Raw genomic sequence first — 55,719 nt, forward strand, 5'->3', positions numbered from 1 at the left:
GACCCGGCGACGGGCTGTCGACCTGGGCTGGCAGCTCGACGGATGGCACACCGGGATCCGGATCGGCGCGGACGGGCAGGTGGATGTGGCAGGCCGGCGTACGGATGTGGTGGAGGCCTTCGACGCGGAAGGCCTGCGGGCCGTGGTGGTGGAGCAGGGCGACGGCTGGTCCGCGTGGATCACCGCCGTACGGGAGCCGACGGCCACCGAAGTACAGCAGCAGGCTGCTGGTATTCGTCGCGTCCAGCGCCGGCTGGTGCAGACGGTCGATACGTATGTCGGAGTCGGTCGTGTTCAGCCCGGTCCGAGCGGTATCGCGACGACGCTGGCGGAAGCGGGTGATGCGGCCGGGCTGGCGCGGGGGCGGGCCGAGACGGGGCGGTTCCTGCATGTAGATCGCCTGGGACTGGCGCAGCTCCTCCTGGCCTGGACCCGCACCGACACGTTCCAGCCGGCGGCACAGGCGCTCCTTGCCCCCATCAAGGATCAACCCGGCGACCTGGTCACGACGCTGGCCGTCTACCTCGACACGGAGTCGTCGCTTGCGGAAACAGCAGCAGTACTAGGCATCCACCGCAACACAGCATCGGCCCGCATAGCCAAGATCCAGCACCTACTAGGCGTAGACCTCACCAACCCAGACGAACGCCTAGCCCTCCACCTAGCCTCACGCACAACACTTACGGAGTAGGTGCGTCCTCGCGGAGTAGGCCTGCTGACTTTAGGTCTGGCCACAGGGCTGATGGGACCTCGGCTCGGGCTAGGGCTGCGTTGGTGTGGACCTCGTCCGCGTTGCGGCAGCCTACTGCGATGCCTGCGACGGCCGGGTGGGCCAGCGGGAACGCGAGTGCCGCCGCGGGGAGCGTGGTGTTGTGGGACTCGCAGATGTCCGCCAGCTTGTTGGCCTTGTCGACCAGGGACTGGGCGGCCGGCTCGTAGTTGAAGGTGGCGCCGACGGCGGGTCGAGGCTGCGACAGGAGGCCGGAGTTGAAGATGCCGACGGCAACCACCTGTACGTCGTTCTCGACACACGCCGGCAGTACGTCGTCCAACCCGTCCGGGTCGATCAGCGAGTACCGCCCGGCCAGCATGATCACGTCGATGTCGATCTCGCGGACGAACCGGGTCAGCATCGCGGACTGGTTCATCCCGGAGCCGATCGCACCGATCACGCCCTGCTCGCGGAGCTCGATCAACGTCGGGAACGCGGTCGCGACCGCTTCGTCGTAGTGGTCGTCCGGGTCGTGCACGAACACCACGTCCAGCCGGTCGGTCCCGATCCGCCGCAGCGAGTCCTCGATGCTCCGCAGTACGCCGTCCCGCGAGAAGTCCCAGCGCCGCCGCCGCGTCGTACTGACATCGAACCCCTCGTCGTCGACGGCCGCGTCGGACGCCTCGTAGATGATCCGCCCGACCTTGCTGGACAGCACGTACGAGTCCCGCGGCTTGCCCTGCAGGCCGAGCCCGAGCCGCTCCTCGGCGAGACCGAGCCCGTAGTGCGGCGCGGTGTCGAAGTACCGCCAGCCCTCGTCCCAGGCGGCGTTCACCGCGGCGACGGCGTCGGCCTCGTGGACCTCACCGAGCAGGTTGCCCAACGGCGCCCCGCCGAGCCCGATCCGCTGATCTTCCGGAAAGAATTTCATGACCGCGCCGCCGGAAGCCGCAGGTTCTGCATCCCGCCGTCGACGGCGAGCGCCGTACCGGTCGTCGACCCCGATATCGGGCTCGCCAGGTACGCGATCGCCGCCGCGACCTCGTCCGCCGACACCAGCCGGCCCATCGGCTGCCGCGCCTCGAGCGCCGCGCGTTCCGCGGCCGGGTCTGCCGCGACGTCGAGCAACCGCCCGACCCACGGCGTGTCCGCCGTACCCGGGTTCACGCAGTTCACCCGGATGCCTTCGCGGACGTGGTCCGCGGCCATCGCCATCGTCAGCGCCAGTACGGCGCCCTTGCTGGCGGAGTACAGCGCGCGGTTCGGCAGGCCGGCGGTCGCGGCGATCGAGCAGGTGTTGACGATCGCGGCCGCGGACGACTTCCGCAGGTGCGGCAGGGCGGCCCGGGTGACGCGGGCGATGCCGACCACGTTCACGTCCAGCACCCGGTGCCATTCGGCGTCGTCGTTCGCGCTCACGTCGCCCTGGGCGCCGATGCCGGCGTTGTTCACGAGTACGTCGATCCCGCCGAGCTGCAGCGCCGCCGCGGCGATCGCGTCCCGGATCGAGTCGTCGTCGGTGACATCGGCCGCGATCCCGGTCAGCGGCGCGTCGACGTCCGGCTTCAGGTCGAACACGACCACCTGCGCGCCGCGGTCCGCGAGCAGCCGGGCGGCCGCCAGCCCGATCCCCGAGGCACCACCGGTCACCACGGCCCGCAGGCCGGCGAAGTCCGTCACTTGCCCTCCTCAGCTAGGTCGGTCCAGATCTTGCCACCCGGGTACCGGAAGTCGGTCAGCGTCTCGGCATCCATCTCCGCGCCGAACCCGGGCCGTACCGGTGCCACGTAGTGCCCGTCCCGGATGACGACCGGGTCCAGGAAGTGCTCGTGCAGGTGGTCGACGTACTCGATCACCCGGTCGTCCAGTGATCCGCTGACCGCGACGTAGTCGAACATCGACAGGTGCTGGACCAGCTCACACAGTCCTACCCCACCCGCGTGCGGACACACCGGTACGCCGAACTTGGCCGCCAGCAGCAGGTTCGCGATGTTCTCGTTGACGCCCGCGACCCGGGCCGAGTCGATCTGCAGGAACGACAGCGCCTCCGCCTGCAGCAACTGCTTGAACACCACCCGGTTCTGCACGTGCTCGCCGGTGGCGACCCGGATCGGCGCGACGGCCTTCGCGATCGCGGCGTGCCCGAGGATGTCGTCCGGGCTGGTCGGCTCCTCCACCCACCACACGTCGTACGGCGCCAGCGCCCCGATCCAGCGGATCGCGTCCGGGACGTCCCAGCGCTGGTTGGCGTCGATCGCGATCCGGATGCCCGGGCCGACCGCCTCGCGGGCCAGCCGCATCCGGCGGACGTCGTCGTCCAGGTTCGCGCCGACCTTGAGCTTGATCTGGGTGAACCCCGCGTCGACCGCCTCGTGGCAGAGCCGGACGAGTTTGGCGTCGTCGTACCCGAGCCAGCCGGGGGTCGTCGTGTACGCCGGGTAACCGCGCTCCCGCAGTACCGCCTCCCGCTCGGCCCGTCCGGGCTCGGCCGCGCGCAGGATCTCCAGCGCCTCGGCGGGGGTCAGCGCGTCGGTCAGGTACCGGAAGTCGACCAGGTCGACGATCTGCTCCGGGGTGAGGTCCGCGAGCAGCTTCCACAGCGGTACGCCGGCGCGCTTGGCGGCGAGGTCCCACACCGCGTTCACGACCGCGCCGATCGCCATGTGCATGACGCCCTTCTCCGGGCCCAGCCAGCGCAGCTGCGAGTCGTGCACGAGCGACTTCCAGAACCCGCCGAGGTCGCTCAGCGTGGCGTCCAGGTCGAGCCCGAGGACGTGGTCCCGGAGCGCCTCGATGGCCGTGGTCTGGATGTCGTTGCCACGCCCGATCGTGAACGCGAACCCGTGGCCCTCCAGCCCGTCCCCGGCGTCGGTCCGGAGGATGACGTACGCCGCGGAGTAGTCCGGGTCGGCGTTCATCGCGTCGGACCCGTCCAGGTCCAGGGACGTGGGGAAGCGGACGTCGTACGTCTCGAACTCGGTGAATCGTGCCATGCGGGAGCCGTTCTACGCGGGCGGGTGTCGACGAGATCCTATAGGATATGTGGCGAGGCCGCACCCGCCGGCCGTTCGGCGCGTGCCCTAGAGTCGGGACGTGGATCCGGAACCCAGTGGTGTGCTGCGGCTCGGTGAGCGGGCGTTCGGGCCCGGGGAGTTCGCGGTGATGGCGATCGTGAACCGGACCCCGGACTCGTTCTTCGACGGCGGTGCGACGTTCGCGACCCAGGCGGCGCTGACCGCGATCGACCAGGCGGTCGCCGACGGTGCCGACGTGGTCGACATCGGCGGCGTCAAGGCCGGGTACGGCGAACCCGTCGACGAGGCCGAGGAACTGCGCCGGACCGTCGACTTCGTGGCCACGGTCCGGGAGCGGCACCCGGAGCTGCTGATCAGCGTCGACACGTACCGCAGCGGCGTCGCCCGCCGGGTCGGCGCCGCCGGGGCGAACCTGATCAACGACACCTGGTCCGGCCACGACCCCGAGCTCGCCGGCGCCGCCGCCGAGGTCGGCGCGGGCCTGGTCTGCAGCCACGTCGGCGGGCTGAAACCGCGCACCGACCCGCACCGGATGGCGTACGACGACGTGGTCGCGGACGTGATCCGGACGACCACCGCGCTGGCCCGGAAGGCGATCGCGGCCGGGGTGCACCCGGACGGGATCGTGATCGACCCGACCCACGACTTCGGCAAAAACACGCTGCACTCGCTCGAGGTGACACGGCGGGTCGACGAGCTCGCGGCCACCGGCTGGCCGGTGCTGGTGGCGATGTCGAACAAGGACTTCCTCGGCGAGACCCTCGACCTGCCGTCCGGGCGACGCGGTCCGGCGACGCTTGCCGCGGTCAGCGTCGCGGCCTGGCTGGGGGCGCGGGTGTTCCGGGTGCACGACGTGGCCGGTTCCCGGCAGGCGCTCGACCTGATCGCCGTACTGCAGAAGACCGCGACCCCGGCGTACACCCGAAGGAGCTTGGTGTGATTCGAGATCGTGCGGCCGGCCGCGAGCTGACCGAGGACGAGCTGATCGCCGCGTACGCGGTGGAGGATCGGTCGGTGCTGCGGCTCCGGGCGAACTTCGTCACCAGCCTGGACGGGGCGGTGAGCGTGCAGGGCCTGTCCGGAGGGTTGTCGAGCAAGGACGACCAGAACATGCTCGGGCGGCTGCGGATGCTGGCGGACGTGGTGCTGGTCGGTGCGGGGACGTTGCGCGCCGAGGGGTACGGCGGGTTGCGGCTCGGGGCGAAGCGGCGGGCGTGGCGGGTCGAACACGGGTTGCCGGAGAACCCGACGCTGGCCGCGGTGTCGGCGCGGCTCGATCTGCCGGCGGAGAGCCCGATGTTCACGGAGGCGCCGACGCGGGCGATCGTCATCACGTGTGCGGCGTCGCCGGCTGATCAGCGGGCGGCGCTCGCCGAGGTTGCCGACGTACTGGTGTGCGGCGAGGACGCGGTGGACCTGAAGGCCGCGGTTGGTGCGCTGGGGGAGCGCGGGCTGACGCAGATCCTCTGTGAGGGCGGCCCGCACCTCCTCGGTTCACTCACCGACGCCGACCTCGTCGACGAACTCTGCCTCACCGTCTCCCCCCTCCTCGCCGGCCCCGGCGCCCGCCGCATCACCGACGGCCTCGCCGCCACCGAGGCCCGCCCCCTCCCACTCCTCCACGTCCTCTCCACCGACGACAACTTCCTCTTCCTCCGCCACGGCCGCGCGGTCGGAGAGGTGGGCTGATGGGGGTTGTTGCGGCGGCGGTTTGTCCGCATCCGCCGATTGTCGTGCCTGAGTTGGCCTCGGGGGCGGCGGCGGAGTTGGAGTCGTTGCGGGGTGCCTGCCGGGCGGCGCTCGACGCTTTGGCTTCCGCGGCCGGCGTCCTCGTCGTCGGGTCCGGTCCGGTCGCGGCGGCGTACGGCGCGGATGCCGGCGGTTCGTTCGGGCCGTACGGCGCTCCCGGCGTACGCATCGGCTCCGGCCCGCGCGTCCTGCCGCTGTCGCTGACCGTCGGCGGCTGGCTCCTCGAGCGCTCGAAGGCCGCCGACCTGCCGCGCACCTACCTCTCGGTCCCGGCCGACGAGACCCCCGAACGCTGCCTGGAAATCGGCCGCGAACTTGCCGCAGGCAACGACCGGATCGGCCTGCTGGTGATGGGCGACGGCTCGGCCCGCCGCAGCGATCACGCCCCCGTCCACCTGCACCCGCGCGCCGAGATCTTCGACAGCACCGTCGCACAAGCCTTCCAGCACGTCGATCTCGACGTACTGGCAGCCCTCGACCCGGACCTGGCGACGGTCCTCCAAGCAGCCGGCCGCGCCCCCTGGCAGGTCCTCGCCGGCGCACTCGCCGGTACGACGCTCACCGCCGACCTCCTGTACGACGCAGCGCCGTACGGCGTCGGCTACTTCGTCGCGTCCTTCACCTGATGTCGCTGATACTGGCGGGGTGACTGAGGAACGGACGGGGTATCGGCGGTCGGCGAAGTCGCCGCGGGGTGAGGCGCGGCGGCGGGAACTGCTCGACAAGGTCGCGGACGACCTCGGGGCGAACGGGCTCGTCGACTTCTCGCTGCGGCGCGCGGCGCGGGCGGCCGGTACGACGCACAAGGTGCTGCTGTACCACTTCGACGGCCCGGAAGACCTGCTGACGCAGGCGGTCCTGCAGTTGCGCGAACGCCGGATCACCCGGGCGGTGTCGGCGGCGGCCGAGCAGGGCGGGTCGCTCGCGGACCGGGTGCGGTCGATGTGGCCGACGCTGATCGGCGAGGAGTCGTGGGTGCTCGACCAGGCGATCGGGCTGGCGATGTACGACGCGGCGCGGTACGCCGATCTCGCTCGGTCGGCGTCGCGGCAGTACCTGCCGACGCTGCTGGCGTTGTGCCCGGAGGAGTGGGCTCCGGAACGTCGTACCGAGGTGGCGGAGTTGGTCCTCGGGACGTTGCGTGGGTTCTTGATCGAGTGGCGGACGAGTGGGGACGCGGCCGGGATCGAGGCGGGGTTCGCCGCGCTGACTCGGGCGCTGGAGCGGGAGGAGAAGGCGTAGACAAGGTTGCGAACCACGTGGTTCACTTCTGGTATGCGTGAGAAGGTGAGCTTCACCAGTGCCGGCGTTGCGTGCGCGGCCTGGCACTACCCGGGGACCAACGGCGGGTGCGTGGTGATGACCGGCGGCTTCGGAGTGACGAAGGAGCCGGGGACGGATCGGTTCGCGGAGCGGTTCGCCGCGGCCGGATTCAGTGTGCTGGCGTTCGACCACCGCGGTTTCGGCGAGAGCGCCGGGGAGCCGCGGCAGGTGGCGCTGGTGCCGGACCAGCTGGAGGACTGGCGGGCGGCGATCGCGTACGCGAAGACGCTGCCCGGGGTTGAGCGGGTGGGGATCTGGGCGTTCTCGCTGCCCGGCGGGTACATCGTGCAGCTGGCGTCGGAGGACCTGGGGTTGTCGGCCGCGATCGCCCAGTCGGCCAACGTCGACGGTCCGACGGTCACGCGCCACGCGTCCCGCTACCAGTCGACCGGCGCCGCGCTCCGGCTCGTCGGCCGAGCTCTGCTGGACGTCATCGGTGGTTGGTTCAACCGCCCACCCCGCCTGGTAGACCTCGCCGCCCCGACCGGCACAGTCGCCCTCCTGAACACCCCCGACGCCGTACTGGGCAGCGAAATCCTCAGCCCCGACAACCGCTACCCCGAGTGGCAACAGTCCATCGCCGCCCGCTCGGTCCTCCCGGCCGTCTTCTACCGCCCAGCGAAGTACGCCCCCGACGCCCGCTGCCCGATCCTGTACGTCGTCTGCAAAGACGACAAGTCAGCCCTAGCGGCCCCCACCCTGAAAGCAGCCGCCACCACCCCGAAGGCCGAGACCCTCCAGGTCCCCGGCAACCACTACGCCCCCTTCACCACCGCCCACGAACAGGTGGTGGAGAGAGAACTCACGTTCCTGCAACAACACCTGGCCCGAACCACCACCCCAGCCCCCGGCCTCACCACCTGAACGCACACCGGGTTGTTGGTCGCCCTCCAACTGTTGTGGCTAGCTGGGTTCGATTGGGATGGGGGCCCAGCGGTCTGCGGTGCTAGCTAGGTCTTCTCGGCCTGCAGTTGTTAGTTGGGTGACTAGTTGGGTGCGGGCGAGTTCTACTGCGGCTACTGCTTCGGATGGGGTCGGGTGGGGGCCGGACCAGTTGCAGGTGGCGTCGCCGGCGTACCAGGGGCCTGTGGGGGAGCGGCGTACGTGGGAGGTGGCCAGGCGAGCGGCGGGGAGGGGTACGCCGGCCAGTTGCACCACGGCGTCTACGGCGACGACCTCGGCGGACAGGTCGAGGAGTGGCTGGAGTTCTACCGCGTCTGTGTGGACGAAGTGGTAGCCGGCGGGGGCTCGTTCCGCCAGCCAGGTGAAGGCCAGCGCCGCCACGGTTGACAGTTCGGCGGACATTTCCGGGTCCAGCGTTTGTACGCCGCACACCCGCGGATCGGTCGGCCGCAGCGCCGCCTGGCAGCGGCGTACCAGCATCTCCTCCGGCAGCGTCTGCCGGCGTCCGACGATCCGCGACAGCCCGACGATGTCGAAGTTCAGCTCGTCGGGCGTCCGTTTCCGGCCGGGCTCGAACGCGGCGCCGGCCGCCGTACCGCGCGTCGTCCACGGGCCGACATGCCACCGGGTGAGAGCCGTCATACGGCCGACCCTACAAGCGCGTTCACGCCGGCCGGACAGGCGCCGGTACGTCGAAGGTCTTCGCCAGGTCGTCCAGGATCGCCCACGCGCCCTGCAGCCCGACCGCGGTCATCCAGGTGAGGTCCGGTACGTCGTGCACCTTCGGCGCGAGCGGCTTCCACAACGGGTTCGCCTTGAACTGGGCGGCCGTCTTCGCGCTCAGCCCCTTCTCGTCGGCGTACGTCGTGACGAAGATCGCGTCGGCGTCGGCGTCCTTGATCCGCTCCGGGCTGATCTCCAGCGCGAAGCCGTCGACGTCCTGCGACTTCGGGCGCTTCAGGCCGGCGTCCTTCAGCACGATCCCGGAGTAGCTCGCGTTCTGGTACAGCCGGGTCGGCCCGTCGACGAACCGGACCACCGAGATCGTCGGGTTGTGCGCCTTCGCGTTGATCGCGTCCCCGGTCGCTTTCGCGGCCTTCTCGTACGCCGAGATCTCCTTCTCCGCGAGGTCCTCCTGGCCGAGCGCCTTGGCCTCCAGCCGGATGTTGTCCTTCCAGGTCGCGCCGGTCGTCTCGGACATGATGGTCGGCGCGATCGCCGACAGCTGGTCGTACAGCTTCTCGTGCCGGACCTTCGCGGTGACGATCAGGTCCGGGTTGAGCGCGGCGATCTTCTCCAAGTTGGGCTCGGCGAGCGTCCCGACCGACTCGGCCTCGGCGCCGTACGTCTTCCGGTCGTCGCCGAGGTAGTCCGGGAGCTGGCCGTTGATCGTGCGGTAGTCGGTGTACCCGACGACCGGGGTGTCGAGGATCAGCGTCGCGTCCACGTAGCTGGTGTCGAGCGCGACGACCCGCTTCGGCTTGCTCTTGATCTCGGTCTTCCCCATCGCGTGCTCGACGGTCCGCGGGAACCCCTCCCCGGCGGCACCCGCGGCGGCCGGGTCGTCGTCGGATCCGGACGATCCACAGGCGGTCAGCGCGAGGGCGGCGGCAGCGAGCAGGGCGGTGATGCGGGGCAGGCGCACGGGTGTCTCCAGATCGGCACGAGTCGCGGGTTAAGGTGTCTGTCCACCTCACAAGTAAGGCAAACCTAACCATATGTCCCCGCCGCCCGCGCCCCCACCCGTGTCGCCACCCTCACCTTCGCCGTCGTACTCCGGCGTTCGCCGGGGTGCTGTGCTGCTTGTGCTGGCCGGGCTGCTGGTGGTGGCGTTCGGGGCCAGCCTTGCGCTGGGCTCTCGGTGGCTGGGGCCTGGTGCGGTGTGGCACGCGTTGACGGCGAACGACGGGTCGGACCCGGACGTGATCGTCCGCAATCTGCGGTTCCCGCGGACCGTCGTCGCCGTACTGATCGGGCTCTGCCTGGGCATCGCCGGCACGCTGATGCAGGGTCATACCCGGAACGCGCTGGCCGAGCCGGGCATCTTCGGTGTGAGTTCGGGCGCCGCGTTCGCCGTCGTACTCGGACTGCAGGCCGGCCTGGTCGACTCGGTCTCCGCGACGGTCTGGGCCGCCCTGATCGGCGCGCTGATCGCGACGTTCGCCGTACAGCGGCTGGCCTCTCGCGGAAGCGGCGCGTCCCCGGTCGGCCTCGCGCTGACGGGTGCGGCGGTGGCCGCGATGCTCGGCGCGCTGACCTCCGCCGTCGTCCTGCTCGACGCGAACACCTTGGACAGCTACCGCTTCTGGGCAGTCGGCTCGGTCGCCGGTCGCGGGCTGGACGTGGCCGGCCAGGTGTTGCCGTTCGCGGGCGTGGGTCTGCTCCTGGCCGCCGTCAACGCCCGCGACCTCGACCTGCTCGCCCTCGGCGACGACGTCGCGGCAGGCCTCGGTCTGTCGGTACGCCGAGCCCGCCTGGTCGGCCTCGGCGCGATCGGCCTGCTGACCGCGGCGGGCGTCGCGGCGTGCGGCCCGATCGGCTTCCTCGGGCTGCTGTCCGGGCACGTCGCACGCCGGATGTTCGGCGCCCGCAACACCTGGCTGATCCCCGCCGCCGGCCTGATCGGCGCGACCACCCTGGTACTCGCGGACCTCGTCGGCCGCCTGGTCGGCGGCGCCGGCGAACTCCAGGCAGGTGTCGTCCTCGGCATCATCGGCGCCCCGCTCTTCGTCCTCGTCGTACGCCGCCGCGCGGTGACCCTGTGAGCCCCCGCACGGTGGGGCTCGGCGGGACGTCGGGTGGTGGACTTGTGCGGGCGCGGGTCGTGGGGTTGAGCTTGTTGTTCGCGGTGCTGGCGGTGATCGTGGCGTTGGTGTCGTTGAGTGTCGGTACGACGAAGCTCCCGGTGGGGGACGTTGTCGAGGTGTTGCTGGGCGGTGGGCGGCGGGGGACTCGGCTGGTGGTGCTGGAGTTGCGGGCGCCGCGGGTCGCGACGGGATTGCTGGTGGGGATGGCGTTCGCGGTGTCGGGCGCGTTGTTGCAGACCTTGTCGCGGAACGCGTTGGCGAGTCCGGACATCGTGGGGGTGAACTCGGGCGCGTCCGCCGGTGCGGTCGCGGTGATCGTGCTCGCGGGGACGGGCGGCGGCAACATCTCCGGTGTCGCGGCGAAGGTCGGGATCCCGCTCGCGGCGGTGCTCGGCGGCCTGATCGCAACCCTCGTCGTCGGAGCGCTGTCGATCCGGCGCGGCGTGGTGGACGCGGGCAAGGTGGTGCTGATCGGGGTCGGCATCGCGGCCGCGGCGAACTCGCTGGTTGCCTGGCTGCTGGTGATCGGCGACGTCAACGACGCGGGCCGGGCCGCCGCCTGGCTGGCCGGTTCGCTCAACGCGCGAGCGTGGAGCGACGCGATCCCGGTGCTCGTCGCGGTCGTCGTGTTGTTGCCGGTAGCAATGATGTTCAACCGCGACCTGTCCGCGCTGGTCCTCGGCGACGACGTGGCCTCCTCGCTCGGTGTCCGGGTGGCGCGGGTCCGGCTTGCGCTGCTGGTGATCGCCACAGTGCTGGCCGCGATGGCCACAGCGGGCGCCGGTCCGATCGCGTTCGTCGCGCTGGTGGCACCACAGGTCGCGCAGCGGCTCAGCCGGATGGAACGACCGCCCTTGCTGACAACAGCAACGCTAGGCGCACTCTTCGTCGTACTGGCGGACCTCTTGGCGCGCAACGGTCTGCAGTGGGCCCACCTCGGCCCGTACGAGCTGCCCGTTGGCGTAGTGACGGCAGCCTGCGGCGCGCCGTACCTGCTTCATCTCATCGGCCGTCAGCAGAAGGGGCGTTAGATGCACGTCGAGAACCTGACCCTCGCGTACGACGGTGCGCCGGTGGTGGAGGGCCTGACGCTGGAGGTGCCGACCGGGCAGCTGACTGCCGTGGTGGGCCCGAACGGCTCCGGCAAGTCCACACTGCTCCGGGGTATGAGCAGGCTGCTGACGCCCCGCAGCGGGCAAGTTCTACTGGACGGCAAGGACATCCACCAGTTGCCGGCCCGTGAACTCGCCAGAAAGCTAGGCGTCCTGCCACAAGGCCCCGTGACCCCAGAAGGCATCACCGCGGCCGAGCTGGTGTCCAGAGGCCGCCACCCGCACCGCGGGCTCTTCGGACGCCTCACTGCAGAGGACGACGCCGCCATAGAGGAGGCCCTGGCCGCGGTTGAGCTAACGGACCTGCGAGAGCGTCCTGTTGACCAGCTGTCGGGTGGGCAACGCCAGCGCGTCTGGATCGCCATGGTCCTGGCGCAGGGCACGCAACACCTCCTGCTCGACGAGCCCACGACATACCTGGACCTGGCCCACGCGGTCGACGTGATGAACGTCGTACATGCAGCAGCCACGACAGGGCGGACCGTTGTGGCCGTACTGCACGACCTGACGCTCGCAGCGCAGTACGCCGACCACCTGGTCGTGATGGGTGACGGCCGGATCGCCGCGGAGGGAAGGCCCGCCGACGTACTCACGGCTACCTTGCTGGCGGAGGTATTCGGCCTCAAGGCCACCGTGGTGGAGGTAGGCGGCGCCCCTGTGGTTGTGCCTGATCGCCTGCACCACCTGCCCGGGTCGGGTTGATTGGTCTATACAGGCTCGCTCGAAAGGATTGCCGGGTCCGGCGCCGCCACGGAGGCTTGGCGGCATGCGCTGGACACGAGTAGTGGTGGCGAGTGGACTGATGGTGACGACGACCGGTGTGGCGCCGCTGGCGCACGCGGCCGGCGCGGCACCGGGCATGTGGACCGAGACGTCGTACAACTCGGTCTTCAAGGACAGCGGGCGGTCGCCGGAGGCGGGCGACGAGATCCGGCTGGACACCGCGAAGAACGACTACGAGGCGGCGCAGATCGTGCTGCGCGGACCGGCCGCGTTCACCGTGAACAGCGTGGACTTCAGCGCGCTGCAGGGCACCGGCGACGCGATCGCGGCGAGCGAGATCAGCTACAACCCGGTCGGGTACGAGTACCTGGACCACAACTCGTACAACGGCTGGGAGCCGGACAACTTCGTCGTACCGACGATCCGGACCGCGCCGGGTGACTTCCCGGACCGGCTGCTGAACCAGACGAGTATCGACGTACCGGCGAACCAGACGCAGTCGATCTGGGTCCGCGTGCACGTCCCGGCGACCGCGCAGGGCGGCATCTACAGCGGCCAGGCCACCGTCCGTACGACGAACGGCAACCTGAACGTGCCGATCCGGGTGAACGCCCGGAACGTGGTGATCCCGCCGGCGAACCAGAGCGAGTTCACCAACGTGATGTGGACGAACTTCCTCGGCCTGACCTCGTGGGACATGGGCCAGGGGGACACTGTCAAGCTGTTCTACGGGCACGACCGGTACTCGCCGCAGTGGTGGCAGCTGATCGACAACTGGGCCGACACGATGAAGCGGTACCGGCAGAACAGCCTGCAGCTGCCGCTGGTCAACCTGCTCACCGACGGCGGCAGCAAGGTCGATGCCGCGGGCAACTACACGTTCAACTTCGACCGCTTCGACCAGGTCGTGCAGCGGTTCCTGGACAAGGGCGTGGTGAACCGGCTGGAGGGCTTCACCGGCGCCGGGCCGCAGAACCCGGACCACAACCCGCAGTACCCGCGGTACCTGCAGGAGGTGACGCCGAAGGAGACCGGCCGGCAGTTGCCGGACTTCGTGTACTGGGACTCGCCGGAGGCGGACAACTGGTACAAGCAGTTCTACCCGGCGCTCCGCCAGCACGTGGCGGAGAAGGGCTGGTCGAGCATGTTCTGGATGCACGTGGGCGACGAGCCGGGGGCCGGCGGCGACCCGGGCTGGTTCGGGATCGCGAACAAGCTGAAGCAGTACTGGCCGGACGTGAAGATCGGCGACGCGGTCGTGAACGACCTGGCCGCGCGGGTCGCGCACGCCGAGGACATCGTGATCCCGAACCTGTTCACGTACACCGCGAACCCGAAGCCGTTCGACGACGAGCGCAAGGCCGGCAAGCCGCTGTGGTTCTACAACTGCAACATCCCGGCCGGCAACCACCTCAACCGGTTCATCGACCAGCCGGAGTGGGACCAGCGGCAGACCATGTGGCTCGCGTACGGCAAGGGCGCGACCGGGTACCTGCACTGGGCGTACGGCAACTGGCAGTTCAAGATGAGCGACCAGACCGTCAAGGGCGACGGCTACATCGTCCGCCCGGACACCGTGCACAACACTGTCGAGGCATCACCGCGGTACGAGTCGTTGCGGGACGGCATGGAGGACTGGGAGGTCCTCAACCACCTCGGCAAGACCAACCCGGGCCTGGCACACGACCTGGCGACCGCCGTGGTGCAGGCCAGCGACAAGTACTCGCCTGACGTGAGCTACATGCAGCGGATCCGCGCCCTGGCACTGGACGCGGCGGCTGGTCTTCCCCTGAAGGGCCTGCGGTACGCCAGGAACGGCCTGCAGTTCGACCTTGGGCGTCAAGCCCAGGTGGACGGGGTGGAGCTGCATTGGGGTTCCACTTGGGCCAGCAAGTACCACGTGCAGATCTCGTACGACGGTACGAAGTGGGCGGAGGCGGCGAGCCGGACCGACGACCCCGCGGACGACCTGGCGAAGCCCGGTGGTGACGACTTCCTGGGCATTAACGCGAAGACGCGCTACATCCGGATCACCGTGGACGGCACAGCGCCGTACGACCTGCAAGGGATCGACGTAGTGGGGCACAGCCTGCTGCAGCAGAACCTTGCGGGCGGGAAGACGTACACGAAGAGCGTTGCACCGTCGACACGGTTCCCGGACGCCGGTAACGAGGCGACCGATGGAGTATTAGGGGACAACTGGGGCGACGGCAAGCAGTTCGGGTACGAGCTGGCCAACGTCGGCGACAGCGTGCACCCGGCGGTCACCATCGACCTCGGCTGGGCGCAAACGGTCGGCACGGTGCGTGTGCATGCGTACGAGGAGTACCCGGACTACCGGCCTGACCAGATCACGGTCGCGACCAGCACCGACGGTACGAACTTCACCAACCGAGGCCAGGTCAGTTCGGTGAACGGGGCCTCGCGGATCTGGTACGACATCGGCTTCGCGCCGTCGAAGGCCCGCTGGGTGCGGCTGACGTTCGACAAGACGATGCACAACAAGTACCAGACCGGCCTGTTCGTCGACGAGATCGAGGCGTACGGCGCCGGCCACGCGGGCGACGTCGTACCCGGCGCCACGGCGTACCAGTGGAACGACGCAGGGGGTGCCGGCCACGAGGTGATCTTCGCCCCGACCGCGGCCGGCACCATGGGGCGCTGGGACTGGAGCGGGGCGGCCGGGCTGAAGCGGAACGACCTGGGCGGCGGGCCGATCGCCGGCAAGAGCACGGGGTACGCCTGGGAGAACCAGCAGCACGCAGTGGCCCGAAGTACGACAGGAACGCTGCTGCACTGGTGGTGGATCGAGGGCGAGCCGGCAGCGCACTACGCGGACTGGGGAGGTGATGCGGCCGGTGATCCGGCCGCAGTGGTCTGGTCCGGCCAGCAGCACATCTTTGCGCGCTCCTCGAGCGGGGGCCTCACCCACTGGTGGTGGGACCCCGCGGACGGTTTGCTACGCGTCGACAGCTGGGGCGACGCGCCAGGGCCGATCGTTGGTACGCCGTCCACGTACGTGTGGGACAACCAGTTGCACGTGGTCGCCCGTGGCGCGGACAACCACCTGTACCACTGGTGGTGGCAGCTGGGTGACTTCGAGCCACACTTCGCGGACTGGGGTGGTGAGGCGTACTCCGACCCCACGACCTTTGTCTGGAACGGACAGCAGCACGTGTACACGCAGGCTGCGGACGGGCAGCTCTACCACTGGTACTGGGACGCCGGTGACGGGCTGCACCAGGTGGAATGGGGAGGTGCTCCGGCGAAGTTCGTCGGGGCACCATCTGCGTTCAAGACCGCGACACAGCAGCACGTGGTGGCCCGTGGCCCCGGCAACACGCTCTACCACTGGTGGTGGGACCAGGGCACCAGCAAGGTGACCTGGGAGGACCTGGGCGGGCAGGTGCACGCCGATCCGGTGGCGTTCGCGTTCGCTGACCAGCATCAGTATTTCGCCCAGAGCGGAACCGGAACGCTGTACCACTGGTGGTGGACGCCGCAGGACGGCTGGCACCAGAACGACTGGGGCGGGTCGGTCCAGGTTCCGGCCTGAAAACTGTCGGTGCCGCCGGGGAAGATCGCGGGCATGAGTCGATTCGCTTCCCAGGCGTCACCGACCGGTAATTTTCTGGTCGGTTGTCCAGCCCCTGACCCGGAGCTAGGTTCGCAGACGTGACCTCGCCCGGTGGTTCTCCGGCGACGACCCCGATCGGCTCCCGGGCCGAGGCGGAGGGTTATGTCGCGATGGTCTGTTTCAAGCACGGTCCACCTCGGCTGTACGGCGTCGAGCTCGAGTGGACCGTGCATCACGCGGAAGACCCGCACCGGCCGCTCGATGCCGGACAACTGAGCAAGGCCCTGGGCGAACACGCCCCCGCGACCCTGGTCCGCGGCAGCCCGCAGCTGCCGTTGCGCCGGGGCGCTCTGGTCACCGTCGAGCCGGGTGGCCAGGTGGAGATCTCCGGTCCCGCGACCGACTCGATCCCACGGCTGATCGACGACACCGCCGCCGACGCCGCCGAGCTCACCTCCCTGCTGCTGGATGCCGGCCTGGTCCCGGGCGGATTCGGCCTGGACCCGTTCCGGGCGCCCCGGCGCATCCTCACCGTCCCGCGGTACGCCGCGATGGAACACGCCTTCCAGCGACTCGGACCGCACGGCCCGCGGATGATGTGCAGCACCGCCGGCCTGCAGATCTGCCTCGACGCGGGCACCGGGCCCGACGCGGCGGACGGCGACCGGAGCGCGGCGCTGCGCTGGCGCGCACTGCACGACCTCGGTCCCGCACTCGTCGGGCTGTTCGCCAACTCCCGGCGCCGGGCCGGCGCCGACACCGGCTGGGCCTCGGCCCGGACCGAGGCCACCTTCGGGACCTGCGCTCCGTTCACCGAGCCGCCACCTCTGGACGGCGACCCGGCCGCCGCGTGGGCGCGGACGGCGATGGAGGCACCGGTGCTCTGCCTGCGCCGGGGCGACACCTGGGACGCCCCGGCGGGGCTGACCTTCGGCGCCTGGGCGGACGGCGCGCTGCCCGGCGACCGACCGACGTACGACGACCTCGACTACCACCTCTCCACGTTGTTCCCGCCGGTCCGGCCGCGCGGGTATCTCGAGGTGCGCTACCTCGACGCGCAGCCGGGGGACGGGTGGATCGCCCCGACCCTGCTGCTCACCGCGCTGATGTCCGCCCCGCTCGACCAGGTCCTGGCGGCCGCCGAGCCCGCCGCGGGCCGCTGGTTCCCCGCGGCCCGCGAGGGCCTGCGGGACAGGTTGGTACTGCGTGCCGCCCGCGACGTGGTGGCCCTCGGTACGGCGGTCCTCGACCGGACCGGTGCGGATCCCGAACTCACCGCTGCCGTCGCGACCCGGCTGCAGCGCATCGTCGACACCACCCAAGGAAGGCGAGCTTCATGAACCACCAACTGTCCGACCTGTCGCCCGAGGGCCTGCGGGCCTTCGTGGGTGAGCAGCTGGAACGGTCCCGGGCCAGGACCGTGCGGCTGACCGACGCGGTCGACACCGACGACCTGGTCAAGCAGCACTCCAAGCTGATGTCACCACTCGTCTGGGACTACGCGCACATCGGCAACCAGGAGGAGCTCTGGCTGGTCCGCGACGTCGGCGGCCGCGAGCCGCTGCGGCAGGACATCGACGAGCTGTACGACGCGTTCCAGCACCCGCGGGCGGAGCGGCCGGCGCTGCCGCTGCTCGGGCCGGTCGAGACCCGCGCGTACGTGACCGAGGTACGGGACAAGGTGCTCGACGTCCTGGACCACGTGAAGTTCGACGGCGGGCGCGAACTGGTGGACAACGCGTTCGCGTTCGGGATGATCGCGCAGCACGAGCAGCAGCACGACGAGACGATGCTCGCGACCCATCAGCTGCGGGCCGGTGCGCCGGTGCTGGACGCGCCACCACCTCCGGCCGGGCGGGTGTTGCCGGCGGCGGAGGTGTTCGTGCCGGGCGGGGTGTTCGAGATGGGTACGTCGATCGAGCCGTGGGCGCTGGACAACGAGCGCCCGGCCCACGCCGTACATGTGAAGCCTTATGTGATCGACACGGTGCCGGTGACGAACGGGGAGTACCTGCGGTTCGTCCTCGCGGGTGGCTACGACGATCCGCAGTGGTGGTCGGAGGACGGCTGGGCGCATGTGCGGAAGGCGTCGCTGGTCGCGCCGCGGTTCTGGTCGCAGGACGACGGGGAGTGGTGGCGGCTGCGGTTCGGGCACCGGGAGCGGTTGCCGCTGGATGAGCCGGTGATGCACGTCTGCTTCTACGAGGCGGAGGCGTACGCGAAGTGGGCCGGCAAGCGCCTGCCGACCGAGGAGGAGTGGGAGTTCGCCGCGCGGTTCGACCCGGTGTCCGGACGGACCCGCCGGTTCCCGTGGGGCGACGAGTCACCCGGTCCGCAGCACGCGAACCTCGGCCAGCGGCATCTGTCGCCGGCACCGGTCGGGGCGTATCCCGCCGGGGCGTCGCCGCTCGGGGTCGAGCAACTGATCGGTGACCTGTGGGAGTGGACGTCGAGCGACTTCCGCCCGTACCCCGGGTTCCGCGCCTGGCCGTACGACGAGTACTCGCTGGTCTTCTTCGGCCCGGACTACAAGATCCTCCGTGGCGGATCGTTCGGTACCGACGAGGTCGTCGCGCGCGGTACGTTCCGCAACTGGGACTACCCGATCCGGCGGCAGATCTTCGCCGGCTTCCGCTGCGCCCGCGACCCGCGCCCCGAAGAACTCTGATGTGCCGCCACCTGGCCTACCTGGGCCCACCTGTGACGCTCTCGTCCCTCGTCGTGACACCCAGCCACTCGTTGTACGAACAGAGCTGGGCGCCGTCGGACATGCGCGGCGGCGGCTCGGTGAACGCGGACGGCTTCGGCATCGGCTGGTATCCGGAAGGGGACGCGGCCGTGTCCGGCGGTCCGGTGCGCTACCGGCGCGACGTACCGATCTGGACCGACGAGAACCTCGCCGGCCTGGCCGGTGCGATCCGGTCCGGTGCGGTCCTGGCCGCGGTACGCAACGGCACCGTCGGCATGCCGTACGGGCAGTCGGCGGTCGCGCCGTTCGCCTCCGGCCACTGGCTGTTCAGCCACAACGGGCGGATCACCGGCTGGCCCGGCGCGACGGTCAAGCTGGCCGAGTCGTTGCCGGTCGGCGACCTGCTGAATCTGGACGCTCCGACCGACTCGGTTTTCCTGTGGGCGTTGATCGTGCGCCGCCTCGGCGACGGTGTGCCGCCGGCGGACGCGGTCGCCGCCGTCGTACGCGACGTGGAGACGGCCGCGCCCGGCTCCCGGCTCAACCTGCTGCTGACCGACGGCGAACAGCTGATCGGTACGACGTGGACGCACTCGCTCCACGTCCGTCGTACGCGCGACTCCATGACCGTCGCCTCCGAACCGTTCGGCGACGGCGAATGGCAGGCAGTACCCGATCGTTCCCTGCTCGTGGCCACCGCCACCTCCTTGCAGGTCACCCCGATGGAAGGACACCTGTGACCCTCATCGACGTACAGCTGACCCCGGACTACGCCGCCCGCGCCCTCCGCGACGACGTACGGGCGGGGTTGTCGGCGACGCCGAAGTGGTTGCCGCCGAAGTGGTTCTACGACGCGCGGGGGAGTGAGCTGTTCGAGCAGATCACCCGACTGCCGGAGTACTACCCGACCCGCGCCGAGCGGGAGATCCTGCAGACCCGGGCCGCGGAGATCGCGGCGCTCACGAACGCGCACACGCTGGTCGAGCTCGGCTCCGGGTCGTCCGAGAAGACCCGGCTGCTGCTCGACGGGTTGCGGGACCACGGGACGCTCACGAGCTTCGTGCCGCTGGACGTTTCCGAGACCGCGCTGCGCGAGGCGTCCGACGCGATCAACGCCGACTACCCGGCGCTCGACGTCCATGGGGTGGTCGGTGACTTCACGGCGCATCTGGACAAGCTGCCGGGTGATCCGCCGCGGCTCGTCGCGTTCCTCGGCGGCACGATCGGCAACCTGATCCCGGCCGAGCGGGAGACGTTCTACGGTTCGATCCGAGACGTGCTGGAGCCGGGGGAGTGGTTGCTGCTGGGGACGGATCTGGTGAAGGACCGGGGGACGCTCGTTGCGGCGTACGACGATGCGGCGGGCGTGACGGCGGAGTTCAACAAGAACGTGCTGCGGGTGATCAACCGGCAGCTCGGCGCGGACTTCGACGTCGACGCGTTCGAGCACGTGGCGGTCTGGGACGCCGACAACGAGTGGATCGAGATGCACCTGCGCGCCACCCGCGCGATGCGGGTGCTGATCCCGGAGATCCACCTCGAGGTGACGTTCGCCGAGGGCGAGGAGATCAGCACCGAGATCTCCGCCAAGTTCCACCGCGCCGGCGTAGAAGCCGAACTGGACAAAGCAGGCTTCACCCCCGCCGCCTGGTGGACCGACACCAAAGCCCGCTTCGCACTATCACTGTGGAGCGCCGTCTGACCCCCTCACCACCAACTGTGGTGAGGGGGAGGGAGAGGAACCGAGCCAGCCTCCTCCCCTCCCACCTGGCTGGGCGAGGGAAGCGGTGCGTGGAGCCGACCCCCTCCTCACCGTTGGTTGGGTGAGGGGAGTGGGGGGTGGAGCCGACCGCTTCCTCACCGTTGGCTGGGTGAGGGGAAGTGGAGGTGGGGTGTCGATCTCCTCCCTCAGCGCAGTTGGTGGTGAGGGGAGGGTGGGGGTCAGCTCCCGTGCTTGATCAACCCAACACCACATCCCACCCCCCTCACCACATGCTGGAGTGAGGGAGGTGGGAGTGGGAGGCTGTTTCAGCTTCCCCGCTTGATCAACCCATCACCACACCCCACCTCGCTCGCCACATGCTGTGGTGACGGAGTGGGGTGGTGGGACGCTGTCTAGCTAGCTGCCTTGCTTGATTAAGCCATTGATTTTGTCGATGTAGGTGGGGAGGTCGGTGATTGGCTTCTTGCCGCTCAGGATGGGCTGGTAGTTGGCGGTGGTGAGGTCGCCGACCTGGCTGGCCCACTGGGTGGTGAAGCGGACGCCGACCGTCTTCTCGGCCCCCAGGTCAGCCTTGACCGTGTCGACGACCGTCGGCTGCTGTGCCTTCGTCAGCGCGTCGAAATAGCTCGCCTGCGCGGGCGTGTACGCCGGCGGCGCGACCGGCGAGGCCGGCAGTACGGCGTCCCACACCTTGGTGTTGATGTACTCGAGCACCTTGAACGTCGCGTCCTGGTCCTTCGTGTACTGCGGCGTGCAGATCCCGACCGAGTCGTACAGCGTGGTCGGCGTGTTGACCTGCGGGAACGGCGCGAACCCGTACTTGATCTTCGGCTTGTCGGTCTGGAACCCGGCCGCCAGCCACTGCCCGCCGAACGTCATCGGCACCTTGCCGGCCGAGAACAGCGACTGCACGTTCGACGCGTCGTACCCGGGAGGTGCGACCGACCCGTTCTTGATCGCGGCGGTCAGCTTCTGCACGCCTTCGGTGTACTTGTCGTCGGCCTCGGCCTTCGTCGGGTGGTTGACGTTGTCGGTGAACGGCGCACCGCCCGCGGACACCGAGTACAGGCTCATCGTGAACGGCCCGTCGGCGCTGGTCAGCTGGTCGGCGACGAGGCCGTACTTCGCCCCGTTCTTGCCGGCGAGCTTCGCGGCGTCGGCGTACATCTCGTCCCACGTCCAGCCGGCCTTCGGCAGCGGCAGGCCCGCGGCGGTGAAGGCGTCGGCGTTGTACCAGACGCCGTACGTGTTCATCAGCGACGGCAGGCCGCCCATCTGGCCGTCCGACGTCTTCCAGTTGTCCATCGCCGACGACACGAACTTGTCCGACTTGAAGTCGCCGTCGCCGTTCTTCATCTTGTCGGCCCAGTCGACCAGCAGGCCCTGCGACGTGTACTGCTGCTCGGTGTCGTTGCCGCACCAGAACAGGTCCGGCAGCTTCTTCGCCTGGGTCAGCGACGCCAGCTTGTCGCCGTACGCGCCGCTCGGGGAGTCGAGCAACTGCACCTTGACGTTGTCGTCCTTGAAGCCCTCCAGCGCCTTCTTGATCGCGGCGTTGGTGTCGGCCGACTCCCACGTCATCACGGTCACGGTGACCGGCCCGTTGCTCGAGCCGCCCGAACCGGACCCGCTGCTGCAGGCCGTTGCCGCCAGCAACCCCGCGCACGCCAGCGCGGTGACGCCCATGATCCTCTTCACAACAATCCTCATTTCTGGTTCGTGCTGCCGAGAGCGCCGAGGCCCTGGATGAAGTAGCGCTGCGCGGCGAAGAAGATGATCAGCGGCGGCAGCATGTACAGCAGGTTGGTGGCCATGTAGTAGCTCCAGTCCGGCGTCTTCCCGGCGAACGGCGAGATGAACGACGCCATCCCCACCGACAACGGCCACTTGCCGGACGAGTACAGGTAGACCAGCGGATTCAGGTAGTCGTTCCAGGACGCCTGGAACGCGAGGATCGCCATCGTCAGCCAGGCCGGCCGGGTCAACGGCAGCATCACGCTGACGAAGATCCGCAGGTGCCCGGCGCCGTCGATCTTCGCCGCCTCGTCGATCGAGTACGGGATGGCCAGGAAGTACTGCCGGGCCAGGAAGATGAACAACGGGTTCCCGCCGAGGAACGCCGGCACGATCAGCGGCAGCCAGGTGTCGTACCAGCCGATGCTCTTGTACATCTGGAACAACGGGATCAGGCCGACCACACCCGGCAGCAGCATGCTTCCGACGAACAGGTAGAACCACACCTTGCGTCCGGGGAACCGCAGCCGGGCCAGCGCGTAGCCGGCCATCATCGCGGTCATCACGCCGCCGATCACGCTCAGCGCCGTGATGATCAGCGAGTTCAGGAACAGCCGCGGGAAGTGGATCGCCTCGGGCCCCTTGATGAAGTTGCTCCAGTTGAACTCGTGCGGGAGCAACTTCGGCGGGATGTCGAACACGGCGGTCTTGCTCTTCAGCCCGATCGTGATCATCCACAGCAGCGGCACGACCATCACCGCGCAGATGAACAGCGCGACGACGTACCACGACGTCGTACCGACCACGCGTGGTCTCTTCTTCGCGGGCGTCACGGCCGGATCGGCGGCCGTGGCCGGGCGGGCGTCAGTCGGAAGTGCTGTCACTGTACGTCCAGAGAGAGGAGAACTTCGCGGTCAGGGCGATCACGGCGATGATGATGACGAACAGCACCCAGACCTGTGCGGACGCGTATCCCAGCTGCGGGATCCGGCCCAGGGTCGGGAAGCCGTTGTTGTAGATGCCGAGCATCAGTACGTTGGTACTGAACCCGGGACCACCGCCGGTGAGGATCTTCGGCTGGTTGAACGTCTGCAGCGCGGCCGTGGTCTGCAGGATCACCTGGAGCAGCATGATCGGGCTGATCATCGGCATCGTGATCCGGAAGAACACCGACCACGGGCCGGCGCCGTCGACCTTGGCGGCCTCGTACAGCTCGGTCGGCACCGACTGCAGCGCGGCCAGGAAGATGATCATCGTCCCGCCGACGCCCCACAGCATCACCAGTACCACGGCCGGCATCGCCATCTTCGGGCTCTGCAGCCACAGGCTCGTCGGCAGGCCGAGCCGGTCGAGGATCGTGTTCAGCAGCCCGACCTGCGGGTCGAGCATGAACTTCCACAGCGTGATCGTCGCGACCGCGGGCAGGACGACCGGCAGGTACGCGAGCGTCCGGACCACCCGGACGCCGGCGAACCGCTGGTTGCAGAACATCGCCAGCGCGAGCCCGAGGATCAGCGACAACGGGACATAGAGCAACACCAGGTAGCCGGTCGCCCGCAACGACGGCCAGAAGGCCGGGTCGGTGGTGAACAGCTTCCGGAAGTTGCCGAGGCCGATGAAGACCGGGTTCGTCAACCCGTTGTACTTCGTCAGCGCGAGATAGAACGATCGGATCAGCGGATAACCCACGAAGACGAGAAACCCGATCACCGCCGGGGCGATGAACAGGTACGCCGCCTTCACATCGGAGCCTGCGTTGCGACTCATCCCACCGCGGCTCTTTCTCCGGGTGGTTCCGCCTGGAGTGGCACTACTCATCCGGCCTCCTGGACGGTAACGTTTCCAACGTTTTACTGTTGGGTGACGATGCCGTGTCCCGAAAAGGAAGTCAACCCCGTGCCCGAAACGTTTCCAACCAAGCCGGAGGTCGCTCGGCCGACGATGATCGACGTCGCCCGCCGGGCCGGCGTCGGGCTCGGCACGGTGTCGCGTGTCGTGAACGGCGGCCACGGTGTCCGGGACGAGACCGCGCAGCGCGTCCGGGCCGCGATCGACGAGCTCGGCTTCCAGCGCAACGAGGTGGCCCGCGCGCTCCGGCCGGGCAAGAAGTCGACGTCGCTGGCGCTGGTCCTCGGTGACCTGACCAACCCGTTCTACGCGAGTATCGCGAAGGCGTCGCTGGAGATCGCCGGCCAGTCCGGGTTCGCCGTCGTGCTGGGCAGTGTCGACGAGGACCCGGAGGGCGAGAAGCGCGCGATCCAGGAGCTGGTCAGCCGCCAGGTCGCCGGGCTGATGATCGTCCCGGACCAGGGCGATCATGCCTTCCTCGAGGGCGCCGGCGTACCGGTGGTGTTCGTCGACCGGCCGGCCACCGGGATCGAGGCCGACATCGTGATGGTCGACAACGAGGGCGGTGGCCGGATCGCGGCCGAACACCTGCTCAGCCAGGGCCACGAGCGGATCGCGATCATCCTCGCGCCGTCGTACTACACGATCGGCCGCCGGTTGCGCGGCTTCCGGCGGGCGCACCGCGCGGCCGGGGTCGAGGTCGACGAGTCGCTGGTGATCCAGCTGCCCGAGGGCAACGCGGAGGCCGCCGAGAAGGCGACCCGTGAGGTGATGCTGCGGCCGGATCCGCCGACCGCGATCTTCGCCTCGACGAACTTCCTGGTCGAGGGTGTGCTGCGGGCGCTCGGCGAACTGGAGCAGGATCCGGCGGTGGTCGGGTTCGACGACTTCCGGCTCGCCGACATGCTGCCGACGCCGGTGACGGTCGTTGCCTCCGACATCGCCGAGCTCGGCCGCAGCGCCGCGCGGCTGCTGCTGGACCGGGCCTCCGGCGCGGACACCCGGCCGCCGCAACGGATCGTGCTGCCGTGCGCGCTGATCGAGCGCGGCTCGGGGGAGCGCCCGCCGTCTGCTGTGAACAGAAAGGCTCCGTGATCCGCGACTCCGCTGGCTAAGGTCGCACCGTGTACTACGAGTCCTTCGGCGCCGGCCGCCCGCTGTTCTTCCTCCCCAGCTGGGGCGGCGACGCCGGCGAGGCCCGCTTCGTCCACGAACCGATCTTCGAACACCGCACAGGCTGGCGCCGCATCTACATAGACCCACCCGGCACCGGCAACTCCCCGGCGGACCCCGCCATCACCAACCAGGACGGCATGCTGTCGTCCATTGCTGGGCTCATCACCGCGGTAGCCGGTGACGAATCATTCGCACTCGCAGGTACGTCGGCCGGCGCCCTGCACGCCCGAGGCATCGTCAAGAGCAACCCGACCCAAGTCCTAGGACTGTTGCTCAGGGCACCTGGTGTGGTGATCGACCGGTCGCGCCGGACGCTTCCGGCCGCGGTGGAGCTGCCGCCGTCCACAGCTCGCGACCGGCAGCACGCGTACTGCGAGGCGGCGGAGAAGCTGGCGGACCTGGAGTTCCTCGGCCGCATCCAGCGCGACCCCTCGACGTACGGCCTGCGGGAAGATCCGTCGGTCCACTTCGATCGCCCGACCCTGATCGTCACCGGCCGCCAGGACACGATCGCCGGGTACGCCGACGCCTGGCCGCTCCTCGGCGACTACCCGCGCGCGACGTACGCCGTACTCGATCAGGAGGACCACTTCCTCCCCGGTCCGGGCTCGGCGTTGTACCGCGCACTCGTGGAGGACTGGCTGGAAAGGGTCGAGCACCCGGGCGCGTGAGGGGCGGAGCGCGCGACCGGGTGCTCGTGTTCGAGGCGGGTCAGAAGTTCGGGTAGGCCCAGCCGAGGTAGCTGTTGAAGTACGGCAGGGCGCGCTTGCCGATCGCGCCGCTGACGCTGGTGGCCCAGAAGTTGCCGTCGCCGGTCGCCACGCCGACGTGTCCGTACGGTGCGGCCAGGTCCCAGAAGACCAGGGCGCCCTTCGGCGGGTTCAGGTCACCCTTGTGCGCGACACCGCGGGCCACGGCGTCGTTCCAGTCGGCCTTGGCGGAGGCCCAGGTCGCGGTCTTGCCGTACGAGTTCTCGGCGGCCATCTCGCAGTACCCCTGGAAGGCCGTCGATCCGTTGCGGGCGGCGTACCAGGCGATGGCCTTGTCGGCGCGCGGGTTGCTGGTGCACAGCGGTGCGATCAGGCCGCTGCTGCCGGTGTTGACGTAGGAGTCGGTGATGTAGCCCTTGCCGGGGACGTGGTCCCAGACGAGGCTCCGGCCGTACTTGCCGGTGACGGGCTCGCCGTAGATCTGGCAGTCGATCTCGACCGGTCCGTTGGGCTGGTTGCCGACCGAGCCGAAGCTGGTCGCGTTCCCGGACCGGATCGCGACGCCGGTGCCGCTGTCGGTGACGACGGTTCCGGTGGCCGCGCTGGCGGTGAGGGTGCCGGTGCCGAGGGCGGTGGCGCCGGCGAGGAGGGCGGTGACGGCAACACGGGCGGTGATGCGCATGAGGGCGGTACGCATAGTGTGTTCCCTTCCTTGAAGTTGTACTCGCAGGGAACCAAAGCGTGCCGGTGTTGTCGCAGTGGGCAACGGCGCCCGCGGGGCGGTCGGGCGCCGCTGCCCGGGGCGTCAGAAGTTGGGCTGCGCCCAGCCGAGGTAGTTCGAGAAGTACGGCAGCGCGCGCTTGCCGATCGCGCCGCTCACACTGGTGGCCCAGAAGTTGCCGTCACCGGTGGCGACGCCGACATGTCCGTAGGAGCTGATGTTCCAGAACACCAGTGCGCCCTTCGGCGGGTTCGTGTCGCCCTTGTGGGCGGCGCCGCGCCGTACGGCGTCGTTCCAGTTGGCGATGGCCGACGCGTAGACGCCGGTCGTGCCGTACGCGTTCTCGACGGCCTTCTCGCAGTACCCCTGGTACGCGGTGGATCCGTTGCGGGCGGCGAACCAGTTGATCGCGTCGTCGGCGCGGGACTGCGGGCTGACGACGGTGGTCGTGATCGGTGCGGACGGGGCGGCGGTCGCGGGCAGGGCGGCGCCGCCGAGGGCGGTCAGGCCGAGGACGGCGACGGCGGTGAGGCGGGTGAGCTTCATGACGGTTGCCTTTCACTCTGTGCTGCGTGGGGCGGTCTGTTACTTTGTGCAGACAATCAGAGCGTGACCGAATTGTCGCAGTGGGCAACGGAAATCAATCACTGCGGTTTGGTATTTTGAGTAGGTAAGTGACGGCGAGAGCGGAGAGTGCGCCGTGCGCCCAGCCCAGGCCAGATACGTGATCGGAGCGCGCATGCGCGAGCTGCGCGAGGCCGCCGGAATGCCGCTGACCCGCGCCGCCGCCGAGTCCGGCTGGGACAAGGGCCACCTGTCCCGCGTGGAGCGTGGCCACACCAAGCCGAGCCGCGAGCTGATCGAGTGGTACGACGATTCGTTCGGCGCGAACCAGGCCCTGGTGAACCAGCTGACCGAGCTCGACGCCGCCGTACGGGCCGGTCGCGACATGTCCCAGCGGGACCTGCGCCGGCACGTCCAGCCGGTGCTGCTCGGCGGCTCGGTCCCGATCGATCACCACCCGGACGACCGGGCGGAGCTGGTGGGGGAGACCGTCCCGGACGGTACGCAGGTCTGTCGCGACGAGACGTTCGAGAAGACCTGGGTGATCCGCAACAGCGGCGAGCGCCCGTGGTGCAACCGCTGGCTCACCCGCCAGGGCGTTCCCGGTACGCCGGGCCGTCTGCGGTCACCGACGCGCGCCGCCGTCCCGGACGCGACGCCGGGCGACATCGTCACGGTCACCATGACCCTCCAGGCACCACCCCAGGTAGGTGCCTCCACCGCCTACTTCAAACTCACCGACGAAGCCGGCCGCCTCTACTACCCCGGCTTGGAGTCCCCGCCCATCTACTGCACAATCCTCACGGTCTACGACCTCTAGCCCCCGCCACCCGTGCCGTTGAACAGGAACTGGTGAGGCCGGAGGGGAAATAGCCTGTTCAACGCCCCGGCCACGCGGACGCGGCCCCGGTTTGTCGACTGTCAGGCGATGTGGAAGTCCGGCCGAGCCGCATGCGAAACACGCCGGATGCGTTCGGCCGTCACATAAGGGTCGTCCAGATCCGGCCAGCCGACCCGCACAACCTGGTAGCCCAGCGCGCGGAGGTTGTCCTCGCGCCATTTCTCCGCCACGAGGCTCTGCGCGTCGCCGTACTTCATCGCGCCGTCGAACTCGACGATGGTCAGACCTCCGAGCAACGTGTCGACCCGAGCGATCAGCCGGCCGCGCCGGTCGCGGATCTCGACCTGCAACTCGGGCTCCGGCAGTCCGTGGTTCGCCATCAGCACCCGGAGCCGCGACTCACCCACCGACTCGCTCAGCCCGTTCGCGAACCGTGCGGCCGCCCGGCCGGCCGGCGATCCCTGCCACCCGGAGTGCCGATCCGCCGTCGCCACGAGCGCTTCCCTTGTGACCAGGCGGTTGTGCAGTGCGGCGTCCCCGAGGACGACCCCGACCTCGTACGACGTGGCACCAGCGGTCTCGGCGACGGCACGCGCCGGCGTCACCACCTGCACCCCGTCGACGACGGTCACCTCGCCGGGATCGAACCGTGACCGGTGCACCTCAGCGATGGTGTCGGAACGCGTTCGGCCACGCGGTTTGGTCACGTGGATCTTGGAAAGGTCGAGGCCCCAGGTCGGCAGACCGTGCAGAACGGCCGCGGATTGATGGCTCACCACCGCGCCGGGCCCCATCCGGGCGATGACAGCCCGGCTCTTCAGGATATGCAGGGCAGCGGCTCGCTCCCACGCCGGCTGATCTGGGCGGGCGGCGGTCGGTTCGACGTACACATCCCTGGACAGCCGCGACCAGTGCCCGGTCCGCAGCCGTCGCCGGATTTCGCTGTCCGTGTAGCCGGACTCCATCGCGTCCGCCCGGCTGAACCAGCCGCCCCGGGCGTCGGTCAGTACAGTCAACTTCGGGTTCATGCCTGGCAAGATGCCGCTGTCGCGCTGCCGGCGGAGCATCGGATTCCCCCGCTGTGGACAACCACAACCTGGGGCGGTGCACCCGCACTGGTGGCGGTGCACAGTAAATGACGTGTCCTGCCCCACCAGACACTGTTCAAAGTCCCGTCGGGCAGGCGGGCGGGGCAGGCGGGCGGGGCGGGGGATGGGGCGGGTGGGTGGGTCAGGTGTTGTAGTGCGCGTCGAGTTCCGCGTCGAGTTCGGCCTTGCGTTTGATCCAGCGTTCGCTGAGGCCCTTGACCTCTTCGTTGATGAAGTCGATGAAGCCGAGCGAGACGCGGATCCGGCGGTGCGCCTCGGTGCCTTCGCCGGAGGCGTCGAGGACCTTGCGGAGCGATTCGGACCAGCGGCCGAGCGAGGCGTCCTCGGTCATCATCGTCTGGTACCACGCGTCGTCCTGGACGACGTACACGTCGCGGCGGCTGCCGGGCTCGCGTTCGCGGGTCGCCAGCCGGAGCTGGAGCAGGTAGTTGACCGCGCCGGAGACGGCGGCCGGGCTGGCCTGCAGCTGCTCGGAGAGTTCGGCGGCGGTCATCCGGCCGGACACGCTGGACAGGATCGCGGCGAATGCCCGGCCCGCCATCCGCGGCCACCCCGTGTCGGCCAGCAGGTTGCCGAACTGCTCGGTGTACCGCTTGACGGCATCGTCGTCTCGATGTGCACTCACCGCCCCATCATCTCCTCTGTGCTGTTAGTAGGCTGTTAGGAAGATTCACAATTTTCTGAACACAGTGTACGTTATGAATCATGACATCAGCCATCGTGGTCTCCGGACTGCACAAGTCGTACGGAAGTACGCACGCCCTCGACGGCCTCGACCTGGAGGTCAAGACCGGTGAGGTGCACGGGTTCCTCGGCCCGAACGGTGCCGGGAAGTCCACCACCATCCGTGTCCTGCTCGGACTGCTGCGGGGTGACGCCGGCGATGTCTCGCTGCTCGGCGGCGATCCCTGGCACGACGCCGCCAAGCTGCACCGGCGGCTCGCCTATGTCCCCGGCGACGTCAACCTCTGGCCGAACCTGACCGGCGGCGAGGTCATCGACCTGCTCGGCCGGCTCCGCGGCGGGCTGGACGAGAAGAAGCGCGACGAGCTGCTCCGCCGGTTCGACCTGGACCCGACCAAGAAGGGCCGGACGTACTCGAAGGGCAACCGGCAGAAGGTCGCGCTGGTCGCGGCGCTGTCCTCGGACGTCGAGCTGCTGATCCTGGACGAGCCGACCTCCGGCCTCGACCCGCTGATGGAGGAGGTGTTCCGGCAGTGCATCGAGGAGGAACGCCAGCGCGACCGGACCGTGCTGCTGTCGAGCCACATCCTCTCCGAGGTCGAGGCGCTGTGTGACCGGGTCAGCATCATCCGCCGCGGCAAGGTGGTCGAGACCGGCACGCTGTCCGAGCTGCGGCACCTGACGCGTACGTCGATCCACGCCGAGCTGGCCGCATCGCCGAACGGCCTGGCGCAACTGCCCGGCGTCCACGATCTCGATGTCGAGGGCAACCGGGTGCGCTGCGAGGTCGACACCGCGCAGCTCGACGCGGTGATGCGGCAACTGTCCGCGAGCGGCATCAAGAGCCTGGTGGCGCAGCCGCCGACGCTCGAGGAGCTGTTCCTGCGGCACTACGAGGACGACGTCGCGGAACCCGAGGCGGCGCTGCGATGAACGACTTCGTCGGTACCGGCACGCTGGTGCGGCTCGCGCTGCGCCGCGACCGGTTGCTGATCCCGATCTGGATCATCGTCTTCGTGATGTCGGCGGCAGGCTCCGCCAAGGCGTCGATCAGCCTGTACTCCGACCACAACGCGCTGGTCGAGGCCGCGCGGACGTCGAACGCGTCGCCCGCCCTGGTCTCGCTGTACGGGCGGATCTTCGACGAGTCCTCGCTCGGGGAGGTCTCGTTGTTCAAGCTGACCGCGTTCGGTGCGCTGCTCGTCGGCCTGCTCGCGGGCATGCTCGTCGTACGGCACACCCGGACCGAGGAGGAGTCCGGGCGGCTGGAGCTGCTCAGTGCCGGCGTACTCGGCCGGTACGCCGCTCTGACCGCCGGGCTGATCCTCTCCGCGGCCACGGTCATCGTGCTGGGGCTGGTGACCGCGCTGTCGCTGATCGGTAGCGGGCTGGACGCCCAGGGCTCGTTCGCGTTCGGGCTGATGTGGGCCGCGGCCGGTCTCTCGTTCGCTGGTGTCGGTGCTGTGACGGCACAGGTCACCGAGAGCGCACGGGCTGCGAACGGGCTGACCGCTGTGGTGCTTGGTGTTTCCTACGTACTCCGTGCCATCGGTGACTCGTCGTCCGACGGCAGCTCGCAGTGGGTGTCGTGGCTGTCTCCCATCGGCTGGTCCCAGCAGGTCCGTGCGTACGCCGGTGATCGGTGGGCCGTACTGCTGGTGCCGTTGGTGTTCTTGGTCGTCATGGTCGCTGCAGCGACTGCCCTGATCCGGCGGCGCGATCTTGGCGCCGGTTTGGTGCGGCCGCGGCCCGGTCCGCCGCGAGCAGCCGCTTCGTTGCGTTCGCCGCTTGCACTGGCCTGGCGGTTGCACCGTGGCTCCTTGGTCGCTTGGGGATTCGCCTTCCTGCTGCTGGGGCTGCTGGTCGGCAACATCGCCAGCAACGTCGACGGTTTTGTCACCAGCGAGAGCGCTAAGGAGATGGTGCAGAAGCTTGGTGGTGTCCAGGGCATTACGGACGCATTCCTGGCGACCGAGATGGGCGTGATGGGGCTGCTGGCGTCTGCGTTCGGCATCCAGGCGGCCTTGCGGCTGCGGTCGGAAGAGACCGCACTGCGGGCGGAACCGTTGCTGGCTACCGGTGTGACCCGTGGACAGTGGCTGGCGAGCCACGTGCTGATGGCACTGCTCGGCACCGGCGCACTGATCCTGGTTGCGGGTCTTGGGTCCGGGGTCTCCAGTGGGGCATCTCTTGGCAACATGGGGCGTCAGGTGCCGCGGATGCTGGCGGCGGCCGCCGTACAGCTGCCTGCTATCTGGTTGGTGACGGCGTTGGTCGTCATCCTGTTCGGGCTGGCGCCGAAGCTGGTCACCGCGGGGTGGGGGCTGTACGGGATCTTCCTGCTGATCGGGCAGTTCGGCGAGATCTTCAACCTGCCGCACTGGGTGATCAACCTCAGCCCGTACGGCCACACGCCGCGGCTGCCAGGTGGTGACTTCTCCGTCACACCCGTGCTCTGGCTGACCGCGATCGCCGCGGCGCTGACGCTTGCCGGATTCGCCACGTTCCGGCGGCGCGACATCGGCTAGTACCCGAGCAGCGCTGGTCTGAGGGGTCCAGCGCTCACAGGCCCGCCCGGCGAGGTACCGGGCGGGCCTGTCTACGATCTCGGGGTGTTGAGTGAGCAACTGGCCGAGTTCTGGACCGAGCGGCACCTGTGCGTGCTGAGTACGGTCCGGGCCGACGGGACCGTCCATGCGACGCCGGTAGGCGCCACCCTTGACGTCGAGGCCGGCGTACTGCGGGTGATCTGCTCCGGTACGTCCTACAAGGCCCGCACGATCCGCCGGCTGGGGGAGGCCGCCGTCGCGGTGACACAGGTCGACGGGCGCCGCTGGAGCACGCTGGAAGGCCGGGCTGTCGTCAGCGACGACCCTGCCGACGTCCTGGACGCCGAAACCCGCTACGCCAAGCGCTACAAGCAGCCTCGGCCGAACCCCGCCCGCGTGGTCCTGCACATCACCATCACGAAGGCCCTCGGCAATGCCGGCTGATCGGCTCACCGTCGTCGGTATCGGCCCAGACGGCTGGGCAGGCCTCGCTCCCGCAGCCCGAGAGGCCCTGACAGCGGCTGAGGTCTTGTTCGGCAGCTCTCGTCAGCTTGCCCTTCTCGACGTCGATGCAGAGCGTGTGGCCTGGCCTTCGCCGCTTTCCGAGGGGTTGCCTCGGTTGCTGGCGGAGTACCAGGGCCGTCGCATCTGCGTGCTCGCCAGCGGTGATCCCACCTTCCACGGGATCGGTACGACGCTGGTCCGCCTCCTCGGCGCGGACGCCGTACATGTCATCCCGCACCCATCCAGCGTCTCCCTCGCCTGCGCGCGCCTCGGCTGGCCACAAGACCAGGTGCAGGTAGTCAGCACGGTCACCAACCCCGTCGACCGCCTGCACCCACACCTCCAGCCGAACCGCCGCCTCCTGATCCTCAGCCGCACCGCCCAGACCCCGGCCGAGGTCGCGCAACTACTGACAGCCCGCGGCTACGGCGCCAGCACCTTCACCGTCCTCGAACAACTCGACGGTCCAGCCGAACGCATCCGCACCACAACAGCCGCCGACTGGTCGTACGACGTCGACCCGCTCAACGTGATCGCCGTCCACTGCCCACCCGACGCCCCCGTACTCTCCACCGTCCCCGGCCTCCCCGACGACGCGTACGAGCACGACGGGCAGCTCACCAAACGCGAAGTACGCGCGGTCTCCCTCTCCCGCCTCGCCCCCGTGCCAGGGCAACTCCTCTGGGACATCGGCGGCGGCGCCGGCAGCATCGCGATCGAGTGGTCCCGTCACCACCCCACCTGCCGGGCCATCGCCGTCGAACGCGACCCCGCCCGCGCCAAGCGCCTCGAACGCAACGCGACCGCCCTCGGCGCTGCGGTCACCGTCGTCGAAGGCCCCGCCCCGGCAGCCCTCGACGGCCTCGAATCACCCGACGCGATCTTCATCGGCGGCGGCGCCACCGCTCCCGGCCTGTTCGACACCTGCTGGAACGCCCTGCGCCCCGGCGGCCGCCTGGTCGCGAACGGCGTCACGCTCGAGACGGAGGCGCTCATCGTCCAGTGGTACAAGACGTTCGGCGGCGACCTGGTCCGCCTCGACGTCCAGCGCGCCTCCGCGATCGGCACCATGACCGGCTGGCGCCCCGCCATGCCCGTCACCATCTGGAGCGTGACCAAGTGACGGTGCACTTCATCGGCGCCGGACCCGGCGCGGCCGACCTGATCACCGTCCGCGGGCGGGACCTGATCGCGTCCTCGCCGGTCTGCCTGTACGCCGGTGCGCTGGTCCCGGCCGAACTCCTCGGCCACTGCCCGCCCGGCGCCCGCACGATCGACACCGCGAACCTCACCCTCGACGAGATCATCGCCGAACTCGCCGCCGCCCACTCCGCCGGCCACGACGTCGCCCGCCTGCACTCCGGCGACCCGTCCGTCTTCAGCGCGATGGCCGAACAACTCCGCCGCCTCGACGCGCTGCAGATCCCGTACGACGTGACCCCAGGAGTCCCGGCGTACGCCGCCGCGGCCGCCACCCTCAACCGCGAGCTGACCGTCCCCGAAGTCGGCCAGACCGTCGTCCTGACCCGGATCGGCGGCAGCGCCAGCGCGATGCCGCCCGGCGAGGACCTGGCCACCCTCGGCGCGAGCCGCGCGACGATCGTCCTGCACCTCGCCGTGCAGCAGATCGACCGCGTCGTCGCTGAGCTCGTCCCGAACTACGGCGCCGACTGCCCGGTCGCGGTGGTCGCCCGCGCGTCCCGCGACGACGAGGCCGTACTCCGGGGCACGCTCGCCGGCATCGCGGACCAGGTGAAGTCCGCGGGCATCCGGCGTACCGCGGTGATCATCGTGGGAAAGGTGCTGTCGGCAACGGCCTTCCGGGACAGCCATCTGTACTCGGCCGACCGCGCCCGATGAGAGTCCTGCTGCTCGGCGGCACCGGCGAGGCTCGCGAGCTGGCGCGGCTACTGGTTGCCGACGGCATCGAGGTGGTCACGTCCCTGGCCGGCCGTACCATCGGCGCCCGCAGGCCTGAGGGAGCGGTGCGCGTCGGCGGCTTCGGCGGCGTCGACGGCCTGGTCACCTGGCTGCAAGCGAATCCCGTCGACGTCGTGGTGGACGCCACCCACCCGTTCGCCGCCCAGATGACCGCCAACGCCGCAGCCGCGAGTACCCAGCTCGACCTTCCGTTCCTCGTGCTGCATCGTCCGGGCTGGACCTCCGGGGACGACTGGCACTGGGTGGATACGCCCGCGGCGGCTGCGGAGCTGCTTCCTGAGCTCGGGTCCCGGGTGTTCCTGACGATCGGCCGCCAAGGACTCGATGCCTTCGCGTCGACCGGCCTCTGGACCCTCGCGCGCTGCGTCGACCCACCCGAGCCGCGGCCGGCCTGGTGTGAGCTCCTCCTTGCCCGCGGCCCCTTCTCCGTGACGGACGAGGTGCGGCTCCTGATGCAGCACCGCATCGACGTACTCGTCACGAAGAACAGCGGCGGCCCCGCCACCGCCGCGAAGCTCGAGGCCGCTCAGCAACTGCACTTACCGGTGGTCGTCATCCGCCGGCCAACGCTGCCCGCCGGCCTCGACGTCGTGACCTCACCGGATCAGGCGCTCGCCTGGGTGATGCGAGAGAGCCACTCGTCGAGCACGTGACGCTCGCCGTCGGTCAGCATCCCGAGCTCCGGCAGATACACCCGGAGCACATTGGCCGCCCCGGTCACACGATCGCCCCCCGGCTGCCCGCCGCTACCCGGCTGCCCGCCGCTACCTGGCTGCCCGCCGCTACCCGGCTGCCCGCCGCTACCCGGCTGCCCGCCGCCACGCGGCTGTCTGCCGCTACCCGGTTGTCCGCCGCTGCCCGGTTGTCCTCCGCGTCGGCGATCCGGATCCGGGTCGGGGGTTGCGATCGTCGCGATCACCGCGTCGAACATCGCGTCCGCCAACCGCGCGTCGCGGCTCTCCTCGGGCGTGGCGAGCAGCGTGAGTACGGCGCCTGAGCCGGCGGCCTGAACCATCTCCGCGGCCAGTTCCTCGGCGACGCGCAACCGGCCCGCGGCCGCCAGGTTGCGGATGCGCGTCCGCAGGATCGTCAGCCCGGCCTCCGCCGCGGCGGGGCGCTTGCCCGGCTGTGTGTCGGCGTACATCAGCAGGAACAGTTCCCGGTTCGCCAGGCCGAAGCCGACGTGCAGGTCCCAGCCGGCGCGGAGATCCGCGACGGGGTCCGCCGTCGGGTCGAGCGGCGGTTTCTCGGCCAGGTACTTCGCGAAGCCGTACTCGAGCACCGCCTGCAGGAGCCCGTTCTTGTCGCCGAACAGGCGGTAGATCGTCGGCGCCTGCGTGCCGGCCGCGGTCGCGACGGCGCGCGTCGAGACCGCGTCCCGGCCGCCGGTCGCGAGCAGGTCGGCCGCGACCTCGACGATCTGCGCGCGCAGCTCGTCGCGGCTGCCTGTGCTTTCTTCCACGGACGCAACCGTAGCGCTTGGGTTCATCTGTTTCCAGTGATAGCGTCATGATGTTTCCACTGATAACAAGGAGTTGTTGATGATCATCGTTACCGGAGGTACTGGCCGGCTCGGGCGGGCCGTTGTCGAGCGTCTTGCCGAGCAGGTTCCCGCCGGCCAGTTGGGCGTCAGCGTGCGCGATCCTGGGAAGGCCTCGGACCTTGCTGCCCGCGGGATCCGGGTGCGGCGCGGCGACTTCGACGATCCGGACGCGCTGGCGGTCGCGTTCGAAGGGGCCGACCAGGTGCTGATCGTGTCGGGGCCGGCCGATCCGGCGCCGCACCGGGTCGCGATCGAGACCGCGAAGGCGGCCGGCGCCGCGCGCATCCTGTACACCTGTCACCAGGCGGCGAACCTCGACTCGCTGTTCGCCGCCACGCGCGGTCATGCCGCGACCGAGCAAGACCTGGCGCGTTCCGGCGTACCGTTCACCGCGCTGCGGAACGGGTTCTATGCGAGTACGCCGGTGTATTTGTTGCGCTCGGCTGTGGAGACGGGGGAGTTGATCGCGCCGGAGGACGGTCCGTTCTCGTGGACCGCGCACCGGGACCTGGCTGATGCTGCCGTGGTCGCGTTGACCGATCCTTCGCGCCTCGACGGGATCACGCCGGCGCTGACGGGGCCCGAAGTACTCGACTACGCAGAGGTGGCTGCGATCGCGTCCGCGCTGACCGGGCGGAAGATCACCCGCGTGACGGTGCCGGACGAGGAGTGGCGGCAGGCGGCGCTCGGGCGGGGGACGCCGGAGTTCGTGGTCGAGCTGACGCTGGGGATCTTCCGGGCCGCGCGGCGCGGCGAGTTCGCGGTCGTCGACCCCACGCTGCCGAAGCTCCTCGGCCGCCCGGCAACCACCCTCCGCGAGGTCCTCGCCGCCGAGCTCGCCAGGTGAGGTCCCCGGGCTGGACCGCGTGAGGTCCGCCGGCCGTGCCGGGTGAGGTCCCCGGGCTGTGCCCCGTGAGGTCCGCGGGCTGTGCCGGGTGAGGTCCCCGGGCTGTGCCGGGTGAGGTCCCTGGGGTGTGCCGCGTGAGGTCCGCCGGCTGTGCCGGGTGAGGCCGCGGGCTGTGCCGGGTGAGGCCGCGGGCTGTGCCGCGTGAGGTCCACGGGTCGTGCTGGGGTGAGGTCCGCGGGTCGTGCTGGGTTAGAGCCGCGGGTTGTGCCGGGTGAGGTCGGCGGCCTTGCTGGGTGAGGTCGGCCACCTCTGGGGCTCACCGGCTTCCGGGGTCGGGGTGGGTGCTCGATAGATTGGCGCCATGGGGATTCAGATCGCGCCGAGCATCCTTTCCGCCGACTTCGCCCGGCTGGCCGACGAGGCGGAGGCGGTGTCGAACGCGGACTGGCTGCACGTCGACGTAATGGACAACCACTTCGTGCCGAACCTGACCCTCGGGATGCCCGTGGTCGAGTCGCTGGCGAAGTCGACCGGCAAGCCGCTCGACTGTCACCTGATGATCGAGGACCCGGACCGCTGGGCACCGGGGTACGTCGAGGCCGGCGCGTCCAGCGTCACGTTCCACGCCGAGGCCTGCCGTGCCCCGATCCGGACCGCGCGGGAGATCCGCGCGAAGGGCGCGCGCGCCGCGATGGCGCTGAAGCCCGCCACGCCGATCGAGCCGTACGAGGACCTGCTGTCCGAGCTCGACATGATCCTGATCATGACCGTCGAGCCCGGGTTCGGCGGGCAGAAGTTCCTCGACGTGTGCGTGCCGAAGATCCGCCGTACCCGCGAACTGCTCGACAAGCACGGCCTGGACCTGTGGATCGAGATCGACGGCGGCATCTCGGTCGAGACGATCGAACGCTGCGCGGAGGCGGGCGCCGACGTGTTCGTGGCCGGCTCGGCGGTGTACGCCGCCGACGACCCGAACGCGATGGTCGAGGAACTACGCGGTCTCGCGGAGCAGGCCAGCGCCCGGTAATTCCACCGCCTCCGCTTCCACCGCCTCCGCTTCCACCGCCTCCGCTTCCGCCGCCTCCGCCGCCGTCTCGGGCGGCACCCGGAGCAGCAGCACCGTCGCGAGCACCGCGAGTACGGCGGCCAGCAGCCACACGTACCGCACGCCGAAGCCGTCGATGATCGCGCCCGCCACCGCGGCCCCGATCGCCCCGCCACCGGTCGCGGCACCGCTCATCCACCCGAAGACCTCGGTCTTCGCCACATCCGGGGTCAACGCACCGAGCCGTCCGTACAGCGCACCGATCGCGGGCGCCAGCGTCAGCCCCGACACCGCCAGCGCGATCCCGAGCGACACCGCCGACCACGTCGCGAACACGCACAGCAGCATCCCGACCGCGACGAGCGCGGCCCGGCGCCACAGGTGCGACGTCCCACGACCGGGAAGCGCACCCGCGACCGCGCCGCCGACCAGGCTGCCGAACGCCCAGACCGACTCGAAGACGCCGGCGATCAGCCGCTCCCCGTGGTTGTCAGCGAACGCGACGATCGCCAGCGAGATCCCGCTGAACGACGTGATCCACAACCCGAACGCGAGGATCAGCGGCAACCGGTGCCGATGCCACAGCAGCTGCCGCGCGGTGAGCGGCACCTCTGTCCGCGGACCGTGGTCCAGCGGCTTGGGTTGTCGGAGCGCGTACCACCAGATGAAGACGGCCGACATCGCCGCCGCGAGCAGGACGCCGAGGCGTGGGCTGGCGACGCTGACCGCGGTTGCCCCGAGCATCGGCCCGACCATGAACAGCAACTCCTGCGTCGTCGCGTCGACGGAGTACGCCGTACGCAACGCAGGCCCGTTGACGACCCGCGGCCAGGCGGCGCGCAACGTCTGCGACACCGGTGGGACGAGCGCACCGGCGACCACCGTGAGCAAGGGCAGGAGCCGGTACTGAGCCGCGGGCAGCAGGGCGATCGCCAGCAGCGCCACGCTCCAGCCGATCCCGGTCACCAGCAGCACACCGCGCGGCCCGCGACGGTCGGCCGTCCGCGACCACAATGGCCCGGCGACCGCCGTACCGACCGAGTAGGCGCCGGCGACCACCCCGGCCCACCGGAACGACCCACTGGCATCCTTCGCAAGGAAAGCGATAGGCACCGTCGTCGCCAGCATGGGCAGGCGAGCAAGCAGCGACGACACCAGCAGCGGAACCACGCCGCCCGCGCGCCACAACTCTCGATAACCCATGTCGAGATGATCCATGAGGCCACCGACAATTTACGATGAGCAGCGTGACCGAGCCCAAACCGGTGGATACCTGGCTGACCGACATGGACGGCGTCCTCGTGCACGAGGAGCGTGCGATCCCCGGCGCCAGCGACTTCATCGCGGCGCTGCAGGCGTCCGGCAAGAAGTTCCTCGTCCTCACCAACAACTCGATCTTCACCCCGCGCGACCTGCGCGCCCGGCTGCTGGTGGCCGGCATCGACATCCCCGAGACGTCGATCTGGACCAGCGCGCTCGCCACCGCCCAGTTCCTCGACGACCAGCGCCCGGGCGGTACGGCGTACGTGATCGGCGAGGCCGGGCTGACCACCGCGCTGCACGAGATCGGGTACGTGCTGACCGAGCGCGACCCGGACTACGTCGTACTCGGCGAGACCCGGACGTACTCGTTCGAGGCGATCACCAAGGCGATCCGGCTGATCGCCGACGGCGCGCGGTTCATCGCGACCAACCCGGACCCGACCGGCCCGTCCCAGGAAGGCCCGCTGCCCGCGACCGGCTCGGTGGCCGCGCTGATCACCCGGGCCACTGGCGTCGCGCCGTACTTCGTCGGCAAGCCGAACCCGCTGATGATGCGCAGCGCCCTGAACCGGATCGAGGGCCACTCGGAACACACGGTCATGATCGGCGACCGGATGGACACGGACATCATCAGCGGTCTCGAGGCCGGCCTGCGGAGCGTGCTCGTGCTGTCCGGGTCGACCGGCGAGCACGAGGTCGAGCGGTTCCCGTACCGCCCGACCCGGATCGTCGCCTCGATCGCCGACGTCGTCCCGCTGGTGAGCGCCCTGTCCTAACAGGTCAGGGTGCGGAAGCCGTACCCCTGTGCCTTGAGCGCCGTCAAGATCGCGGGCAGTGCGGCCACCGTCTGCGCGCGGTTGCCGCCGCCGTCATGCATCAGGACCACCGAGCCGCTGTGCACGTTCTTCAGCACGCGCTGCACGATCGCGGCCGTACCGGGCTTGGTCCAGTCGCGCGAGTCGACGGTCCACACGACCAGGTCCTTGTGCAGTTGACGGGCCCGTTGCCGGACGGTCGCGCTCACTCCGCCGTACGGCGGCCGCAGGCAACCGGGCGTGCTGCCGATCTCGGCGCGGATCGCCTGGTCCGTCGACGCGACCTCCTGCTGGAACCTGGCCGCGGTGAGCTTGCGCAGGTCGCTGTGGTCCCAGGTGTGGTTCTGCACGCTGTGGCCGGCCTCGTGGATCCGCTTCGTCAGCTCAGGATGCTTGCGCACGTTCTGCCCGACCTCGAAGAACGTCGCCTTGGCGTCGTACTTCGCGAGGATGTCGAGCACCTTCGGGGTGTACTCGGCATCCGGTCCGTCGTCGAACGTCAGTACGACGTACTTCGTCGGCAACGGCGTCGGGCTGGGCACGACGGCAGCCGGGGCCTCGGCGGCCGGCGTGGGCGTGACGGGTTTGGCGGGTGACCTCGCGGCCGCGACCACGACCGTACCGATCACCGCGCTCACCAGCATCATCATCGCCAGGCCGACGGCCCTGTTCCCCGCACGCGTCAAGCGAACAGCCATGTTCCCCCCAGGGCGGTGGGTGGTCACTTCCTCACCCGACCAACCCTCGGTGAACTATCGGCGAAAGCCAGCGGCCACGCCGCTTGCACCTCAACAAATCACGGATACCGGACGCCTCAGGTGCACGACATCGTGGTGAACGAGAAGCCGCGGGCCTTCAGGGTCCGCAGGATCGTGGGCAGCGCGGTTACCGTCTGGCTGCGGTTGCCGCCGCCGTCGTGCAGCAGGATCACCGATCCGCCGTGCACGTTCGTGAGCGCCCGGCGCACGATCACCGACGTTCCCGGACGGGACCAGTCGCGGGTGTCGATCGTCCAGACCCGGATCTTCTTGCCGAGGAGCGCGGCACGGTGCGCCTCCAGCTTGTTCATCCCGCCGTACGGCGGCCGCAGGCAGTGCGGCGTGTACCCGGTCTGTGTCGTGATCGCGCGATCCGCGGTGAGGACCTGCGACTTGAACACCGGCCACGAGACATGCCGCAGATCCGGGTGCGACCAGGTGTGGTTCTGCACGCTGTTGCCCTGCTGGTACACGTGCCTGGTGTACGCCGGGTAGCGCCGCACGTTCTGCCCGATCTCGAAGAACGTGGCCCGGGCACCGTAGGCGCGAAGAATCTTCAGGACCTGCGGCGTGTACGTACTCGGGCCGTCGTCGAACGTCAGATACACGTACTTCGGCGTCCGGGCCTCGCTGCTCGCGGCCGCGGTGGCCCTTGGCATCAGCCCGACCGCGACCACTCCGATGGCGAGCACTGCGACCAACAACCGGCGTACAGGCATGGCTACCCCCAGGATGCGGCGTCAGACTTCCATCGTGCGCCGCGACCGGCTCACTCAGAGCACCTGCGACAGGAACTGCCGAAGTCTCGGCGACTCGGCCGCTCCGAAGATCTGCTCCGGTACGCCGGACTCGACCACCACGCCCTGATCCATGAACGCGACCTGGTCCGCCACCTCGCGCGCGAACCCCATCTCGTGGGTGACCACGACCATCGTCATCCCGGCGCCGGCGAGGTCGGCCATCAGCGCGAGCACGCCCTTCACCAGCTCCGGGTCGAGCGCGGACGTCGCCTCGTCGAACAGCATCACCTCGGGCCGCATCGCCAGCGCCCGCGCGATCGCGACCCGCTGCTGCTGACCGCCGGACAGGTTCCCGGGACGGGCAGTCGCCTTGTGGGCCAGGCCGACCAGGTCGAGCTGCTCGCGCGCGGCAGCCTGCGCGGCCTCGGCGTCGAGCTTCTTGATCTTGCGCAGCGGCAGCGTGATGTTGTCGAGCACGCTCTTGTGCGGGAACAGGTTGAAGTGCTGGAACACCATCCCGATCCGGCGCCGCAGCACGTCCGGGTCACCCCGCAGTACCGACTCGCCGCCCAGCTTCACATCGCCCGCGTCCGGCTCGAGCAGCCGGTTGACCGCCCGCAGCAACGTCGACTTCCCGGACCCCGACGGGCCGATCACGCACGCGGTCCGCCCGGCCGGTACTGCGAGGTCGACGCCGCGCAGCACCTTGGTGCTGCCGAACGCGAGCTCGACCCCGCTGACCTCAAGGCTCGCGCCCTCAACGTGCCGCATGCTCGACCTCCTCCACCGGACGCCCTTCGCGGAGTCGCTTGTCGAAGTGGTTCACCAGGTGCGTCAACGGCACCGTCATCACCAGGTAGAAGATGCCCGCGAGCAGCAACGGCGACAGGTTGCCGTTGGTCGCGGCCGCGTCCTGGCCGATCCGGAACAGCTCGCGCTGACTCGCCAGCAGGCCCAGGAAGTACACCAGGCTGGAGTCCTTCACGAGCGCGATGAACTGGTTCACCAGCGCCGGCAGCACCCGCCGTACCCCCTGCGGGATGACGACCAGCCGCATGCCGCTGGGGTAGCTGAACCCGAGCGCGCGGGCCGCCTCGAGCTGACCCTTCTCGACGCTCTGGATCCCGGAGCGGAAGATCTCCCCGATGTACGCGGCGGCGATCAGCGACAGCGCGAGGATACCGAGCGGGTACGGGTTCGGGCCCCACCAGTGCCGGGTGATCGGGGACAGGCCCTGGCCGATCAGCAGGATCGTCAGGATCGCCGGCAGGCCGCGGAAGATGTCGGTGTAGATCTTCGCCGGCCAGCGCAGCCAGCGCTTCCGGGACAGGGCGAGGACCGCCACGATCATGCCGAGCACAGTGCCCAGCACGACCGAGGCGGCCGCCAGGATCAGCGTGTTGACCAGCCCGACCTTCAGCATCTCGGGCAGTACTTCCTTCATCGACTCCCAGTCGAGGAAGGTGTCACGCAGGGTGGACCAGATGTCCATCAGGCTTTGGGAGCCGTGAACTTGACCGACCCGCTGCCCGGCTTGAAGTTCGCCGGTACGGCGCGGCCCGGGTAGTACTGCTCGACCAGCTTGGTCCAGGTGCCGTCGGCGATCACCTCGTCGAGCGCCTTGTTGACGGCCTCGCGGAGCTTGTCGTTCTTCTTCGCGACCGCGAACGCCATCGGCGCGTCACTCAGCTCCTTGGCGGCCAGGACCACGGTGCCGCCGCCCTGCTCCTTGGCCATCTTCTCGCCGATCTCGGCAGGCGAGACCCAGGCGTCCGCCGTACCGGCCTTGAGCTGGCCGAGGGCGGCGTTGTAGTTCGGTACGCGGACCGGGTTCAGGCCCTTCTGTGTCGCGTAGTCGTCCTGGACGGTGCCCTGGACGACCACGACGCGCTTGCCGGGCAACTGGTCGAACTTCGTGATGCCGGAGTCCTTGGTCGTGTTCAGCCCGAGGTAGCCGAAGTCGTACCCGTTGCTGAAGGCAACCGTCTTCTTGCGGGCCTCGGTGACCGTGATCGACGAGCTGCCGAGGTCGAACTGACCGCCGTTCACCTGCGACAGCAGCGCCGAGAAGTCGGTGCCGACGAACTCGGGCTTGAGGTTCAGCTTCGCGGCGACCGCGGTGATCAGGTCGTTGTCGAACCCGGTGAACTTGCCGTCCTTCACGTACACGTTCGGCGGCGCGTCGGTCAGCGTCCCGATCCGCAGCGTGCCGGGCTGCATCAGCCCGAGGTCCGGGCCGGCCGCGGAATCCTTCTTGTCGCTGCCGCAGGCAACCATCGCGGCCGCCAAGGTGACAGCCCCGACCACTGCCGCAACCCGCCGAAACGCACGCACAACTGTCTCCTCACACCGTCAACGAACGCAGGGCGATCGGCCCTGTCGTGGCAACCCAACACCAGGGCTCGTGGTTCGTATTCCAGTGCGACAAAGCGTGAGACGGCGGCCAAAGTCGAGTTGGTCTGTGCTATATCAGGTGGTCAGCCGTGATGCTTCTCATAGTGCACGAGGGCGTCGGCCGTCCGACCGGTGCCGTAGGCAAGCAGCAGGTCGGCGACGGCCGGCGACTCCTTGGCCGCCGCCACCGCCGCCCGCTGGATCTCACCCGCGGATGCGACCTCGCGGAACAGGTCCTGGATCGCTCGAACGACGGCGCGCGCCGGGACGTCCGGCAGTGCCGTCGCCCACGCGGCGGCCGCCGCCTCGACGGACAGCCCGGTGGGTGAGGCGAAGGCGGTCGGCGCCCCGGCACCCAGACCGACTCCCGCGCCCTGGCCTACTCCCGCGCCCTGGCCTACTCCCGCGCCCTGGCCGACTGCGGCGCCCTGGCCTACTCCCGCGCCTGGTCCTACTCCCGCACCCTGGCCTACTCCCGCACCCGGAGTGACCCCTGTGCCCGGACCTGCTCCGGTGCCTGTCGGCAGGCCGGCACCGGCTGCCTGTGCTCCCGTCCGCAGCGGCGTTCCGCCCGGTGCGTCAGGCCGACGGAGGTGGCCGGTGGTCGGGCTCGTGTAGGCACCGGTGGCCGCCCGGATCCCGTCCAGCTCGCCGGCGATCTCCGTCGGCTCGATCCCGCCGGCCACGGCCAGGTCTGCGAGCTCGGACACGGCCCGCAGCCGGGACACCACCGCCGGGTTGCCGATCTTCACCCGCTGGGCGCTGACCAGTTGGGAGAGCATCGGCGCGGACAGCCCGATCACCTGGGCGAGACCGCCCTGGGTCAGTCCGAGCGTCTGGGTGACCCGGCGCACCACGTCGCCCAGCGGCTCGCCGTACAGCTCGACCTGTTGCTTCAGGTTCTGCGCGCTCTGTTCCATCCTCGTGCTCCCTCGCCGGGCATCCCTTGGCACCTGCAAAGATCTTCGCACTTGCGAACGACAATTTCCAGTGTGAAACGGCTTGACATTTGCAATCGCAAACTGAGAGTGTTTGCGGCAGCGAATCCCACTGGAGGAAACGATGACGACTCACCATCGACACCGCCGCCCGGCGGTGCTGGCGCTTCTCGCCATCACCCTGACCGCGCTGCTCGCCGGTCTGGCGGCGCCGACGGCCCAGGCCGACCCCGACCCGGGCACCGGCAAGCTCGTTCTCGTGCTGGACTCGTCCGGCTCGATGAAGGAGCCGGCCGGCGACGGGACGACGAAGATCGCCGCGGCCCGGACCGCCCTGACCCAGGCGGTCGGCAAGCTGCCCGCGGACGCGCAGGTCGGCCTCCGCGTCTACGGCGCCACCGTGTTCAAGCGCAGCCAGGCAGGTGCCTGCACGGACACCCAGCTGACCGTTCCGATCGGCGCCGGCAACCGGCCGCAGCTCCAGGCGGCGATCGCGAAGTACCAGCCGTACGGCGAGACCCCGATCGGCTACGCCCTGCAGCAGGCCGCCAAGGACCTCGGCCCCTCCGGCCAACGCACGATCGTGCTGGTGTCCGACGGCGAGGCCACCTGCGCGCCGGACCCGTGCGTGGTCGCGCAGTCGATCGCCAAGCAGGGCATCGACCTGAAGATCGACGTCGTCGGCTTCCGCGTCGGCGGCAAGGCCCGCAGCCAGCTCCAGTGCGTGGCCCGCGAAGGCCGCGGCGACTACTACGACGCCGACTCGACCATCGACCTCGAAGCGGGGCTGGGCAGGCTGTCCACCAGGGCTTTCCGCCCGTTCCGGATCTCCGGCACACCGGTCGACGGCGCGCCGCAGCAGGAGGGCGCGCCGGAGCTTGCCCCCGGCCACTACTCCGACACGTTCGGCGTTGACGACACCTCGAAGCACTACCTGATCAAGCGGACCATGAAGGGGTCGACGCTGCGCGCCGGCGTCAGCTTCCGGCGTCCGTCGGGCGGCAGCCTGGTGATCCAGACCGAGGTGCGGCTCAACACGATCGACGGCGAGAAGTGCGGCTGGAGCTATCCGCGGAGCTTCGACGGCAACCAGGGGCTCGCGACCGGGACGGCCTCGAGCTGGTCCAAGTACGACTCCACCAATGTCTGCTCGGACTCCGACGCGATGGTGCTCACGGTCAACCCGGGCAAGGACTTCCGGGAACTCAAGGGCGTGCCGTACGAGCTGCGCATCGACGAGGAGCCGCCGGTCGACTCCACCACCAACCTCCCCGCGGCGGCGGCCGACCCGGTCTGGACGCCGATGAAGGGTTCGGTCCCGCGGGAGATCGTGCCCGGTTCGAGCTTCCCGGATGCCCCGCTGCTCCAGCCCGGGACGTACAAGACGACGCTCATGCCGGGCGAGCTCCAGCTGTACAAGGTGAAGCTCGACTGGGGTCAGCGGCTGCAGCTGCAGACGACCGTTCCGGAGATGGCCGGCGCCACGGCCGAGGCCCTGGACGGGATCCGGTACCTCGACACCGCGGTGATCTCGCCGATCGGCGAGGACGTGTACGCGGTCTTCGCGAAGAACGTGCCGGGCGGTTCGTACAAGCGCGGCGTACTGACCAAACGCGGCCTGGTCAAGGCGGTCACGACCAAGGAGGTGCGGTACCTGAACCGCAACGGCGCCAACGACCAGGACACCGGCACCTCCGTGCCCGGTGAGTACTACCTCGCGGTGTCGCTCACCCGGAAGACCGACGACAAGGCTTTCACGATCCCGCTCAACCTCACCGTCGCCGCCGTCGGCGCACCAGGCACCGGCAAGCCGCAGTACGTCGACGACGCAACGCCGGTCACGGGCGAGACCGCGACCCCGACGCCGACCGAGACCCCGAGCGCCTTCCCGCCGGAGTCCACCGAGCCGACCAACTCCGGCGACAAAACCGAGGCAGGCACCCCGGTCGCCGGCCGCTCCGACAATGACAGTGGTACGCCGATCGCTCTGGTCGCAGGTCTCTCGGGAGGCGGGGTAGTGCTCCTGCTGGTCGGCCTGCTCCTGGTGGTGCGCCTGCGCCGCACCCCAGCCACGCGTCAGGCCGCGCAATACCCAGGAGGAGTGCAGCACCCGAACGGACCACAGTCCCCAGGCCAGCACCCGAACGGACCGCAGTACCCGAACCAACCTCCGCGCTGAGCACGACCTGCGTTGACGAGCCCGGCCCTCACCCGGCCGGGGCTCGTCCCGTAGAACTCACCATCTCGGTGGCTAACCTCTCGAACCCAGCACGTGCGGTCGCCGGGAGAATCCGCAGGCCGGTCCCAGGCCGTCGGACGGGGGAGGAGGTAGGTTCTGGGCGGTGGAGGCGTTTGCGGGGCGGTTTCGGCTGATCGATCTGATCGGGACCGGTGGCATGGGCTCGGTCTGGCGGGCGTGGGACCTGCGGCGGTCGACGTACGTGGCCGCGAAGGTGCTCGGGCAGCACGACGCCGCGACGTTGCTGCGGTTCGTACGGGAGCAGTCGCTGCGGATCGAGCACCCGCACGTGATCGCGCCGCACGGGTGGGCCGCGGACGACGACAAGGTCGTGTTCGCGATGGACCTGGTCCGGGGCGGTTCGGTGGCGACGCTGCTCGGCGACCACGGCCCGCTGCCGACGGCGTACGTCGCCGTACTGCTGGATCAACTGCTGCACGGGCTGTCGGCCGTACACGCGGCCCGCGTCGTACACCGCGATGTGAAACCCGCCAACCTCCTGCTGGACGTCACCGGCACCGGTCGTCCACACCTGCGCCTCTCGGACTTCGGCGTCGCCGGCCTCCTCGACGAGCCCCGGATGACCCGCCAGAGCATGATCCTCGGCACCCCCGGCTACCTCGCCCCCGAACAACTGGCCGGCGCCGACCCCGACCCGCGCCAGGACCTGTACGCCGTAGGCGCCGTAGCCGCCGAACTCCTCACCGGCGAACGCCCCACCACCGACGGCACCCTACCGATCGCCACCGGCCCGCTGGCCGACTTCATCCACCACCTCACCGCGACCGATCCCGCCGACCGCCCCACCTCAGCCGCAGCGGCCGCCCAACTCCTCGCCACCGCAAACCTTCCCCACACCTGGCCCACCACCCCCGACGCCCCCGAGGTCTTCGACCAACTTCCACCTCTCCCACCCCGCTGGACCCCCACAGGCCCCCAACAAGCCTCCACCCCCGCCCACCAACCTCAGACCACCCCACCAACCGCCCCGGAGCCGGTTGCTCCGCACACACCTGACGCCACAGGCGCGTATCCAGCAGTTGCTCCGTCGCCTGGGGTGGGTGTGCCGGCGCCCGCTGCTCCGGCAGGTACGCCAGGTGGGGTCGGCGTACCGGCGGCAGATGCTGCGCCGGGGGAGATGGGTGGGCGTTCTCCGGCTGCTCCGGCGGTTGGGACCGGTGTGCCTGGGGCAGTCGCTTCGTCGGGTGCGCCGGCGGCCGGTGCTCCGGCTGGTACGCGAGGTGGGGTGGGTGTTCCGGCGGCGTCTGCTGCAGCGGGGGAGGTGGGTGGGCGCGCTGCGGGTGCTCCGTCGGGTGCTCCGTCGGGTGCTCCGTCGGGTGCTCCGGGTGGGGCCGGTGCGCGTGGGGCAGTTGCTTCGTCGGGTGTGCCGCCGGCCGGTGGGCCGGTTGGTGCACCGGGTGGAGGGGGCGTACCGGCTGCTTCTGCTGCTGCGGGAGAGGTGGGTGGGCGTGCTGCTGCAGGTGCTCCGGGTGGGGTGGGTGGGTCGGCGGCCAGCGGGCCGGGTGGAGGGGGCGCGTCTGCTGTGCCGGGTGTGGTGGTGGGGCGGGGGTTGTGGTGGGTGGTTTGGATTTGTTGGTTGGGGGCGGTGGGGTTGTTGGGGAGTGCTGTCTGGTTGTTGATTCGGTAAATCGGGGGACGGTGGCGGGACCCGGTGGAAGACTGCGGGGGATGGATTCGTCAGTGGTGACAGCGCCGGCCGGGGAACGGCTGCGGGAGTTGGTGGCGGCGTTGGCGGTCACGACGACGGTTGGGTATGGCGTACTGATCTACGCGTTCAGCGCGCTCCTCGGACCCATGAGCCACGACCTGGCCGTCTCCACCACGACCGTCGTCGGCGCGTCGACGACCGCGGTGCTCGTGAGCGGGCTGATCTCGATCCCGGTCGGGCGTCGGCTGGATGTGCGGGGCGGGCGCGGGCTGATGGCGACGGGCTCGGTGCTCGCCGCGTTCGCCGTACTCGGCTGGTCGCGGGTGGAAAATACCTTCCAGTTGTACGCCGTGTTCGTCCTGATCGGTGTCGCGTCCGCGATGGTCCTCTACCCACCGGCGATGGCCGTCGTGGTCTCCGTCGCCGCGCCCGCGAAGCGAACGAACTCGATCCTCACCATCACGTTGGTCGGCGGTCTCGCCAGTTCGATCTTCATCCCGCTCACCGGATACCTCGCGCTGGCCCTCGGCTGGCGTACCGCCCTCGCCGTACTGGCAGGAATCCTCGCCGCCACCACCATCCCGCTGCACCTGCTCGCCGTACCCCCACGGCAGACCCCGAAGCTCACAAGCACACGATCACCGAAGTCACCGACCAGAGTCCTCAAGGATCCCGGGTTCTGGTTCCTGGCCGGCGCGTTCGTAGTGCACAGCGCGGCCCTGGCAGCGATCTCGGTCCACCTGGTCCTCTACCTGATCACCCTCGGCCACCCGCCGGCACGGGCAGCGAGCCTGGCCGGTCTGCTCGGACTGTTGTCGGTGACCGGCCGCCTCGTGACCAGCGTCTCCGCCCGGTGGTTGCCGATGGCGACGATCACCTCGCTGATCCTGACAGTCCAGGGCATCGCGATCGCACTGCTACCGGTGCTCGGTCGGCAGGTCGCGGGCGCGATCGGGTGCCTGGTGCTGTTCGGGCTCGGGTTCGGGGTGTCGTCGATCGCGACGCCGGCGATTCTGCTCGACCGGTACGGCGCGACCGGGTTCGGCACGATCGCGGGGATGCTCGGTACGCCGACCACGATCGCGAAGGCGACCGGCCCGCTGGCGGGCGCCGGGCTGGCGGAGGCGTTCGGGTACCGCCCGCTGGTGCTCTCGGTCGCGGTGGCGTGCGTGGTCGCGGCGGCCGGCCTCGCCCTGACCCGGAAGGTCCGCCCGGTGGCCACGATGTGACCTGGGTCGTGGCGGGGGTTGGCCGAGGGGGCATACTTGAGGAACGAGTGAAACCCACTCGCGTGCTCCGGGGTCGGTGTAATTCCGAGCCGGCGGTGACAGTCCGCGACCCGTGACTTCGCAAGAAGGAGCGGTTGACCTGGTGGAATTCCGGGACCGACGGTGAAAGTCCGGATGGGAGGCGCACGCGGTCGGCGGGTGTGCTCTGGCGCCCGGCGGCGCGGAGCGTGGGCGGTAGGCCCGCGGGACGCGGCGGCGAGGGTCCGGCGACGGACCTGGCGCTGGGACCGGCAGGTTCCAGCGAAGGCGACCGAGCAGATGTGCCGAGCGAGGCCCCGGCAGTGCGTCCGTGACGACGAGGGGCCCGAGTAGTGAACGACGTGTCGCCGATGGATGTCGCCTGGATGCGGCGTGCCGTCGAGCTGGCCGCGCGTGGCACCGGCAGTACGCATCCCAACCCGGTCGTGGGTTGTGTGATCACCGCGCGCGACGGGCATCCGGTCGGCGAGGGATTCCATGCCGTTGCCGGCGGCCCGCACGCGGAGGTCGAGGCGCTCCGGATGGCAGGTGACCGGGCCAGGGGCGGTACGGCGTACGTGACGCTGGAGCCCTGTAACCACACCGGCCGGACCGGTCCGTGCGCGGACGCGCTGATCGAGGCGGGTGTCGCGCGCGTGGTGTACGCCGTACCGGATCCGAACCGTACGGCGGCCGGCGGCGCGGACAAGCTGCGCAGCAAGAACCTCGACGTCGTCGAGGGCGTGCTGCGGGCCGAGGCGGAGGCGGTCAACCACGTGTGGCTGCACAGCGTCCGGGTCGGGCGGCCGTTCGTGACCTGGAAGTTCGCGACCACGCTCGACGGGCGGTCGGCGGCGCCGGACCGGACGAGCAAGTGGATCACCGGCCCGCTGGCGCGCGCCGACGTACACCGGTTGCGGGCGGAGTGCGACGCGATCGCCGTCGGTACGCAGACGGTGCTCGCCGACGACCCCGAGCTGACGGTTCGGGACGAGAACGACGTACCCGCGGCGCGGCAGCCGTTGCGGGTGGTGGTCGGCGATCGGGAGATCCCGGCGACCGCGCGGGTCCGCAACGACCGTGCGGAGACGTTGCTGCTGCCGACCCACGATCCCGCCGAGGTGCTCCGGCAGCTGGACGACCGGCAGATCCGGCACCTCTGGCTCGAAGGCGGCCCGACGCTGGCCGCCGCGTTCCTGCGCGCCGGGCTGGTCGACCAGATCGTCGCGTACGTCGCCCCGGCCGTGCTCGGCTCGGGGTACGCCGCGGTCGGCGATCTCGGCGCGGAATCGATCGACCACCTGCTGCGGTTCAACCTAGCGGACGTCACCCGCCTCGGCGACGACGTCCGGCTGACCCTGGTTCCTCTGGGAGGAAAGTAGATGTTCACCGGCATCATCGAAGAACTCGGCACGATCGAGTCGCTGGAGCTGCTCGACGGCGACGCGGCCCGGCTGACGATCCGCGGCCCGCGGGTCACCGAGGACGCGGCGCACGGCGCGTCGATCGCGGTCAACGGCTGTTGCCTGACGGTGGTCGAGTACGGCGGCGGCGTGTTCACCGCGGACGTGATGCGCGAGACGCTGCAGCGCACCAGCCTCGGCGGCCTGGAGAAGGGCTCGCCGGTCAACCTGGAGCGGGCGGTCGCCGCGCACGAACGGCTCGGCGGGCACATCGTCCAGGGGCACGTCGACGGCACCGGCACGATCGCGTCCCGGACGCCGGGTGAGCGCTGGGAGGACGTCCGGATCGCGACCTCGCCGGAGATCCTGAAGTACGTCGCCGAGAAGGGCTCGATCGCGATCGACGGGGTGTCGCTGACGGTCACCGACGTCGACGACACGACCGGGACGTTCGGGGTCAGCCTGATCCCGACGACGCTCGAGCTGACCGTGCTCGGCACGAACAAGGCCGGCGACACGGTGAACCTCGAGGTCGACGTGATCGCGAAGTACGTCGAACGCCTGCTGACCGCGGGCGTCACTCCCTCTTCCGTTGCTGGAGGCAACAAGTGAACCCGATCGACTGGCTGTTGACCTCCCAGGTCACGATCGCCGGCTCGCCGGTGCTCGTCCGGGAGATCGTCGGCAACGTGTTCGGCCTGGCCAGCGCGCTGTTCGGGATGCGCCGGCTGGTCGCGGCGTGGCCGGTCGGCATCGTCGGCAACGTGCTGCTGTTCACGGTGTTCGTCGGCGGCATCTTCGACACCCCGCAGGACAAGGACCTCTGGGGCCAGGCCGGCCGCCAGGTGTTCTTCGCGATCATCAGCCTGTACGGGTGGTACCGCTGGTACCAGACCCGGCACCACGGCGCCGCGCAGGCCGTCCAGCCGCGCTGGGCGACCGCCCGCCAGCGGCTCGAACTGCTCGGGATCGGCGTCGTCGTCTACGCGATCGCGTACTTCGTGCTGAAGGCGCTCGGCTCGTGGGGCCCGCAGTGGGACGCGTGGATCCTCACCGGGTCGATCCTCGCGACGTACGGGATGGCCCGCGGGTTCGTCGAGTTCTGGCTGATCTGGGTGGCTGTCGACGTGGTCGGCGTACCGCTGCTGGTGCAGGCGAAGTTCTACCCGTCGGCGACGATGTACGTCGTGTACGGGCTGTTCTGCGTAATCGGGTTCGCGTCATGGTGGAAGATCCAGAACCGCGAGCGGACCGCAACTCCCGAAGCTGTGGTGGTGGGCTGAGATGGGAACCGTGCTGAAGCTCGACACGATCGAGCATGCGATCGAGGAGATCCGCGCCGGCCGGCCGGTGATCGTGGTCGACGACGAGGATCGGGAGAACGAGGGCGACCTGATCTTCGCCGCGTCCAAGGCGACGCCGGAGCTGCTGGCGTTCCTGATCCGGTACAGCTCCGGCGTGGTGTGCGTGCCGATGGAAGGCGCCGAGCTCGACCGGCTCGGGATCCCGCTGATGACGCCGCACAACCGCGAGCGGATGCGGACGGCGTACACGATCTCCGTCGACGCCCGCGACGGGATCAGTACCGGCATCTCGGCGGCCGACCGGGCGCGGACCATTCGGGTACTCACGGATTCGGCGTCGGAGTCGTACGACCTGGTGCAGCCGGGGCACGTCTTCCCGTTGCGCGGGCGCGACGGCGGCGTACTGGTCCGTCCCGGGCACACCGAGGCGTCGATCGACCTGGCGCGTCTTGCCGGGCTGACGCCGGCCGCGGTGATCTCCGAGCTGGTGAACGACGACGGGACGATGAAGCGCGGGCAGGACCTGCGCGAGTTCGCGGACGAGCACGGGCTGGTACTGGTGTCGATCGACGACCTGATCCGGTACCGGCGGCGGAACGAGACGCAGATCGAGCGGGTCGCGACCACGACACTGCCGACGCAGTACGGCGATTTCGTTGCCCACGGCTACCGGAACACGGTGGACGGGTCGGAGCAGCTCGCGCTGGTCCGTGGCCCGCTGAACGACGGGCCGACGTTGGTGCGGCTGCATTCGGAGTGCCTGACCGGTGACGTGTTCGGGTCGCTGCGGTGCGACTGCGGGCCGCAGCTGGACGAGGCGCTGCGCCAGGTGGCGGCCGAGGGCGGTGTGGTCGTGTACCTGCGCGGACATGAGGGGCGCGGGATCGGGCTGCTGCACAAGCTGCAGGCGTACGAACTGCAGGACGCCGGGCGGGACACGGTCGACGCGAACCTGGACCTCGGGTTGCCGGCGGACGCGCGCGACTACGGGACCGGGGCGCAGATCCTCGCCGACCTCGGCGTGAAGTCGGTGCGGCTGCTGACCAACAATCCTGACAAGCTGGCCGGGGTGCAGGGGTACGGCATCGAGGTCGTCGAACGGCGCGGCATCTCCATCGACCCGACCGAACACAACCTGCGCTACCTGCGCACCAAACGCGACCGGATGGGCCATCACCTCCCCGATGGCCTCCTGACCGAAGAGAACGGAGCCGGCTGATGTCGGGCAGTGGAGCACCCACCATCGAGGTACCCCGCGCCGAAGGCGCCCGTGTCGCGGTCGTCGCCGCGCAATGGCATCCGAAGGTGACCGACGGTCTGCTGGCCGGCGCTCTCCGCGCGCTCGAGGACAGCGGCGTCACGGACCACACCGTCGTCCGCGTCCCCGGCTCCTTCGAGCTGCCCGTGGCGTCGCTGCATGCGGCCAAGGCCGGGTACGACGCTGTGGTGGCGCTGGGCGTGGTGATCCGCGGCGACACCCCACACTTCGAGTACGTCTGCCAGGCGACAACCGAAGGCCTGATGCAGGTCGGCGTGACCACGGGCGTGCCCGTAGGCTTCGGCGTCCTCACCTGCGACAACGACCCTCAGGCCCTGGACCGAGCCGGCCTCCCCGACAGCCGCGAAGACAAAGGCTACGAAGCCACCCAAGCCGCCCTCTCCACCCTCACCGCAATCCGCCAACTGGGCTAGTGCGCGTGGGGTGATAAGCCCCACGCGTGCTACGCGGCCGCTAGCTTCGTCGCGCTGCTCCTCAGACGCGTCCGCTCCGCGCGCTCCCACCCACCCACCGGCTGGCGCCGGCTTTTTGCCGGCTGCCGCCGGCGAGTGACTGCTTGGCGGACGCCCGTGGGTGGGGAGGCGGGGTGATGGGTGGCAGCTGTGGACATGGATGGCACCGGCCCGTGGGGCGAGGAGGCGGGCGGTGAATGACAACGGCGGTACATCGCAGTTCACGCAGGATGACTGTCGACGTGCGCAGCCGACGGGACGAGGGGGTCAGCCTCCGAGTAGCTGGTAGTCGTTCCTGATTCTCAGCAGTTCACGCCGCGCTTCATCGCCTGTTGAAGCGACAGCCTCGAGGCTGTCGAAGAGCTGCTGGTACAGGCCGACGTCGTCAGGCGAGTCGAGGACAGCGGAGGCTACTTCGGTGCCGACGACCACGGCCACGGCGTCGTAGATGTGGAATGCATGAGTGCAGAAGACAGCGACCGGTGTGGTCCAGGGAATGACTCCCAGGCGCACCCCTGGTCGCCGCGACGCTGTGATGATCGCGTCGAGCTGTTCGGTCATCACGTGTGGATCGCCCGCCTGCCATCGCAGCGCACCTTCCGTGATGATGAGCGTGAACTGCTTCGACTCGTCGTCGAGCGCTTCGCCACGATCGATGCGCGCCGCGACTGCCGAGTCGCGGTTCTCGTCCGACAACCCGTCGCCGAACACCAGCCTGGCGTACCGTCGGGTCTGGAGGATTCCAGGGACCATCGCCGGCTGAAAGCTGCGCAGCACGGTTGCCTTCGACTCCAACTGGCCGAACTGGCGCTGGAGCTGCGCAGCGCCACGCGTCATCACAACCCTTGACAGCCGGCTCTCCGTCTTCAGCTCTGCCGCCAGCCTGATCAGGTCGTCGCGTTCGTCTGCCGGCACGCCGTAGACGTCGCAGAGCGTTCGAACATCGTCTGGGTCGGCGCGAAGCTTCCCGTTCTCCAGCTTGGAGATCTTGGACTGACTGACACCGGCCAGACGCGCAGCTTCGACACCGCCGAGACCGGCACGGTGCC

General features: G+C 69.8%; 55 protein-coding genes and 1 riboswitch (2 of these 56 running past the window's edge). Of the genes, 34 read left to right on the forward strand and 21 right to left on the reverse strand.

Translation table 11 applies throughout. The features are described 5' to 3' along the window. A protein-coding gene (locus tag ACQHIV_RS41480; protein ID WP_427890157.1) for a PucR family transcriptional regulator crosses the window boundary here: on the forward strand, positions 1 to 691 show its 3' portion. 488 nt of this gene lie to the left of the window's left edge; only the last 691 of its 1,179 coding nucleotides appear in the window; its start codon lies beyond the left edge, outside the window; it ends in the stop codon at positions 689 to 691. On the opposite strand, the gene ACQHIV_RS41485 is transcribed toward ACQHIV_RS41480, so the two are convergent. The 3 genes from ACQHIV_RS41485 to ACQHIV_RS41495 are packed head-to-tail and all read right to left on the reverse strand — an operon-like array spanning position 681 to position 3,705. Further along, positions 681 to 1,643, reverse strand: a complete 963-nt coding sequence (locus ACQHIV_RS41485; protein WP_427890158.1) for an aldo/keto reductase — start codon at positions 1,641 to 1,643, stop codon at positions 681 to 683. The genes ACQHIV_RS41480 and ACQHIV_RS41485 overlap by 11 nt on opposite strands. Further along, positions 1,640 to 2,392: an SDR family NAD(P)-dependent oxidoreductase gene (locus tag ACQHIV_RS41490; protein ID WP_427890160.1), complete on the reverse strand. Its 753-nt coding sequence runs from the start codon at positions 2,390 to 2,392 to the stop codon at positions 1,640 to 1,642. The genes ACQHIV_RS41485 and ACQHIV_RS41490 overlap by 4 nt, the downstream gene beginning before the upstream one ends. After that, positions 2,389 to 3,705: an L-fuconate dehydratase gene (locus ACQHIV_RS41495; protein ID WP_427890162.1), complete on the reverse strand. Its 1,317-nt coding sequence runs from the start codon at positions 3,703 to 3,705 to the stop codon at positions 2,389 to 2,391. The genes ACQHIV_RS41490 and ACQHIV_RS41495 overlap by 4 nt, the downstream gene beginning before the upstream one ends. 100 nt (positions 3,706 to 3,805) lie before the next feature. Here ACQHIV_RS41495 and folP point away from each other — a divergent pair, with 100 nt between their 5' ends. Genes folP through ACQHIV_RS41520 form a run of 5 tightly spaced genes read left to right on the forward strand, consistent with a single transcriptional unit; the run spans position 3,806 to position 7,683 of the window. Further along, positions 3,806 to 4,687: a dihydropteroate synthase gene (folP, locus tag ACQHIV_RS41500; RefSeq protein WP_427890164.1), complete on the forward strand. Its 882-nt coding sequence runs from the start codon at positions 3,806 to 3,808 to the stop codon at positions 4,685 to 4,687. After that, a complete protein-coding gene (locus tag ACQHIV_RS41505; RefSeq protein ID WP_427890166.1) occupies positions 4,684 to 5,436 on the forward strand; it encodes a pyrimidine reductase family protein in 753 nt (250 codons plus the stop codon). Before folP ends, ACQHIV_RS41505 begins: the two co-directional genes overlap by 4 nt. Then, entirely contained in the window at positions 5,436 to 6,122 is a 687-nt protein-coding gene (locus ACQHIV_RS41510; RefSeq protein ID WP_427890168.1) for a class III extradiol dioxygenase subunit B-like domain-containing protein, read from the forward strand. The genes ACQHIV_RS41505 and ACQHIV_RS41510 overlap by 1 nt, the downstream gene beginning before the upstream one ends. Positions 6,123 to 6,141: 19 nt before the next feature. After that, positions 6,142 to 6,738: a hypothetical protein gene (locus ACQHIV_RS41515; protein WP_427890170.1), complete on the forward strand. Its 597-nt coding sequence runs from the start codon at positions 6,142 to 6,144 to the stop codon at positions 6,736 to 6,738. A gap of 33 nt (positions 6,739 to 6,771) precedes the next feature. Further along, on the forward strand, positions 6,772 to 7,683 hold the full coding sequence (locus ACQHIV_RS41520) for an alpha/beta hydrolase (protein ID WP_427890172.1): 912 nt from the start codon (positions 6,772 to 6,774) through the stop codon (positions 7,681 to 7,683). A 39-nt stretch (positions 7,684 to 7,722) separates the two neighbouring features. Here ACQHIV_RS41520 and ACQHIV_RS41525 read toward each other — a convergent pair whose 3' ends face one another. Then, complete coding sequence (locus tag ACQHIV_RS41525; protein ID WP_427890174.1) at positions 7,723 to 8,364, reverse strand: hypothetical protein; 642 nt, start codon at positions 8,362 to 8,364, stop codon at positions 7,723 to 7,725. Positions 8,365 to 8,386: 22 nt separating this feature from the next. Next, positions 8,387 to 9,367, reverse strand: a complete 981-nt coding sequence (locus ACQHIV_RS41530) for an ABC transporter substrate-binding protein (protein ID WP_427890176.1) — start codon at positions 9,365 to 9,367, stop codon at positions 8,387 to 8,389. 151 nt (positions 9,368 to 9,518) lie between these two features. Between ACQHIV_RS41530 and ACQHIV_RS41535 the strand changes: the two genes are divergently transcribed. The 8 genes from ACQHIV_RS41535 to egtD all read left to right on the forward strand — a co-directional run bounded on the left by ACQHIV_RS41535 (position 9,519) and on the right by egtD (position 20,332). Beyond that, positions 9,519 to 10,487, forward strand: a complete 969-nt coding sequence (locus tag ACQHIV_RS41535) for a FecCD family ABC transporter permease (protein WP_427890178.1) — start codon at positions 9,519 to 9,521, stop codon at positions 10,485 to 10,487. Beyond that, positions 10,484 to 11,560, forward strand: coding sequence for a FecCD family ABC transporter permease (locus ACQHIV_RS41540; RefSeq protein ID WP_427890179.1), 1,077 nt, complete (start codon positions 10,484 to 10,486; stop codon positions 11,558 to 11,560). The genes ACQHIV_RS41535 and ACQHIV_RS41540 overlap by 4 nt, the downstream gene beginning before the upstream one ends. Further along, positions 11,561 to 12,343 (forward strand): ABC transporter ATP-binding protein, encoded by a 783-nt coding sequence (locus ACQHIV_RS41545; RefSeq protein ID WP_427890181.1) that lies wholly within the window; start codon positions 11,561 to 11,563, stop codon positions 12,341 to 12,343. Positions 12,344 to 12,407: 64 nt separating this feature from the next. Then, positions 12,408 to 15,920: a glycoside hydrolase domain-containing protein gene (locus ACQHIV_RS41550; protein ID WP_427890183.1), complete on the forward strand. Its 3,513-nt coding sequence runs from the start codon at positions 12,408 to 12,410 to the stop codon at positions 15,918 to 15,920. 119 nt (positions 15,921 to 16,039) lie between these two features. Beyond that, positions 16,040 to 17,281 carry a glutamate-cysteine ligase family protein gene (locus tag ACQHIV_RS41555; RefSeq protein WP_427890185.1) on the forward strand — a complete coding sequence of 414 codons (1,242 nt, stop codon included), beginning with the start codon at positions 16,040 to 16,042 and terminating at the stop codon, positions 17,279 to 17,281. Next, entirely contained in the window at positions 17,278 to 18,609 is a 1,332-nt protein-coding gene (gene egtB, locus ACQHIV_RS41560) for an ergothioneine biosynthesis protein EgtB (protein ID WP_427890187.1), read from the forward strand. The genes ACQHIV_RS41555 and egtB overlap by 4 nt, the downstream gene beginning before the upstream one ends. 32 nt (positions 18,610 to 18,641) lie before the next feature. Further along, positions 18,642 to 19,370 carry an ergothioneine biosynthesis protein EgtC gene (gene egtC / locus ACQHIV_RS41565; RefSeq protein ID WP_427890188.1) on the forward strand — a complete coding sequence of 243 codons (729 nt, stop codon included), beginning with the start codon at positions 18,642 to 18,644 and terminating at the stop codon, positions 19,368 to 19,370. Then, a complete protein-coding gene (egtD, locus tag ACQHIV_RS41570; protein ID WP_427890190.1) occupies positions 19,367 to 20,332 on the forward strand; it encodes an L-histidine N(alpha)-methyltransferase in 966 nt (321 codons plus the stop codon). The genes egtC and egtD overlap by 4 nt, the downstream gene beginning before the upstream one ends. A gap of 417 nt (positions 20,333 to 20,749) precedes the next feature. Here the strand turns inward: egtD and ACQHIV_RS41575 are convergent, their stop codons facing one another. From ACQHIV_RS41575 to ACQHIV_RS41585, 3 genes are read right to left on the reverse strand one after another with little or no spacing between them, the layout of a single operon-like run. After that, positions 20,750 to 22,051 (reverse strand): ABC transporter substrate-binding protein, encoded by a 1,302-nt coding sequence (locus ACQHIV_RS41575; protein ID WP_427890192.1) that lies wholly within the window; start codon positions 22,049 to 22,051, stop codon positions 20,750 to 20,752. A gap of 8 nt (positions 22,052 to 22,059) precedes the next feature. Next, on the reverse strand, positions 22,060 to 22,971 hold the full coding sequence (locus tag ACQHIV_RS41580) for a carbohydrate ABC transporter permease (RefSeq protein ID WP_427890194.1): 912 nt from the start codon (positions 22,969 to 22,971) through the stop codon (positions 22,060 to 22,062). Beyond that, positions 22,952 to 23,854 carry a carbohydrate ABC transporter permease gene (locus ACQHIV_RS41585; protein WP_427890196.1) on the reverse strand — a complete coding sequence of 301 codons (903 nt, stop codon included), beginning with the start codon at positions 23,852 to 23,854 and terminating at the stop codon, positions 22,952 to 22,954. The genes ACQHIV_RS41580 and ACQHIV_RS41585 overlap by 20 nt, the downstream gene beginning before the upstream one ends. Before the next feature lie 129 nt (positions 23,855 to 23,983). Here ACQHIV_RS41585 and ACQHIV_RS41590 point away from each other — a divergent pair, with 129 nt between their 5' ends. Both ACQHIV_RS41590 and ACQHIV_RS41595 read left to right on the forward strand, forming a co-directional pair. After that, on the forward strand, positions 23,984 to 25,030 hold the full coding sequence (locus ACQHIV_RS41590) for a LacI family DNA-binding transcriptional regulator (RefSeq protein WP_427890198.1): 1,047 nt from the start codon (positions 23,984 to 23,986) through the stop codon (positions 25,028 to 25,030). 29 nt (positions 25,031 to 25,059) lie between these two features. After that, positions 25,060 to 25,782, forward strand: a complete 723-nt coding sequence (locus tag ACQHIV_RS41595) for an alpha/beta fold hydrolase (RefSeq protein WP_427890200.1) — start codon at positions 25,060 to 25,062, stop codon at positions 25,780 to 25,782. Positions 25,783 to 25,822: 40 nt separating this feature from the next. Here the strand turns inward: ACQHIV_RS41595 and ACQHIV_RS41600 are convergent, their stop codons facing one another. Both ACQHIV_RS41600 and ACQHIV_RS41605 read right to left on the reverse strand, forming a co-directional pair. Beyond that, positions 25,823 to 26,518, reverse strand: coding sequence for a CHAP domain-containing protein (locus ACQHIV_RS41600; protein ID WP_427890202.1), 696 nt, complete (start codon positions 26,516 to 26,518; stop codon positions 25,823 to 25,825). Positions 26,519 to 26,626: 108 nt separating this feature from the next. Then, positions 26,627 to 27,088, reverse strand: a complete 462-nt coding sequence (locus tag ACQHIV_RS41605; RefSeq protein WP_427890204.1) for a CHAP domain-containing protein — start codon at positions 27,086 to 27,088, stop codon at positions 26,627 to 26,629. A gap of 193 nt (positions 27,089 to 27,281) precedes the next feature. Between ACQHIV_RS41605 and ACQHIV_RS41610 the strand changes: the two genes are divergently transcribed. Beyond that, the gene (locus ACQHIV_RS41610) at positions 27,282 to 27,926 is read left to right on the forward strand and encodes an NBR1-Ig-like domain-containing protein (RefSeq protein ID WP_427890206.1); all 645 of its coding nucleotides are present in this window, start codon (positions 27,282 to 27,284) and stop codon (positions 27,924 to 27,926) included. Between the two features lie 101 nt (positions 27,927 to 28,027). Here the strand turns inward: ACQHIV_RS41610 and ACQHIV_RS41615 are convergent, their stop codons facing one another. Then, positions 28,028 to 28,975: a type IV toxin-antitoxin system AbiEi family antitoxin domain-containing protein gene (locus ACQHIV_RS41615; RefSeq protein ID WP_427890208.1), complete on the reverse strand. Its 948-nt coding sequence runs from the start codon at positions 28,973 to 28,975 to the stop codon at positions 28,028 to 28,030. Positions 28,976 to 29,177: 202 nt separating this feature from the next. Further along, complete coding sequence (locus ACQHIV_RS41620) at positions 29,178 to 29,681, reverse strand: GbsR/MarR family transcriptional regulator (RefSeq protein ID WP_427890210.1); 504 nt, start codon at positions 29,679 to 29,681, stop codon at positions 29,178 to 29,180. 80 nt (positions 29,682 to 29,761) lie between these two features. On the opposite strand from ACQHIV_RS41620, the gene ACQHIV_RS41625 reads away from it, so the two are divergent. From ACQHIV_RS41625 to ACQHIV_RS41650, 6 genes are all read left to right on the forward strand, one after another. Further along, positions 29,762 to 30,673, forward strand: a complete 912-nt coding sequence (locus tag ACQHIV_RS41625; protein WP_427890212.1) for an ATP-binding cassette domain-containing protein — start codon at positions 29,762 to 29,764, stop codon at positions 30,671 to 30,673. Continuing rightward, on the forward strand, positions 30,670 to 32,268 hold the full coding sequence (locus ACQHIV_RS41630; protein ID WP_427890214.1) for an ABC transporter permease: 1,599 nt from the start codon (positions 30,670 to 30,672) through the stop codon (positions 32,266 to 32,268). Before ACQHIV_RS41625 ends, ACQHIV_RS41630 begins: the two co-directional genes overlap by 4 nt. Positions 32,269 to 32,352: 84 nt before the next feature. Then, positions 32,353 to 32,733, forward strand: a complete 381-nt coding sequence (locus tag ACQHIV_RS41635) for a PPOX class F420-dependent oxidoreductase (protein ID WP_427890215.1) — start codon at positions 32,353 to 32,355, stop codon at positions 32,731 to 32,733. Further along, positions 32,723 to 33,916, forward strand: coding sequence for a precorrin-6y C5,15-methyltransferase (decarboxylating) subunit CbiE (gene cbiE / locus ACQHIV_RS41640; RefSeq protein ID WP_427890217.1), 1,194 nt, complete (start codon positions 32,723 to 32,725; stop codon positions 33,914 to 33,916). The genes ACQHIV_RS41635 and cbiE overlap by 11 nt, the downstream gene beginning before the upstream one ends. Further along, complete coding sequence (cobM, locus tag ACQHIV_RS41645; protein WP_427890219.1) at positions 33,913 to 34,653, forward strand: precorrin-4 C(11)-methyltransferase; 741 nt, start codon at positions 33,913 to 33,915, stop codon at positions 34,651 to 34,653. Before cbiE ends, cobM begins: the two co-directional genes overlap by 4 nt. Beyond that, on the forward strand, positions 34,650 to 35,387 hold the full coding sequence (locus ACQHIV_RS41650; RefSeq protein WP_427890221.1) for a cobalt-precorrin-6A reductase: 738 nt from the start codon (positions 34,650 to 34,652) through the stop codon (positions 35,385 to 35,387). The genes cobM and ACQHIV_RS41650 overlap by 4 nt, the downstream gene beginning before the upstream one ends. Here ACQHIV_RS41650 and ACQHIV_RS41655 read toward each other — a convergent pair. Then, a complete protein-coding gene (locus ACQHIV_RS41655; RefSeq protein ID WP_427890223.1) occupies positions 35,339 to 36,196 on the reverse strand; it encodes a TetR/AcrR family transcriptional regulator in 858 nt (285 codons plus the stop codon). The genes ACQHIV_RS41650 and ACQHIV_RS41655 overlap by 49 nt on opposite strands. A gap of 79 nt (positions 36,197 to 36,275) precedes the next feature. Here ACQHIV_RS41655 and ACQHIV_RS41660 point away from each other — a divergent pair, with 79 nt between their 5' ends. Together ACQHIV_RS41660 and rpe are read left to right on the forward strand one after the other, a co-directional pair. Next, positions 36,276 to 37,124 carry an SDR family oxidoreductase gene (locus ACQHIV_RS41660; protein WP_427890225.1) on the forward strand — a complete coding sequence of 283 codons (849 nt, stop codon included), beginning with the start codon at positions 36,276 to 36,278 and terminating at the stop codon, positions 37,122 to 37,124. A 361-nt stretch (positions 37,125 to 37,485) separates the two neighbouring features. Further along, positions 37,486 to 38,151, forward strand: a complete 666-nt coding sequence (rpe, locus tag ACQHIV_RS41665; protein ID WP_427890227.1) for a ribulose-phosphate 3-epimerase — start codon at positions 37,486 to 37,488, stop codon at positions 38,149 to 38,151. Here the strand turns inward: rpe and ACQHIV_RS41670 are convergent. After that, positions 38,116 to 39,372: an MFS transporter gene (locus ACQHIV_RS41670; RefSeq protein WP_427890229.1), complete on the reverse strand. Its 1,257-nt coding sequence runs from the start codon at positions 39,370 to 39,372 to the stop codon at positions 38,116 to 38,118. The genes rpe and ACQHIV_RS41670 overlap by 36 nt on opposite strands. Before the next feature lie 35 nt (positions 39,373 to 39,407). Between ACQHIV_RS41670 and ACQHIV_RS41675 the strand changes: the two genes are divergently transcribed. Further along, positions 39,408 to 40,208 carry an HAD-IIA family hydrolase gene (locus ACQHIV_RS41675; RefSeq protein WP_380202236.1) on the forward strand — a complete coding sequence of 267 codons (801 nt, stop codon included), beginning with the start codon at positions 39,408 to 39,410 and terminating at the stop codon, positions 40,206 to 40,208. On the opposite strand, the gene ACQHIV_RS41680 is transcribed toward ACQHIV_RS41675, so the two are convergent. The 6 genes from ACQHIV_RS41680 to ACQHIV_RS41705 all read right to left on the reverse strand — a co-directional run bounded on the left by ACQHIV_RS41680 (position 40,205) and on the right by ACQHIV_RS41705 (position 45,059). Next, positions 40,205 to 40,945: a polysaccharide deacetylase family protein gene (locus ACQHIV_RS41680; RefSeq protein WP_427890231.1), complete on the reverse strand. Its 741-nt coding sequence runs from the start codon at positions 40,943 to 40,945 to the stop codon at positions 40,205 to 40,207. The genes ACQHIV_RS41675 and ACQHIV_RS41680 overlap by 4 nt on opposite strands. A gap of 116 nt (positions 40,946 to 41,061) precedes the next feature. Beyond that, complete coding sequence (locus ACQHIV_RS41685; protein WP_427890233.1) at positions 41,062 to 41,724, reverse strand: polysaccharide deacetylase family protein; 663 nt, start codon at positions 41,722 to 41,724, stop codon at positions 41,062 to 41,064. A 54-nt stretch (positions 41,725 to 41,778) separates the two neighbouring features. Then, positions 41,779 to 42,516: an amino acid ABC transporter ATP-binding protein gene (locus ACQHIV_RS41690; RefSeq protein WP_427890235.1), complete on the reverse strand. Its 738-nt coding sequence runs from the start codon at positions 42,514 to 42,516 to the stop codon at positions 41,779 to 41,781. Continuing rightward, positions 42,503 to 43,237, reverse strand: coding sequence for an amino acid ABC transporter permease (locus tag ACQHIV_RS41695; RefSeq protein WP_209693729.1), 735 nt, complete (start codon positions 43,235 to 43,237; stop codon positions 42,503 to 42,505). Before ACQHIV_RS41695 ends, ACQHIV_RS41690 begins: the two co-directional genes overlap by 14 nt. Continuing rightward, positions 43,237 to 44,079 carry a substrate-binding periplasmic protein gene (locus tag ACQHIV_RS41700; RefSeq protein ID WP_427890237.1) on the reverse strand — a complete coding sequence of 281 codons (843 nt, stop codon included), beginning with the start codon at positions 44,077 to 44,079 and terminating at the stop codon, positions 43,237 to 43,239. The genes ACQHIV_RS41695 and ACQHIV_RS41700 overlap by 1 nt, the downstream gene beginning before the upstream one ends. A gap of 143 nt (positions 44,080 to 44,222) precedes the next feature. Further along, on the reverse strand, positions 44,223 to 45,059 hold the full coding sequence (locus ACQHIV_RS41705; protein WP_427890239.1) for a helix-turn-helix domain-containing protein: 837 nt from the start codon (positions 45,057 to 45,059) through the stop codon (positions 44,223 to 44,225). A 142-nt stretch (positions 45,060 to 45,201) separates the two neighbouring features. On the opposite strand from ACQHIV_RS41705, the gene ACQHIV_RS41710 reads away from it, so the two are divergent. The 8 genes from ACQHIV_RS41710 (at position 45,202) to ribH (ending at position 54,631) form a co-directional block, all read left to right on the forward strand. Continuing rightward, a complete protein-coding gene (locus ACQHIV_RS41710; RefSeq protein ID WP_427890240.1) occupies positions 45,202 to 47,256 on the forward strand; it encodes a vWA domain-containing protein in 2,055 nt (684 codons plus the stop codon). Between the two features lie 163 nt (positions 47,257 to 47,419). Next, on the forward strand, positions 47,420 to 48,964 hold the full coding sequence (locus tag ACQHIV_RS41715; protein WP_427890242.1) for a protein kinase domain-containing protein: 1,545 nt from the start codon (positions 47,420 to 47,422) through the stop codon (positions 48,962 to 48,964). Positions 48,965 to 49,005: 41 nt separating this feature from the next. Then, on the forward strand, positions 49,006 to 50,214 hold the full coding sequence (locus ACQHIV_RS41720) for an MFS transporter (protein ID WP_427890244.1): 1,209 nt from the start codon (positions 49,006 to 49,008) through the stop codon (positions 50,212 to 50,214). Between the two features lie 59 nt (positions 50,215 to 50,273). Further along, positions 50,274 to 50,404: riboswitch (FMN riboswitch) on the forward strand. Between the two features lie 199 nt (positions 50,405 to 50,603). Further along, positions 50,604 to 51,614, forward strand: a complete 1,011-nt coding sequence (gene ribD, locus ACQHIV_RS41725) for a bifunctional diaminohydroxyphosphoribosylaminopyrimidine deaminase/5-amino-6-(5-phosphoribosylamino)uracil reductase RibD (protein ID WP_427890246.1) — start codon at positions 50,604 to 50,606, stop codon at positions 51,612 to 51,614. Continuing rightward, positions 51,615 to 52,247 carry a riboflavin synthase gene (locus tag ACQHIV_RS41730; protein ID WP_427890248.1) on the forward strand — a complete coding sequence of 211 codons (633 nt, stop codon included), beginning with the start codon at positions 51,615 to 51,617 and terminating at the stop codon, positions 52,245 to 52,247. Next, complete coding sequence (gene pnuC / locus ACQHIV_RS41735; RefSeq protein WP_427890250.1) at positions 52,244 to 52,918, forward strand: nicotinamide riboside transporter PnuC; 675 nt, start codon at positions 52,244 to 52,246, stop codon at positions 52,916 to 52,918. The genes ACQHIV_RS41730 and pnuC overlap by 4 nt, the downstream gene beginning before the upstream one ends. A gap of 1 nt (position 52,919) precedes the next feature. Continuing rightward, positions 52,920 to 54,158 (forward strand): bifunctional 3,4-dihydroxy-2-butanone-4-phosphate synthase/GTP cyclohydrolase II, encoded by a 1,239-nt coding sequence (locus ACQHIV_RS41740; RefSeq protein ID WP_427890252.1) that lies wholly within the window; start codon positions 52,920 to 52,922, stop codon positions 54,156 to 54,158. Next, entirely contained in the window at positions 54,158 to 54,631 is a 474-nt protein-coding gene (ribH, locus tag ACQHIV_RS41745; protein ID WP_427890254.1) for a 6,7-dimethyl-8-ribityllumazine synthase, read from the forward strand. Before ACQHIV_RS41740 ends, ribH begins: the two co-directional genes overlap by 1 nt. A 306-nt stretch (positions 54,632 to 54,937) precedes the next feature. Here the strand turns inward: ribH and ACQHIV_RS41750 are convergent, their stop codons facing one another. Further along, positions 54,938 to 55,719, reverse strand: the 3' portion of a protein-coding gene (locus tag ACQHIV_RS41750) for a helix-turn-helix domain-containing protein (protein ID WP_427890255.1). Its footprint extends 52 nt past the window's final position; 782 of the gene's 834 nt are visible here — the last part of the coding sequence; its start codon lies beyond the right edge, outside the window — the gene reads right to left on this strand; its stop codon occupies positions 54,938 to 54,940.

The sequence above is a fragment of the Kribbella polygonati genome, from assembly GCF_050320105.1.
Classification (GTDB): domain Bacteria; phylum Actinomycetota; class Actinomycetes; order Propionibacteriales; family Kribbellaceae; genus Kribbella.

Bases quoted from the DNA above. Each gene is read 5' to 3' on its own strand.
- ACQHIV_RS41485 (WP_427890158.1), bottom strand. From the start codon at position 1,643: ATGAAATTCTTTCCGGAAGATCAGCGGATCGGGCTCGGCGGGGCGCCG.
- ACQHIV_RS41495 (WP_427890162.1), bottom strand. From the start codon at position 3,705: ATGGCACGATTCACCGAGTTCGAGACGTACGACGTCCGCTTCCCCACG.
- ACQHIV_RS41510 (WP_427890168.1), top strand. From the start codon at position 5,436: ATGGGGGTTGTTGCGGCGGCGGTTTGTCCGCATCCGCCGATTGTCGTG.
- ACQHIV_RS41520 (WP_427890172.1), top strand. From the start codon at position 6,772: ATGCGTGAGAAGGTGAGCTTCACCAGTGCCGGCGTTGCGTGCGCGGCC.
- ACQHIV_RS41525 (WP_427890174.1), bottom strand. From the start codon at position 8,364: ATGACGGCTCTCACCCGGTGGCATGTCGGCCCGTGGACGACGCGCGGT.
- ACQHIV_RS41545 (WP_427890181.1), top strand. From the start codon at position 11,561: ATGCACGTCGAGAACCTGACCCTCGCGTACGACGGTGCGCCGGTGGTG.
- ACQHIV_RS41550 (WP_427890183.1), top strand. From the start codon at position 12,408: ATGCGCTGGACACGAGTAGTGGTGGCGAGTGGACTGATGGTGACGACG.
- egtB (WP_427890187.1), top strand. From the start codon at position 17,278: ATGAACCACCAACTGTCCGACCTGTCGCCCGAGGGCCTGCGGGCCTTC.
- ACQHIV_RS41585 (WP_427890196.1), bottom strand. From the start codon at position 23,854: ATGAGTCGCAACGCAGGCTCCGATGTGAAGGCGGCGTACCTGTTCATC.
- ACQHIV_RS41600 (WP_427890202.1), bottom strand. From the start codon at position 26,518: ATGCGTACCGCCCTCATGCGCATCACCGCCCGTGTTGCCGTCACCGCC.
- ACQHIV_RS41605 (WP_427890204.1), bottom strand. From the start codon at position 27,088: ATGAAGCTCACCCGCCTCACCGCCGTCGCCGTCCTCGGCCTGACCGCC.
- ACQHIV_RS41610 (WP_427890206.1), top strand. From the start codon at position 27,282: ATGCGCGAGCTGCGCGAGGCCGCCGGAATGCCGCTGACCCGCGCCGCC.
- ACQHIV_RS41615 (WP_427890208.1), bottom strand. From the start codon at position 28,975: ATGAACCCGAAGTTGACTGTACTGACCGACGCCCGGGGCGGCTGGTTC.
- ACQHIV_RS41625 (WP_427890212.1), top strand. From the start codon at position 29,762: ATGACATCAGCCATCGTGGTCTCCGGACTGCACAAGTCGTACGGAAGT.
- ACQHIV_RS41630 (WP_427890214.1), top strand. From the start codon at position 30,670: ATGAACGACTTCGTCGGTACCGGCACGCTGGTGCGGCTCGCGCTGCGC.
- cbiE (WP_427890217.1), top strand. From the start codon at position 32,723: ATGCCGGCTGATCGGCTCACCGTCGTCGGTATCGGCCCAGACGGCTGG.
- ACQHIV_RS41650 (WP_427890221.1), top strand. From the start codon at position 34,650: ATGAGAGTCCTGCTGCTCGGCGGCACCGGCGAGGCTCGCGAGCTGGCG.
- ACQHIV_RS41660 (WP_427890225.1), top strand. From the start codon at position 36,276: ATGATCATCGTTACCGGAGGTACTGGCCGGCTCGGGCGGGCCGTTGTC.
- rpe (WP_427890227.1), top strand. From the start codon at position 37,486: ATGGGGATTCAGATCGCGCCGAGCATCCTTTCCGCCGACTTCGCCCGG.
- ACQHIV_RS41670 (WP_427890229.1), bottom strand. From the start codon at position 39,372: ATGGGTTATCGAGAGTTGTGGCGCGCGGGCGGCGTGGTTCCGCTGCTG.
- ACQHIV_RS41675 (WP_380202236.1), top strand. From the start codon at position 39,408: ATGAGCAGCGTGACCGAGCCCAAACCGGTGGATACCTGGCTGACCGAC.
- ACQHIV_RS41680 (WP_427890231.1), bottom strand. From the start codon at position 40,945: ATGGCTGTTCGCTTGACGCGTGCGGGGAACAGGGCCGTCGGCCTGGCG.
- ACQHIV_RS41685 (WP_427890233.1), bottom strand. From the start codon at position 41,724: ATGCCTGTACGCCGGTTGTTGGTCGCAGTGCTCGCCATCGGAGTGGTC.
- ACQHIV_RS41690 (WP_427890235.1), bottom strand. From the start codon at position 42,516: ATGCGGCACGTTGAGGGCGCGAGCCTTGAGGTCAGCGGGGTCGAGCTC.
- ACQHIV_RS41695 (WP_209693729.1), bottom strand. From the start codon at position 43,237: ATGGACATCTGGTCCACCCTGCGTGACACCTTCCTCGACTGGGAGTCG.
- ACQHIV_RS41705 (WP_427890239.1), bottom strand. From the start codon at position 45,059: ATGGAACAGAGCGCGCAGAACCTGAAGCAACAGGTCGAGCTGTACGGC.
- ACQHIV_RS41710 (WP_427890240.1), top strand. From the start codon at position 45,202: ATGACGACTCACCATCGACACCGCCGCCCGGCGGTGCTGGCGCTTCTC.
- ACQHIV_RS41720 (WP_427890244.1), top strand. From the start codon at position 49,006: ATGGATTCGTCAGTGGTGACAGCGCCGGCCGGGGAACGGCTGCGGGAG.
- ribD (WP_427890246.1), top strand. From the start codon at position 50,604: ATGGATGTCGCCTGGATGCGGCGTGCCGTCGAGCTGGCCGCGCGTGGC.
- ACQHIV_RS41730 (WP_427890248.1), top strand. From the start codon at position 51,615: ATGTTCACCGGCATCATCGAAGAACTCGGCACGATCGAGTCGCTGGAG.
- ACQHIV_RS41740 (WP_427890252.1), top strand. From the start codon at position 52,920: ATGGGAACCGTGCTGAAGCTCGACACGATCGAGCATGCGATCGAGGAG.
- ribH (WP_427890254.1), top strand. From the start codon at position 54,158: ATGTCGGGCAGTGGAGCACCCACCATCGAGGTACCCCGCGCCGAAGGC.